Consider the following 45,447-nt stretch of genomic DNA (forward strand, 5'->3'; position numbering starts at 1 on the left):
CGTCCTCGGCTACATGCTCACCGACACCGAGGGCGAGAGCAGCGGCCGCACGACCGTGCTGCTGTCCCTGCTGGTCGCCCTGGCCGTGGTGGCGGTGTCGGTGGTGAAGGAACGCATGCGCGGCGGCCGGCGGGCCGCGGTCACCGAGACGGACACGGACGCGGACACGGTGTCCGTGGGCTAGACGCGTCGCACCGACGGGGAGGGCCGGGTCGCGGAAGCACCCGGCCCTCCCCCTTTCTCCGGCGCACTCGCTCACTCGCTCACTCGCTCACTCGTCGGAAAACCTGACGGTGGATGTCAGGTTATGCGGTCAGCATGGCCGCATGAACCGCACACAGCCGCTCACCTTCCACCCCTCCGATCCCGGATACGAGGAGGAACTGGCCGGATTCCAGACCGGGTTCGCGCAGCATCCCGCCGTGGTCTACGGCGTGGCCTCCGCCGACGACGTGGTCGCCGCCGTGCGGTACGCGGGCGACGCGGGGCTGCAGGTCGGGGTGCAGGCGACCGGGCACGGGATGCCCGGTGACTCCGAGGGTGGGGTGCTGGTCACGACGAGGCGGATGGACGGGGTGCGGGTCGACCCCGGGGCGCGCACCGTCCGGGTCCAGGCGGGCGCGCGGTGGGGACAGGTCGTCGCGGCGGCGGCGCCGTACGGGCTGGCGCCGCTGAACGGTTCCGCGCCGAGCGTGGGGGCGGTGTCGTACACGCTGAGCGGCGGACTGGGCATCCTGGCAAGGGAGTTCGGATACGCGGCCGACCATGTGCGCTCGCTCGACGTCGTCACCGCCGATGGACGACTGCGCCGGGTGACCCGGCAGTCCGAGCCCGACCTGTACTGGGCGCTGCTCGGCGCGGGCCACGCCTTCGGAGTCGTCACGGAGTTGGAGATCGGCCTCGTCCCCGTCCGCACGCTCTACGGCGGCTCACTCGCGTTCGACGGGCGGGAGGTCGATCCCACGGCCCTGCTGCGGGGGTACGAGGAGTGGACGCGGACCGTGCCGGACGAACTGACCTCGTCCTTCGCCGCCGTACCGTACCCGGACCTGGAGGGAATGCCGCCGCATCTGCGCGGGCGGTACGTGGTCTCCGTGCGGGTCGCTTACACGGGCACCAATGGTGAGCAACTCGTAGGCCCGCTACGGAAGTTGGGGCCGCTGCTCGCGGACTCGTTGCGGGAGATGCCGTACGCGGAGAGCCACACGATCCACAGCGATCCGCCCAACCCGCACGCGTACTACGGCGACAGCGCGGTGCTGAGCGAGCTGGACGTCGCGCGGGCGGGCGAGGTGCTGGCCCTCGCCGGGCCGGACGCGCCCGGCATGTGTGTCGTCCAGATCAATCACCTGGGCGGGGCCATGGCGAGGCAGGCGGCGAACTCGGTGCCGTACCGCGAAGGGCGGTTCCTGGTCCGGATGTTGGCCGTGGGGGACCGCGAGTCGGCCCGGGCGCAGTTGGACCCGGCCTTCGCGCTGCTCGCGCCCGAGAGCCTCGGCCGGGCGCTCAACTTCGCGTTCGGGGCCGGTGATCGGACCGAGGGGCTGTACGACGTGGAAACGCGGAAGAGGCTCGCCGAGCTGAAGTCGCGATACGACCCGGCGAACCTCTTCCGCGCGAACTACGGCGTCACTTCCGCTTGTTGACGAACTTCCACGCGGTCGGCGTCGCGCCGATCGCCAGGGCGGCCTTCAGGGCGTCGCCGAGGAGGAACGGGGTGAGGCCCGCGGCGATCGCGGCGCTGGTCGACAGGTCGAGGCTCAGCGCCAGGTACGGGACACCGGTCGCGTAGATGATCGCCTCGCCCAGGATCATCGTGCCCGCCATGCGCGGGACCGAGCGGTCGGCGCCACGGCGGGCCAGGGCGCCGACTGCGGCGGAGGCGAGCAGCATGCCGACGATGTAGCCGAAGGAAGCGCCACTCCCGGAGGTGCCACCGGCGAACCACGGCACACCGGCGAGGCCGAGCAGCGCGTACAGCGCGAGCGAGAGGAAGCCGCGGCCGGCGCCGAGGGACGTGCCTACGAGCAGCGCGGCGAAGGTCTGGCCGGTGACCGGCACCGGGGAGCCCGGCACGGGCACGGAGAGCTGGGCGGCGAGGCCGGTGAGCGCGGCGCCACCGAGCACGAGGGCGATGTCCCGGACGCGGGAGGCGGGCAGCAGGTCGGCGAGGACCTGCCCGGGGCGGGCGGTGGCGACGGCGGTACTCAAGGGGAACTCCGCAGGTTGACGGGGGTGCAGGGGGACACCCGCGACGCTATCCCAGGGCTCTCGGGCCGATCACCGTCAGTGCTCGACAAAGGGTGGATCGGGGACTTGGTGGGCTCCGGACAAAGGATGCCCGCTACACGCGCTCCGGCGTGATGCCGGTCACGCGCACCCCGTGCCGTCTCGCACACCGGTCACCGTCTGGGCAGCCGTGGACCGTTTTGCTAACTTCGAGCACATGGTTGCCCAGGCCCGGAACTTCGCGTCGCGTCGCTATGTCGACCTGCGACGCCAGGCCGCGGCGACCTGTTACCGCCCCTGAGGCGGGCGGAGCGGATCCGGTGCGCCTCGATACATGAGACGACGGCGCACTGTCGGACCCGTTCCCGAGGAAGATCCCCATGCCCCGTAGCGCGGCACCACTTCTCACGCCCCGTTCCACCCACTCCCCCGTCCCCCGCGCCGCCGACAGCGACCGGCGGCGCACCAACGCGAGCGTCGTCCTGCGTACGGTGCTGGAGCACGGCCCGGTGGCCCGCAGCACCATCGCGCGGCTGACCGGGCTGTCCCCGGCGTCGGTCACCGACTACTGCGCCCGCTTCGGCGAACTCGGCCTGATCCTGGAGTCCGCCACACCCCGTCGCTCGAACGGTGTGGGCCGACCCCATGTGCCCGTCGACCTGGACTCGTCACGATTCGTTGTGGGCGGGGTCCATGTGGCCGTGCCCTATACAACGGTGGCGCTGCTGGATCTGCGCGGGCGGGTGGTCGCCGAGCGGCGGATCGGACACGACCGCCACGACCTCGCCGAACCGTCCCGGGTGCTGGCGCGGGCCGCCGAGGGACTGGACGCGCTGCTGACGGAGGCGGCCGGGGCCACACCGCTGGGTGTGGGGGTGGCCGTCGGCGGCTGGGTCGACCGGGACTCCGGGACCGTCGTCGACCATCCGCTGCTGGGCTGGCGGGACGTGCCGGTGCGCGAGCTGCTCGGCGCCCGCACCGGGCTGCCGGTCCATGTCGACGGGCACGCAAGGGCGTTGGTGAACGCGGAGCGCCTCTTCGGGCGGGAAGCCCGGGGCAGCCGTAGCGTGCTGCATCTCTTCGTCGGCAATGTGGTCGACGCGGCCTTCGCCACCAACGACGAGGTGCACCACGGCCCCCGCTCGCAGGCCGGCGCGATCGCCCATCTGCCGCTGGGCGGCGGCACGGAGCCGTGCGACTGCGGGCGGGTCGGCTGCCTCCAAGTGGAGCTGAGCGAACGGACGTTGTGCCGCCGGGCCCGGGAGGCCGGCCTCATCGACGGCGTGGACCCGACCCACGTCGTCGCCGCGGCCGAGCGCGGAGACCCGCTCGCCGTACAGCTGTTGACGCGGCGGGCGCGGATGGCCGGGCGGGCGGCCGGGCTGCTCCTCGACATCCTCAACCCGGAGACGGTGGTCGTCACCGAGCTGGGGATCATCCACCGCGAGGACTGCCTGCGCGCGCTGCGCGAGGAGGTCGGCGACGCGCGGGCGTCCGCTGTCGTACCGACGAGTTTCCCGGATTCCGTACTCGCCGTGGCGGGCGGTTCGGTGATTCTGGACGTGCTGTACCGGGATCCGTTGAGTGTGTCACCGGGGCGTATTTAATTCAGAAACTCGGAATGTTGACAGGGAGCACGCGTGACCGGGAACATCCTGCTCATGAGCCTGCCGATGAGTTGTCGCACTTCTTGTTGCTGACACGTTGACGCGCCCCCGGGGCGCCCGACTCATCCTGCGCATTTCCCTTCTCCGGCTTTCCACGCCGTGAATTCCGCCTTTTCACCCTTTCCATCAGGGAGTTCTCCCATGCCCAATTCCCGTGCGCCCGGCGTCGACCGGCGGCTCTTCCTCACCTCCGTGCTCGGTGCCGCCGCGGGCATCGCCGGCCTCAGCGGCTGCGCCACGAGCAGTGCCGCGGCCACCAAGTCCGGGGCGGGACTGTCCGCCCCGCTCGCCGAGAAGGTGCCGTCCGGCACGAGTCTGAAGATCTCCTCGTATCTGAGCACCCAGCAACTCCAGTTCAGGCTGGCCAAGTTGCCCAAGCTGCCGTTCACCGTGTCGAGTTGGGTGAACATCGGGGCCGGTCCCGATGTCATCAACGCGTTCCGCGCCAAGTCCCTGGACCTCGCCAACAACGCGGGCATCCCGCCGATCCAGGCGCACTACCAGGGCTTCGACGCGAAGATCGTCGCGATCGACGTCACCCGCAAGCCCAACTACCTCTTCGCCACCAAGCCCGGCAGCGACATCCACTCGGTCGCCGACTTCAAGGGAAAGAAGCTGGCGTTCTCGCAGGGCCAGGCCCAAGGCGTCGTCCTGCTGCGGGCGTTGAAGCAGGCCGGGCTGAAGTACGACGAGGTGAAGCTCGTCCCGCTGACCAGCAACCAGTTCTTCACGGCCCTCCAGTCGGGACAGGTCGACATCGCCCCGCTCGCCAACAGCCAGGCACCGGCCTACCTCAAGCAGTACGAGGCGAAGGGCGCCCGCGCGATCACCACCGACGTGGTCGACCTGCTCAACCTGTTGTGGGCGCCGTCCGCCGTACTGGCCGACTCCGCGAAGGCCGCCGCGATCGCCGCGTACATCCCGCAGTGGGCGCAGGGCCAGGTCTGGCAGTACGAGAACCCGGACACCTGGAACGAGGAGTTCTACGTCAAGACGCAGAACCTGACCCTCGCTCAGGCCCAGTCGGTCACGAAGCTCGCCAACAAGCCCTTGTTCCCGCCCAGTTGGGACGAGGCCGTGAAGTGGGAGCAGGAGACCGCCGATCTGCTGGCGGAGGGCGGCTTCGTGAAGGAGTTCAAGGTCGACTCCCTCTTCGACCGGCGCTTCGAGGGCATCGCGGCGAAGTCCGTCGCGGCGGAGTACCGGAAGTGACGGCCATGACCACGACCACCGTGCCGGTGACCGCCACCGAGAACGCACTCACCGTCCCCCGCAGGCGGCGCCGCGGCCTCGCCCCCGGCAAACGGCTGCCCGCCTCCCGGATCATCGGCCCCGCGCTCTTCTTCGCCCTGTGGGCTCTCGCCTCCGCCGCCGGGCAACTGGACCCGGCCGCGATCCCGGCGCCCTGGACGGTGGTGCGGACCGCCGGCCGGCTGTGGACGGACGGCACGCTGCCCACCGACATCCTGACCTCCCTGGAGCGGGCCGCCTACGGCTTCGCCCTCGGTCTCACCGCCGGGGTCGTGCTCGCGCTGGCCGCCGGGCTGAGCCGGATCGGCGACGCGCTGATCGACGGGACCGTGCAGCTCAACCGCGCGATCCCGACGCTCGGTCTGATCCCGCTGTTCATCCTCTGGCTGGGCATCGGCGAGACCTTCAAGATCGCCATCATCGCGATCGTCGTCTACATCCCGATCTACCTCAACCTGCACTCCGCGCTGTCCGGCATCGACCACCGCTATGTCGAACTCGCCGAGGTCCAGGGCCTGTCGAGGCTCCAGTTCGTCCGTCAGATCGTCATTCCCGGCGCGCTGCCCGGCTTCTTCGTCGGCCTGCGGCTCGGGGTGACCGGCTCCTGGCTCAGCCTGGTCGTCCTGGAGCAGATCAACGCCACCAGCGGCCTCGGTTACATGATGTTCCAGGCCCAGAACTACGGCCAGTCGGACGTCATCCTGGTCGGCCTGCTGATCTACGGCGTGTTCGGTCTGGTCTCCGACAGCGCGGTCCGTCTCATCGAACGGAGGGTGCTGTCATGGCGCCGCACACTCAGCAGCTGACGGTCGCCCCCACCGTCCAACTCCGGGGTCTGACACGGTCGTTCGACGGTCGTACGGTCCTCGACGACATCGACCTCGATCTGCCCGCCGGACAGTTCACCGCCCTGCTCGGGCACAGCGGCTCCGGCAAGAGCACCCTGCTGCGGGCCATCGCGGGCCTGGACCACGAGGTGGCCGGCAGCGGCCAACTCACAGCCCCGGAGCGGGTGTCGGTGGTCTTCCAGGACTCCCGGCTGCTGCCCTGGCGCCGGGTCCTCGACAACGTACTGCTGGGGACGGACGGCAAGGAGGCGGCGGCGAAGGGCCGCGAAGCCCTCGCCGAGGTGGGCCTCGCCGGCCGCGAGCGCGCCTGGCCCAACGAACTGTCCGGCGGCGAGGCACAGCGTGCAGCCCTCGCCCGGTCCCTGGTCCGCGAGCCCGAACTCCTCCTGGCCGACGAGCCGTTCGGCGCGCTGGACGCGCTCACCCGGATCCGGATGCATGTGCTGCTGCGGGAGTTGTGGGAGCGGCATCGTCCCTCGGTGCTCCTCGTCACCCACGACGTGGATGAGGCGATCGTCCTCGCGGACCGGGTGCTTGTTCTTGAACAGGGGCGGATCGGGCTGGACCTGGACATCGATCGTGAGCGGCCGCGTGGGGAGTACCGGGAGCGGTTGCTGGCGGCGCTCGGTGTCACCTCGGACATGCGGTGACCGTGCCCCGGGGGCTCCGCCCCCAGACCCCCGATCGGCCCTGAAGGGGCCTCGTCCTCAAACGCCGGACGGGCTGAGTTGTACCGGCGAACAGAAGTACCGTCGCAAAGGACACCCCATGACCACCCGCCAACTCCACCTCAACGCCTTCCTCATGAACACCGGCCACCACGAGGCTTCTTGGCGCCTCCCGGAGAGCAACCCCTACGCCCACGTCGAGCTGGACCACTACATCCACCTCGCCCGGATCGCCGAGCGCGGCACCTTCGACTCGCTCTTCCTGGCCGACGGGCCGCAGTTGTGGAGCAACCTGGCCCAGCGCCCGGCCGGCGCGCTGGAACCGCTCACCCTGCTCACCGCGCTGGCGACGGCCACCGAGCACATCGGCCTGATCGCCACGGCGTCCACGTCCTACAACTCCCCCTACAACCTGGCCCGTAAGTTCGCCTCGCTCGACATCATCAGCGGCGGCCGGGCCGGCTGGAACATCGTCACGACCGCCGGTGCCGAGGCCGCCCGCAACTTCGGTCTGGAGCACGAGCCCGCGCACGCCGACCGGTACGCCCGCGCCGACGAGTTCGTCGAGGTGGCCCGCAAGCTCTGGGACAGTTGGGAGGACGACGCGATCGTCGCCGACAAGGCGGCCGGTGTGTGGGGCGACGACGCGAAGATCCACCCACCACGTCACCAGGGGACGTACTTCAGCGTCGCGGGCGCGCTCAACGTCCCCCGCTCTCCCCAGGGTTACCCCCTTCTCGTGCAGGCGGGTTCGAGCGAGGACGGCAAGACGTTCGCGGCCCGGCACGCGGAGGCGGTGTTCACCGCGCAGCAGACCCTCGCCGACGCACAGGCCTTCTACGCGGACCTCAAGTCCCGTACGGCGGCGGCCGGTCGGGACCCCGAGCACATCAAGGTGCTGCCCGGGATCGTCCCCGTACTCGGCTCGACGGAGGCCGAAGCCCGCGCGAACGAACGGCTCCTTGAGGACCACATCGTGTACACGCACGGCGTGGAACGGCTGGAGAGCCTGCTGCAACTGGAGCCAGGCACCCTGGAGTTGGATGCCCAACTTCCCACCGACCTTCCGCCCGAGGAGGCCATCGAGGGCGCCAAGAGCCGCTACACCCTCGTCGTCGAACTCGCCCGCCGCGACCGGCTGACCGTACGGGAGTTGATCGGTCGGCTCGGTGGCGGGCGCGGCCATCTCACCTTCGCGGGCACGCCGGAGCAGGTCGCCGACGCGATCGAGACGTGGTTCACGCAGGGGGCAGCCGACGGCTTCAACATCATGCCGGCCGTCCTGCCCTCCGGCCTCGACGCCTTCGTGGACCACGTCGTCCCCGTCCTCCGCACCCGCGGCCTGCTCCGCACGGAGTACGGCCCGCGCACGACCCTCCGGGAGCGCTACGGCCTCCCCCGCCCCGCCAACCAGTACGTCACCCCCGACCACGTCAACCCCGAACTCGCCCGAGTCTGAAGGGACTTCACCATGTCCATCGAGATCCAGAAGGTCACCGCGAACATCGGCGCCCGAGTGTCCGGGGTCGACATCAACAAGCCACTGAACGCCGAGCAGGTGGCGGCGATCCGTGAGGCCCTGAACACCCACAAGGCCCTGGTCTTCGACGACGTCCACCTCGACGACGAGGGCCAGGAGGCCTTCGCCCGCCACTTCGGGGACGTCACCACCGCCCATCCGACGGTCTCCGCCGTCGCCGGCGCCCCGAACGTGCTGCCCGTCGACAGCGAGCGCGGCCGGGCCAACCACTGGCACACCGACGTCACCTTCGTCCTCAACCCGCCCCAGGCCAGCACCCTGCGCAGCATCACGATCCCGCCGTACGGCGGCGAGACCCTGATAGCCAGCTCGGCGGCGGCCTACCGCGAACTGCCCGAACCGCTGCGCGCCCTGGCAGACACCCTCTGGGCGGAACACACCAACGACTACGACTACGCCGTACCGGACGAGCAGATCGACGACGAAAAGGCCGCGCAGCGCGCGCAGTTCACGTCCATCAAGTTCCGAACGGTCCACCCGGTCGTCCGCGTCCACCCGCTGACCGGTGAACGCGGCCTGTTCATCGGCGGGTTCGCGCAGCGGATCGTGGGCCTCTCGACGGTCGAGTCCCGCAAGCTCCTGGACCTCCTCCAGGCGTACGTCACCCGCCCCGAGAACATCCTGCGCCACCGCTGGTCCCCGAACCAGCTCGTCCTGTTCGACAACCGCATCACCCAGCACTACGCCATCGACAACTACGACGACCAGCCGCGCCGCCTCAACCGCGTGACCGTCGCCGGTGACGTCCCGGTCGGCATCGAGGGCAAGGAGAGCTACTCGATCGAGGGCGACGCGTCGCACTACACGTCGGTGGCGGAGGTGGCGGAAGCCGCTTAGCCCACACCCCCACGAAAAGCCCCCGCGGTGCACCTGCGGGGGCTTTTTGTTGCTAGCGTGCAGTTGCAAGCTATTTGCAATAAGTTTCCGAGGGGGCCGGCGGTCGTCAAAACGTCCTGCCTCGTGATCGTCTTCTCACCTTTCACGGAGGCAGGCGGATGGACGGAGGACCCCAGCGAGGACGTGACTCGCGGGGGTCTCTCTCACTCCCCCTCCCCACAGGGCACGTTGAGTGACATCAGGGCGAACGCCCCTTCCCGCACCCGGACTTCACTCACCGCAGCGTTCCGCAGTCGCGGAAACACCCGCCGGTACTCACTCAGCGGAATCGACAGCAACCGGCACAGCACCAGCCGTAGCAGGGTGTTGTGGGCGACGACCAGGACGCGTCGGCCGGGGTGGGCGGTGGCGATGCGGTGCAGGGCGGCTGCACCGCGGGCGGCCGCCGCTGTCGGGTCCTCGGCCTCCGGGAACGGATGAGCCACCGGGTCGGAGCGGAAGGCCTCCGCCGCGCCCGGGTTCTCCGCCTCGAACTCCGCGAGGGTGCGGCCCTCCACTACCCCGAAGTCGCATTCGGTCAGGGCGGGTTCGGTGTGTGGGGTGAGGTGCAGGGCGCGGGCGGTGGGGGCTGCTGTGCGGACGGCTCGGGACAGGGGGGAGGTCCAGATCGCGTCGACCGGGTGTGCGGCGGCCCAGCGGCCCAGGGCTTCCGCCTGGGCGACGCCCGTGTCCGTGAGGGCCACGTCGCTGATGCCGGCGTAGCGGTTCTCGGCGTGCCAGACGGTCTGGCCGTGGCGGGCCAGGAGAAGAGTGGTGGCGGTGGTGGTGCTCATGGGGCGTCAGTATCCAGGTTCAGGCGGGTGCGGGCGTGTGCCGCGACCGGTGTCGGCAGCCAGCCGCGTGACTCCAGTTCGGTCACGAGGCGGGCGTACGGGTCGGTGAAGAGGGCTGTGCGGGCGGGTCGTGGTTCGACGACCATGCGGATGCGGACCATGTTCTCGGCGGCCTCGGCGAGAGGCAGTCCGGTCGTCCCGTGGGCCGCCAACACCGCCATTCCCAAGGCCGGTTCGATCTGTTCCGGCACCCGGGCCGGGCGGCCGAGGACATCGGCGCGGAGCTGGTTCCAGTACGCGCTGCGGGCCGCGCCGCCCGTGAAGGTGAGCGGGCCGTCTATCCCGGCGCCCAGGTGGTGGAGGTAGTCCAGGCACAGGCGCTCGGTGAACGCCACGCCCTGGAGTACCGCCGCCCAGCGGTCCGCCTCGCAGGACGGTGTGCCGAGGGTGAAGGCGGTGGCGTCCGGGGCCAGGAAGGGGAAGCGTTCGCCGGGTGAGGTGAGGGGGTAGGTGAGAGCGCCGGACGGCTCGAACGCGGCCGCCCGCAGGTCCATCGACGCCGGGTCGACCCCCGTCGGCAGCGCGCCCGCACCCACGCTCGATGCCCCGCCCGGCAGCCAACTTCCGTCCGGTGCACGGTGGTTGTAGACCACCCCGGCGTCATCCCGGACGGGCTTCGCGGAGGCACCCTTGAGGACCAGCGTGGTGCCGAGCACCGAGTTCCACGCGCCGAAGCGCAGCGCCCCCGAGGCGATCTGCGCGGCGCAGCCGTCCGTCATACCCGCGATGACAGGGGTACCGGCGGGAATGCCGGTCGCTTCGGCGGCCGTTCGGCAGACCTCACCCAGACGGGTCCCGGGCCGTACGACGTCCGGCAACACCGCGTCCAGCTCGGCCAGTGGGGGCGGCCACGCCTCGGCCTCCGGGTCGTAGCCCGTCTTGAGCGCGTGGCTGGAGTCGGTCGGCACCACCCCGCCCGTCAATCGAGCCGTAACGACGTCGGGTTGGTGGGTGACCCGCCCCCGTCCGTACGCCTCCCGCAGCCACAGCGCCTTCGGCAGTGCCCAGCTCGTCTGCATCCCCACGCGAGCCGCCTCCGCCACAGCGCGGCCGTCGTCGTACATCAACCCTGGTGTGAGCGGTTGGCCTTGAGGATCCGTCAGAAGTACGGTCCCGGAGGTACCGCAGACCGCGAGCCCGGCGATCCGAGCACCTGGCGGCTCCCGCCCCGCCAGCGCCGCCCGTGACGCTCTGCACACCGCCTCCCACCACTCCCCCGGGTCCTGTTCGTGCCGTACGCCGTCCCGGTGACCGGCGAGCGGGGCGGCACCCGCACCGAGGACCGTGCCGTCGGCCGTGACCAGCAGCGCGCGGACGCTCTGCGTGCCCAGGTCGATCCCAAGCCATGCCTCGCCCGCACCCTCGAACATCATCCGGACCTCCCACAGGGGTTACGCATTCGGCATTCCCCGTTCATCGTGGCAAAGAGGGAGGGAGCCCCACGATGACCGAGACCCTGCGTGTCGTCGCCGCCGGTGACCATTTCGTCCTGCCGTCGCTGATCACGTCCGCGATTTCCGAGGAGTTGCGCGAACACCCTTTCACCACCACCGAGTTGACGCTCGGCTGGCCGTTGGAGCCCTTCGGGAGCGTCGCCGAGGTCGAAGAGGCCGGCGACGCCGAGGACGAGGTGATCGACGCCCTGCGCGCCGGTGGCGGCGCCCAGGTGCTCGTCACCCAGATGGGGCCGGTCACTGAGCGCGTGCTGGACGCCTGTCCGGAGCTACGGCTGGTCGTCGTGTGCCGGGGCGGGCCCGTCAACGTCAACCTGGACGCGGCGAAGTCCCACGACGTACGGGTGTGCTTCGCACCCGGCCGCAATGCCGCCGCGACCGCCGAGTTCACCGTCGGCCTGATGCTGGCGGCGCTGCGCCGTATCCCGCAGGCGCACCAACTCCTCGCGGGGCAGGGCAGTTGGGAGGACGGCGCTGCCTACTACACCTATGAGCGGAGCGGGTTGGAGCTGGAGGACCTGCCGGTCGGGTTGGTCGGGTACGGCGCGGTCGGCAGCCGGGTGGCCAGGGCGCTGTGCGCGTTCGGGGCGCGCGTGATGGTGTACGACCCTTATGTGCACGGCGAGATCCACGGACTGCGCGTCCCGTCGCTGGACGAACTCCTCCGGCGTTCCCAAGTCATCACACTGCACGCCCGGTTGACGCCCGAGACACGCGGCCTGATCGGTGCGCGCGAGCTGGCGTTGCTGCGGCCCGGCGCGGTGGTGGTGAATGTGGCGCGCGGTCCGTTGCTGGACGAGGACGCGTTGTGCGACGCGCTGGAGAGCGGGCAGGTGTCGGCGGCCGCCCTCGACACGTATGCGCGCGAGCCGTTGCCCACCGGTTCACGGCTGTTCGGGTTCCCCGACCGGGTTGTACTGACTCCCCATCTGGGTGGTGCCTCCAGGGCCGTAGCGGAGAAGGCGGCGCGGATCGCGGCGGCGGAGGTGGGGCGTTGGACACGTGGGCAACCGCTGGCACACAGCCTGACCTGAGCAGTGTCACCAACTCCGAGGAGGTTGTTGTGTACGTGGGAATCGACGTAGGCACATCCACGGTGAAGGCCGCCGCCTTCGACACCACAGGCCGTCAACTCGCCGTATTCGCAAGGCCCGTGGAGTTGTCGATGCACGGCGGGTTCGTCGAGCAGGACATGGACGAGGTCTACGGCGCGGTGGTCGCCGTGCTCAGCGAACTCACCGCAGAGGTTGACGGCCCGATCGAGCTGGCCGGGCTCACCGGGCAGGGCGACGGGGTGTGGCTGGTGGACGCGGAGGGGCGGCCGGTGCGGGCGGCGGCGTCCTGGATGGACGGGCGGGCGCATGAACTGCTGGACCAGTGGCTGGCGGACGGGACGTTCGAGACGGTGTTCCGGCGGACGGGGAGCGCGATGTTCCCGGGGTGTCCCGGCCCGCTGCTGGCCTGGCTCGCGGCGTACGAGCCCAAGTCGCTGGACGCGGCCGCGCACGCCCTGTACTGCAAGGACATGGTGTTCCAGCGGCTGACGGGCGCGCCCGCCACCACCGACGTGTCGGACGCGTCGATGCCGTTCCTCGACCCCCGGACGCGGTCGTACGACAACGGTGTCGTCGAACTTCTCGGTCTGACCCGGCGCCGGAGGCTGCTGGCCCCGGTCAGCGACCCCGTCGCGACGGCCGAGACACTCGGCGAGGGGGGCCTGCCCGCAGGCACCCGCATCGCGAACGGGCCGTACGACCTGCCCGCCTGCGCGCTCGGCGCGGGTGTGACGGAGCCCGGGGACGGGCTGCTCATCGTCGGGACCTGTCTGGCCAGCCTGGTCGCGACCACCGAGCTGGACCTGACCGGTGAGCCGGCCGGCCTGTACATCTCCCTCGACCGGCCGGGGCACTGGCTGCGTGCCATGCCCGCGATGGTCGGTACGGCGGCCCTGGACTGGGTGCTGTCGACGACGGGCGTCCGGCACGAGGAGGTGGACGGGCTCCTCGCGGCGACCCCGCCCGGCGCGAATGGCGTACGCGTGCTCCCGTATTTCGCGCCCTCCGGCGAACGCGCGCCCTTCGTCGAGCCCCGCCTCCGCGCCGAACTGACCGGCGTCTCCCTGGAGTCGACCCCCGCCGATCTGATCCGCGCGACCTGCGAGGGCATCGGGTACGCGGCCCGGCACTGTCTGGAGGCGGCGGGGCTGACGGGTTCCCTCGCGGTGTGCGGCGGCGGGACGCGCAGCCCCGCCTGGATGCGGCTTCTCGCGGATGTCCTGGGCCGGCCGCTGCGGGTCGTGGAGGGCGAGGTGGGGGCGCGGGGTGCGGTGCTCGCGGCGGCCGAGCGGTACGGGGTCCCGCTCGACACGGCCGCCTGGACCCGGCCGACGGAGGTCGTCGAGCCGGACCCGGGGCGGGCCGCGTACTACGCCAAGGGGTACGCCGACCATCTCGCGCGGCTGGCGACGGCGCGGGGACGTGAGCGCGGCGGGGTCTGATCTCGGGCTGCGGTACTGCCCCGGGGGCGCTTACGCTCTCGCGTGGAGGTTCGACATGGTGCACAAGTGGTGTCCCGGCTGCCGTGGGCCGCTGCGGGAGTTCCGTGATCTGGACGACAAGGAGAAGGTGTACGTCCGGGGGCAGAAGCCGGACTTCGCCCCCGAGGCGTACATACGGTGTGCCGTCCCGGGGTGCCGCCGTTTTCAGCGGCACCTGAACTGGCAGGACGGCGGCTTCTTCCCCAAGCCGGACGAGTAGTCCCTACAGGTTGCTGAAGTCCGGGCCCTTGGACCGCGACCGCTTGAGCTCGTAGAAGCCGGGGACCGAGGCCACCGCGATCGTGCCGTCCCAGAGGCGGGCCGCCTCCTCGCCCTTGGGGGCGGGGGTGACGACCGGGCCGAAGAAGGCGATCTGCTCGCCGTCGGGGCCGGGGACGGCGATGACGGGGGTGCCGACGTCCTGCCCGACCTTCTCGATGCCCTCCTTGTGGGAGGCACGCAGCTCGGTGTCGTAGGTGTCCTTCTCGGCGTAGTCGATCAGCTCGGCCGGCAGGCCCGCGTCCGCCAGGCCGGCGGCGATGGACTCGTTGGTCACGCCCATGCCCTCGTTGTGGATGCGGGTGCCGAGCGCGGTGTACAGCTTGCCGACGACGTCGTTGCCGTACAGCTGCTGGGCGGCGATCGCGATACGGACCGGGCCCCAGGACTTGCCGCCGGGGCGCATGTTCTCGGCGTACTGCTCGGGGAGCTCGTCGAGACGGTCCTCGTTCAGCACGGCGAGGCTCATCACATGCCAGCGGACCTCGATGTCCCGGACCTTCTCCACTTCCAGCACCCAGCGCGAGGTCATCCAGGCCCAGGGGCACAGCGGGTCGAACCAGAAGTCGACGGGGGTCTTCGCGGAGCCGGTCGAGGAGGTGGTCGCGGTCTCGGACATGTCTCTCCTAGGGAATACGCCTGTTTCCCGGGGCAACACCAGACCGCCCCGTCCCCATTCCCGATGCCCGGCGACAGGTGTGCATGGCAGGATCACCCCTGTCCACATATCGAACACCTGCCGAGGGAGTACCGCCCGTGCCCGGTGAGAATCTGTCCCGCGACGAGGCCCGGGAGCGGGCCGCCCTGCTGTCCGTCGACGGGTACGACGTGTCCCTCGACCTGCGCTCGGCGGTGGGTGACGACGCCGGAGAGGGGCAGGGGCCGCGGACCTTCCGGTCCGTGACCACCATCCGCTTCCGCTGCGCCGAGCCGGGCGCGGCGAGCTTCGCGGACCTGATCGCACCGGGCGTCACCGCCGTCTCGCTCAACGGCAGGGACCTGGACCCGGGCGCGGTCTTCGACGGCTCCCGGATCCAACTGGAGGACCTGGCCGCCGAGAACGAGCTGATCGTCGACGCGCGGTGCGCGTACTCCCGTACCGGCGAGGGCATGCACCGCTTCGTCGACCCCGAGGACGGCGAGACCTACCTCTACACCCAGTACGAGCCGGCCGACTCGCGGCGCGTCTTCGCCAACTTCGAGCAGCCGGACCTCAAGGCGCCGTTCCGCTTCGAGGTGCGGGCGCCCGAGGGCTGGACGGTGTGGAGCAACGGCGTCGGTGAACTCACGGACGGCGTATGGAAGTTCGCGGAGACGAAGCCGATCTCGACGTACATCACGGCGTTCCTGGCGGGCCCGTACCACTACGTCACGGACTCCTACTCCCGTACCTTCGACGACGGTACGACGCTGGAGATCCCGCTCGGCGCGATGTGCCGCAAGGGGCTGGCGCCGCACTTCGACTCCGACGACGTCTTCCTGATCACCAAGCAGGGGCTGGACTTCTTCCACGACCACTTCGACTACCCGTACCCGTTCGGGAAGTACGACCAGGCGTTCGTGCCGGAGTACAACCTCGGGGCGATGGAGAACCCGGGGCTCGTCACCTTCCGCGAGGAGTTCATCTTCCGGGGGAAGGTGACGCGGGCGTCGTACGAGGGCCGGGCCAACGTCATCCTGCACGAGATGGCGCACATGTGGTTCGGCGACCTCGTCACCATGGAGTGGTGGGACGACCTGTGGCTGAAGGAGTCGTTCGCCGACTTCATGGGCACGTTCGCGAACGTCGGCGCGACCCGCTTCACCGATGCCTGGATCACCTTCGCCAACCGCCGCAAGGCGTGGGCCTATCGCGCGGACCAGTTGCCCTCCACGCATCCGATCACCGCCGACATCCGCGACCTCCAGGACGCGAAGCTCAACTTCGACGGCATCACGTACGCCAAGGGGGCTTCCGTACTGAAGCAGTTGGTGGCGTACGTCGGCCAGGACGCGTTCCTGGAGGGCGCGCGCCGCTATTTCAAGCGGAACGCGTACGGCAACACGCGCCTCGATGATCTGCTGTCGGTGCTGGAGGAGACGAGCGGCCGGGACATGGCGTCCTGGGCGCGGTCGTGGTTGCAGACGGCCGGGGTCAACTCCCTCACCCCGCAAGTGGTGTTGGACGTGGAGAGCGGCCGTATCGCCGAGCTGACGGTGCTTCAGGACGCCGCCGAGTCGCACCCCGAACTCCGCCCGCACCGGGTCGTGGTGGGCCTCTACCGCATGGAGAACGACCGTCTCGTGCGGTACGAGCGGGCCGAGGTCGACGTCGACGGTCCGCGCACGGTCGTGGTGGAACTGGCCGGTGCGGACGCCCCGGAGCTGATCCTCGTCAACGACGAGGACCTCACGTACGCCAAGACCCGCTTCGACACGACGTCCCTCGTCACCTTGCGCAACCACCTCGGCGCGCTCACCGACCCGATGGCCCGTGCCCTGTGCTGGTCGGCGCTGTGGAACATGACGCGGGACGCGTTGCTGCTCGCGCCGGACTTCATCGATCTGGTGATGCGGTTCGGGCGCCGGGAGACGGACATCGGTGTGCTCCAGATGCTGCACGGCTGGGCGAACTCGGCGCTGGTCAACTACTCGCCGCCGTGGTGGCGGGAGACCGGCGCGAAGCTGCTGGCGCACATCGCGCTGCGGGATCTGCGGGACGCCGAGCCGGGCAGTGAGCAGCAGTTGGCGTGGGCGCGTTTCTACGCGTCGGTGGCGTTGGCGCCGGACGAACTGGCGCTGCTCCAGGGCCTGTTGGACGGTACGGAGAAGATCGAGGGCCTGGCCGTCGACCAGGAGCTGCGCTGGGCGTTCCTGGAGCCGCTGGTCGCGCACGGCGCGGCGGACGAGTCCGCGGTGGCCGCCGAACTCGCCCGCGACGACACCGCGTCCGGCAAGCGCCACCAGGTCCGCTGTCTCGCCGCGCGTCCCTCGGCGGCCGTGAAGGCGCAGGCGTGGGCGCAGGTCGTCGAGTCGGACTCCCTGTCCAACGCTCTCGTCGAGGCCACCATCGCGGGGTTCGCGCAGCCCTCGCAGCGGGAGCTGCTCGCGCCGTACACGGAGAAGTACTTCGCGGCGATCGAGCGGGTGTGGGAAAAGCGGACGATCCAGATCGGCATGGACGTGGTGCGGGGCCTGTTCCCGGCGCACCCGACCGCCGAGGACGGGCAGGCGACGCTGGACGCGACGGATGCGTGGCTGACCGCGCACGAGGGGGCCGCGCCGGCGCTGCGGCGGCTGGTGCTGGAGGCACGGGACGATCTGGCGCGGGCGCTGCGGGCGCAGGCGGTCGCCGTCAGGGACTGATCCTTTGGCCTGTGATTGGCCTCTGTGTGACCGTTACTGAATACAGGTAATCGCAGCCGTAACCCCTGGTGCCACCCATCTGGACCAGGGGTTTTCAGCGCCTACTCGGCACCCGAACGCCTGTCCTTTAGTACCGCGTTGTCTGTATTTGTCGACGGGTGTGTAACAGCGGTTAGGGACCGGATCCGGCGCGGGAAACCCCGGTTCATGAACCACAACACCCCGCTCTCCCCCCGCCCCCTCAGCCACCTCTCCGAGGTGCACCGCCGCGTCCTGACGACGGTTCAGCTCCGGTCGCACGGCGTCCCGGCCGCCGAGGTGAACGAGCAGTGCCGCCCCGGCGGCCCCTGGCAGCAGTTCCTCCCCGGCATCGTCCTGCTGCACCCCGGCCCGCCCACCGGCGAGGAGCGGCTGCACGCGGTGCTGCTGTACGCGGCGCGGGAGCGGACGACCGGGGTCCCGGTCCAGCCCGGCGCGGAGGAACCGCACCGCCCGACGTACGCCGAGACGATGGTCACCGGCCTCGCCGCCCTCACCCTGCACGGCTTCGCCTCGGCCCCGCCGCTGCCGTCCCTGGACCGCATCGACGTCCTGGTCCCCCGGCTGCGCAGGCTGCGCTCGACGGGCTGCGCCCGCATCGTCCGCACCCCGGCGCTCCCCACCCCGCAGCAGGTGCAGGGCGTCCCGGTCGCCCCGGTGCCGCGCGCCCTCGCGGACGCGGTGGCCGAACTGTCCGACGCGAACGCGGTCCGCGTGCTGCTCACCGAGGCGGTACGCGGCGGCCACTGCGAACCGGCCGCGGTGGTACGGGAGTTGAACAACGCCAAGCTGCTCAGCCGCCCGCACGTGGTGGACGCGGTGGACTCGCTGCTGGCCGAGGGCCGCGCGATCGCCGAGGACCGCCTCTACCGGATGGTGAGCGAGTACGGCCTCCCCGACCCGGTGTGGAACGTGGATCTCCGGCTGCCCGGCGGCCCCCAACTTGGCGGCCTGGACGCGTACTGGCCGGAACAGGCCGTCGCGGTGGAACTCGACACCCGCGCGCCCCGTCAAGGCCATCGGCAGGACGACGACGCCCTGTGGTCGGAGTACGCACGCAAGCGCGAGCACCTGGAACGGCTCGGCATCACGGTCGTCCACATCACGCCGAAGAAGCTGCGTGACGCGATGGATCAGCAGGCGGCGGTGGTCCGTACGGCGCTGATGGCGTCCAGCGACCGCGATCCCGCCGCGTATGTCGTGGTGCTGCCCCGGTAGTGACGGACCGGGACCGCATCAGGAGGGGAGAGGAGGGGCCACCGGTCGGACCGATGGCCCCTCCTCATGCGTGTCTACAGGGGTTCGGGCAGCGGAGGAGGAGTGGCCGTGGTGGTCGAGTGCCCAGCGTGGAGGCCGTCGATGAGGGCGGCGTACGAGGCGATCATGCGCGTACGGCTGAAGCGTTCACGGCTGCGGGCATGCGCCCGGGCGAACTCCGTACGACCTACGACCGCCTCGGTCCAGGCGGACGCGATGGCGTCCGGGTCGGAGGGCGTGATGATGCCGTGCCCGGCGACGATGGAGGCGCTGTCGCCGACATCGGTGGCGACGGGTACGGCCCCGCACATCATGCCCTCGATCAGGCACAGGGGCGCGGCCTCGCCGAAGGACGAGGTCAGCGCGACGACGTCGGACCCGGCGTAGACGGTCTCCATGTCACGCCGCACGCCGAGGAGATGGAGCCGGTCGGCGAGATCGGCTCGCTCGTCCCCGAAGGCGTCGTCGATGTCGGCGGAGAGGGCGGGCTGGTCGTCGGCGGTCATGCCCGTGCCGCACATCAGCACATGACCGGCCGGTTCACGCCGTAGCCATGCACGGGCGGCGCGGAGGAAGAGCGGGATGTTCTTCATCGCGGCGTAGCGGGCGGCGAACACCACGACGGGGGCGGTGTCCGGGATGCCGAGGGACGCGCGGAACGCGAGCCGCCGGGCCGGGTCGGGCCGGAAGCGCAGCAGATCGACACCGTTGGGGATGACGTGGAGGACCTCGGACGGGATGCCGGCGGCCTGGTAGGCATCGCGGGTGGACTCCGCGCAGCAGACACAGGCGACGACCTTGCCGTCCGCGATGGCGGTCTTCAGCTCGTCGAGGGCGGCGCCCTGGTGTTCGGGGTCCGAGCGGTGCAGGGTCACGACGACCGGGCGGCGGGGCAGACCCGCCTGGTTCAGCAGGGAGAGCGGCTGCTCCTTGAGCGACAGGACGACATCGGCGCCGGCCAGGGCGCGGGCCGCGTCGGCCAGCTCGGGTCCGGTGAAGCCGTCGCTGACGGTGCCGTCGGGATCCCGGTCGCCGCCGAAGCTGCGGCCGAGGGTGGAGACACCGACGCCGGCCGCGGTCAGTCGCTGATAGCAGGCGTCGTTCTCCATGGCCTGCCGGGTCGCTTCTCGATGTACTTCGCCGTGGATGCTCAGCACCGAATGATGCTGGCCGCCCTCCACGAGTCCCATGATGACGTCGCTGTGGACGATTCGGGCTCCCCCGGAGAAGAAGCCTTCGTAGACCGACAGCACGTGCAGTTCGTGTCTCGCGCGCACACGACCACCCGCCTTGCGTATGAATCGAGCCATCCCCGTGAACAGCGGGTTAGCCGTTATGAGGCGGCACGGACATTTCGTACGAATGAACTCGGTGTCTCGTGTCTGAGTCCGGTTGGTTATCCGCGGGTCAATTGGAACGAGCCGCAGGCCAGGCGGGCGCGGACGGTCTTGCCGAGGTCGTCGCGGAGGAACCAGTCGAGTGAGGCGGCGACTCCGGAGACGATGAGGAGACCCCGGCCGCCTTCCGCTTCGTCGGACTCGGGGCGGATCACGGGGAGGGTTCGGACGGGGTCCGAGACGTCAATCGTCAGCTCGTTTTTCTCTTCTTCGTCTACGGCCATCCGCAGCCACAGCTCGTGCCCGGGGAGCCGGCCGTGTCGGACGGCGTTGGCGACCAGCTCGGAGGTGACCAGGACTGCGTCCTCGATGTCGCCGGGCCAGTTCCAGAGGGTGAGGTGGCGGCGGGTGTGGAGGCGGGCGAGGCGGACGCTGGGGGTGGTCAGCGGGTAGCTGGTGGACCAGTGCATGGCTGCCTTCCAAGTAGGGGGTTGCACCAGCGTGTTCGTCCCGCACCCGGAGCTGCAATCGAACTACCGCTGAAAATTCAGTAGTTCAGAAAGTGGACTATGCCCGAATCTGCACAAGCGGCTGCGCGGGCCGCTCACGGGATGTAACACTCCGCACACGACGGCAAGCACAAGGTGCTGGAGCACAAGGGCGGTACGCATGGCTACGAAACGCGGGCGCACGGCACAACGGCTGGAACTCGGCCTGCAACTGCGTCAGTTACGGGAGAACTGCGAGACGGAGACCGGAACGGGAATGACTCGTCGGCATGCCGTCCAGGGCCTGCGGATCTCCGAGCCGTCCCTGCAACGCATCGAGACGGGCTCCCTCAACTTCCGCAATGTGGGCGACCTACGGAAGCTGCTCACCAAGTACGGAGTCCACGACGAGGAGGTCATCGATTCGCTGATCAGCCTCAACCGGGAGTCCGGCCAACAGGATTGGCTCACTCAGCACCGGGGCCGGATGCCCGCGGGAATGCCGGCGTTCGTCGGGCTGGAGCCGGAGGCCCAGTCCATGAAGGCGTACCACCCGACGCTGGTGTACGGCCTGCTCCAGACCGAGCGATATGCGCGCGCTCTGCACGAGGTACAGAAGCCGATCGAGGAGACCACGACCGAAGTCATCCGCAGTAGCGTGGCAGTTCGGATGGAACGCCAGGAGGTGCTGACCCGAGAAGCCCCGGTCAGGCTGCACGTCATCCTCGGAGAGGCCGCCCTGCGGTACCCGGTCGGAGGTGCCGAAGTGATGCACGAACAGTACGCACGGCTGGGGACGTTGTCGTCATGGGACCACGTCACCATCCAGGTTCTGCCGTACCGCTGGAGTTACCGGGCCACCCATGACTTCGCGATCCTCGACTTCGGCAACGAGTTCCCGCCACGCGTCCAGATCGACAACGCTTGGGGAGCCCTCTCGACGTCGGACAAGCCCCGTGAAGTAGACCTCTTCACACGCCGGTTCGAAGCCATGACAGCATCAGCGCTACCCCCTGAGGACACGTCCGATTTCCTGCACCGACTGCAACGAGAGCTGTAACTCCATGACCCCCGAACTCACCTGGTTCAAGTCGTCCTACAGCGACGGCACAGGCAACAACTGCGTCGAAGCCGCCCTCCCCGCCCCCGGGGAAATCGCCATCCGCGACTCCAAGAACCCCACCGGCCCCGCGCTGCACCTCCCCGCCTCCGCCTGGGCACCGTTCCTCGCGCACCTCTGACAACGAACCGGGCGCCCGACCGAAACCGCTCGGTCAGGCGCCCGGAGTGTCCCAAGCAACGGCTACTTGACGATGGTCTCCACCCAGCTGATGAAGTTCGTCGTCGAGTCGCCCGTGCGCTCGGCCATGGTGTGCGCCATGGCCCAGACCGTGGCGAAGTCGACGGAGTCGACGCCGTAGTTCTCCAGGGCCAACTGGAGGTTGATCTCCGTGGTGTTGGCCGTGTCGCCCTGCATGATGCCCGTGCGGATGCGCCAGTGGCGGGCGACCGTGGAGCGCCGGTAGCCGCCGAGGGTGGGGGCGAGGAAGTACAGCGGGTTGTAGGCGTTGCCCCGCCAGATCATGTCCTTGCCGACGGTGTCCTTCTGCGCGAAGTCGCTGTCGTACGACGCGGAGCCGTAGTCGGTGTTCCAGTCGGAGAACGTCGCGTACTTCGACTCGTTCGCGCGGACGACGTCCCGCGTGAGCGGGGCGAAGTGGGACGGGTCGTTGAGCGCCATCGCGAAGACGCTGTTCTCGCCCTGGCCGCGGGAGTAGCCGTCGAACGCGCCGACCGGCTTGTTCGCGTTCTTCTGGCTGTCGACGAAGCCTTCGAGGCCGGACACCGTGGCGGTGTTGGTCGTGGCGTCGTAAGTGACCCACGTGCTGCTGGTGTTGAGGTAGGCGATGTAGTCCTCGACCGTCGCGTACGTGGTCGAGGTTCCCGTCTGGCCCGATCCGGGCGGGCCGCCCTGCGTGGTGATGGTGTACGGGAAGGTGTTGTCGGAGAGGAAGTTGTTCAGCGAGGTGGTGATCACCTTGATGAGGTGGTCGTAGTAACTGCCCGCCAGGTAGGTGCCGTCGCTGGAATCGGCGAGTTGAAGGCGCTTGCCGTGCTCGTCGCGCAGGCCGAGGCGGTTGAGGTACTTCGGCCAGGCCTTCGCGAGGTCCGCCGAGTAGGCGCTGGTCCACGTGGTGGACGCGCGGGTGCCGGTGGAGGCGAACTGGCCCATGTTCCACTCGTAGGAGAGGTTGGCCTCGGCGAGGTTGGTGATCGGGCACCAGGCCATGACGCCGGCGACCGCGTCGCTGAGGGGGCGCCCATGGGCGTCCTCCATCGCCGCGCCGAGGGAGCGCAGGTACGGGTAGTAGAGGGGGCTGTCGCCGGATGAACCGCCCACGCTGGCCTGGGCGCCGCCGCCGCTCATGCCGAACAGGACGATGTCGTCCGTGCTGCCGGGCAGGAGGCTCTTGTTGTACCGGAGGAACCGGATCGCGGCCTTGAGGTCGGTCACGGCCCAGGGGGCGGCGTCGTTGCGGGTGCTGGTCGAGCTGTCCTTGCCGCGCAGGCCGGGCCACACGTAGATCTGCCCGGCCTTCAGGTACTGCGAGACGCTGGTGTAGCTGTAGGACGTGGCCGGCTTCTGCGCGGCGTAGCCGGGGGTGTTGACCGGTATCACGATGGGCGCCGTGCGGCCCGAGTAGGCGCCGACGGTGCCCTTCGGGTTGGGCTTCGCGGTGTACGTCGTACCGTCGCTGTTCTTGGTCGCCGTCAGGTAGGCGCCCGGAACGTAGATCGACAGGTTCTCGTAGTCCGTGGCGGCCGGGTTCGTGACGAACACCTTGCCGATCTGGTAGTACACGTCGTTCGTCGCGTCGTACGACCAGGCGGTGGGATCGAACTCCAGCGAGTACGCCGAGGCCGTGCTCGACGAGCTGCTCGACGACGAGGTGGCGGCGAATGCCGTGCCGGTCGCGCCCTCGGCGGTTCCGAACGCGACCAGCGCGGCGGCGCCCGTAGCGGTCCGGAGAACGGTCCTACGGTTGATCTCCACCTGTGGGCCTCCTTGTGCGGGAAGTTACTGACGAGTCCCAGACTGTAGGGCGGTAGCCTGAGGCGGAGCCACAGATTGTTAACAATTTTGATGATTATTTCGTGAGAGGTTTACGGGCCGGGCAAGATCGGTGCCGCGGGCTAATGTCAGGTGCATGGTGTCTGTGTTCGCTCTCTTCGGTCCACCCGCGATCACCATCTTCCTTTTCGCCGTCGGCGCGATTCCCTACGCGCTGTGGGTGACCAGGAAGAAGCCCTCGCGGCCGGCCCGCTGGGCGGTCACCGGAATCGCGGCCGCGATCGCCGCCTACGGGGCCGGAACCCTCTACGGGCTCGCCTTTACGAACCCGAAGGACTTGTGCGGCGACAGGACCGGCGACGGTGTGTACATGGACGCCGGGCGGGACTACAGGCTGACCTCCGTGCACGTGGACAGCTTCCCTCCGTCCCTCACCTGCCAATGGACCAGCGGCCACAGCACCGAAGAAGTGTGGTTCTGGGTCTCGCCCCTGCTGTACGCGGGACTTGCCTGCTTCCTCGTCTGCTGCGTGCTGCTCCTCATCAACCGCCACACGGGGCCGTTCTCACGTCCCGCAGAACTCCCCCACCACCACCGCTCCCGCGTCCCCTGACCAGTCGCCGTTGAAGTTGAACGCCAGCGAGTGCCTGCCGTCCGCCGTGGTCACGGCCGCGGACTGGGAGCCGTGGATGCCGCCGTCGTGGCCCCAGACGTGGACGCCGCAGGGCAGTGTGATGTCGGCGAGACCGAGGCCGTAGCGCGTGGTCGGGCTGTCGCCGGCCGCCACTGTCGTCTTCATCTCCTTCAGTTGCTTCGCCGGGAGCAGCTTTCCGCGCAGCAGCGCGCTGTAGAAGCGGTCGAGGTCCGAGGAGTCGGAGATCAGCTCGCCGGCCGAGGAGGCGATGGACGGGTTGAGGTTCGTGACGTCGTACGTCGGGCCCGTCGCCGTCTCCGCCAGCTTGCCGTAGGCGCGGCTGCTCGGGCTCGGGAGGGTCGCCTTCGTGCCCGGGAGCGAGGTCGCCGTCAGCTTCAGGGGGTCGATGACGCGGTGGCGGATCTCCGTGGCGTACGAGTGGCCGGTGACCTTCTGGATCACCATGCCCGCGAGCACGTAGTTCGTGTTGGAGTAGCTCCACGACGTGCCCGGCGCGAAGTTCGGCTTGTGGGACATGGCGATCGCCACCAGGTCGGCCGGGGTCTTCGTGTCGTAACGGTGCTGGAAGAAGCCGTCCTTGAGGAAGTACGTACGGCCGAAGTCGTCGTCGGCCGTGTAGTTGAAGATGCCGCTGGTGTGGTTCATGAGCTGGCGGATCGTGATCCTGGCGCCGTCGTTGCCGTTGCCCTGGACCACGCCCGGCAGCCACTTCTCCACCGTGTCGTCGAGCGACAGGCGGCCCTCCGCCTCCAGTTGGAGCAGCACCGTCGCCACGAACGTCTTGGTGATGCTGCCCACCCGGTACCGGTCGTCGGTCGAACGCCCCTTGCCGGTGCGGAGGTTGCCCACACCGGCCGTCGCCGACCACGTGGCGCCCCCGTCCTTCACCGTGGCGGTCACGCCCGGTACACCGTCCTCGACGGCCGCCTTCAGCGCCTGCCGGGTCGCCGCGTGGTTCCCTCCGGCGGGCGCCGCCGTCGCGGGTCCCGCCAGAGCCACGGTGACCGCGACCGCCGTCGCACCCATCAGCGCCGTACGCACTGCAACTGCCATGTCTTCCCCCTCGGTTGAGCCCGGGTCGGCTCGGTCGGGGGGAGGGACACGGTGGGACAGCGTGAAGGTTGCCCGCCTATGGGTCAGTTGAGCGAGTTTCAGCCTTTCCCCGGGTCAGCTCTTCTTGAGGATCAGCTCCGTGTTGCGGTCCTTCGCGTCGCCGCCGAGCGCGGTGCTGGAACCCGGCGCGTTGTACGACAGTTCGCGGTAGAGGGCCGCGAGGCCGGTCTGGGTGAGGTCGGAGAAGTCGGTGCGGTGCGGGGCCGCGGACTCGATCAGGGTGGTGAAGAGCGAGAGCGTGCCGTCCTTGTTGTCCACCAGCTCGATGACACGGGCGAGTTGGGGATAGTCGACGTGCGAGGCGGTGGAGATCTCCCAGAAGCTGCGGCCGTCGGGTGCCGAGTGCGGGGTGATCACGTTGCGGTGGATGTGGCCGTTGACCCAGGCCAGCACGTTCGGGTGGCTGCCGAGCAGGGCGATGACCGCCGAGCCCTCGTAGCGGCGCTCGGTGGGGTGCGCCGGGTCGGGGCGGGTGTTGTCCATCGTCTTGCTGGTGTGGTGGCTGAAGATCACCGCGTACGAGTCCTTGTTGTCGCGCAGCGTCTTGTCCAGCCACCTCAACTGCGCTGCCCCGATGGACCCTTCGTAGTGGCCGCCCGCGTCCGTGGTGTCGAGGCTGATGCCGATCACGTCGTCGGCGATGCGGAACGCGTAGTACTGCGTGCCCGCGTCGACGTTCGCGGAGGAGTAGCCGTGGCCGACCGGGCCGAGGCCCTGGTAGGCCGGGTCCAGGTGAGCCTTGAGGTACTCGGCCTGGGTGTACGGGGCGCGCTTCTCATCCGGGGTGACCGAGTGCATGGAGCGGGCGTGCGCCTTGAGGAAGTCGCGGTAGCCGGTGCCCTTGGGGTCCTTGGCGTCCCGGATCGAGTTCTGCAGCTTCTTCGCCTCGGCCGCGGTCGCGGTCATCAACTTCTTGCCGCCGATGGCGAGTTCGGTGAGGTAGGGGTCGGCGTGGGAGCCGAAGCAGCCGAGCGGCAGCGCGTCGTGGTTGCCGACCGTGGAATACCAGGGCAGGTTGAGGCCGGGGCTGCGGACCTCGCGGATCGCGGCGGCCAGGAAGCCCTTGAGGTGCGGGAAGCCGACCTGCTTGTCGCCGTCACGGAGGGTGGACTCGGGCTGCCAGTACAGCTTGAGGCCGCTGCTCTGGACGCCTTCGTAGTGACGCGGGTCACCCGTGTTGGGGGTGAAGCGGCCGCCGCTCATGATCTTCATGAACCATTCCAGCTCGGACTTGGCGTTGTTGTCCGTGTTGTCGCCGGTGGTCATGACGAAGTGCAGCGGGGAGCCGGTCACCGGGGCGCCGCGCAGCGCGTTGACCCGCTCGACCAGCGAGATCCCGCCCTGCACGGTCAGCGCCTCGTGCGGGCGCCAGGCGTGCTTGTCGGTCGAGCGCAGGTACTCCAGGCGCAGCGGGTGCTGGCTGTCCATCAGGTGCAGGTCGGTGAACTGCACGAACGAGGCGAGTGCCGTACGGCGGCCCGCGCGCCCGGACTTGGCGGCGGCGAGGTCGGCGCGCACGACGCGCTTCCACCCGGCGCCGTCACCGAGGCGGCGGAAACCGGAGCCGGTGCGCGGGGCGGCGACCGTGGCGAGAGTGGTGCCCTTGGTGTACGGGGCGAGGGGTGCGGCGGGCGCGACGCGGGAGTGCGCGACGGGCGCCTCGGCGGCGTTGGTGCCTGCGGCGTCGGTGGTGGCGGCCTGGCTGTCGGTGGGCCTCAGGGCGTAACCGACACCTGCGGAGACGGACACGGCCGCGGTGGCGGCGAGGACGGTACGGCGGTTGACCCCCAGCGCGGAGCTGGCGACAGAGCGTGTGCGCGACATGGCGCGATCTCCCCGAGTACGAACTGCGTCGGCAGTGGTCGCGGGGGTTCGCGTCGATCGGTTTTCGATCGCGGTCGCGAACTTCCCGCTCGTACTGGATGCTTGGCATCGGGGATGACCTGCGCGTAAACGAGACGGCAACGCGTAGCGCCGATCACCGTACGTGGATCTTGGCGCCCCCTGTGCGTTCGCGAACGCTCGTCGAGCCGCCGGGGGGCGGCTACTCAGTGTTCATCTGGCGGGGTACTGAAGCTATTCCGGGACCCGCCCGACGGCCGGCCGCTCCCGCCACAGCCGCAGCGCCACGTCGATCAACCTGACCCGGGTGAGGCCGGGCACTTCGTCCAGCGGGTGCCAGGCGGCCATGTCGGTGGAGCCGCCGATCTCGTGCCGCAGCTCACCGCCGACGACCCGGGCCTCGTAGACGAGCCGGAGGCCCTGGTGGTCCGTCGTGCGTCCGAAGCGGCGGAGGTGGGGGTAGTGGAACGAGTCCATTCCGAGGAATCCGGTGATCTCGACCTGGTAGCCGGTCTCCTCCTCCAGTTCCCGCACGACCGTGTCGTTCGGATGCTCGCCGTGATCCATGCCACCCCCGGGCAGCACCCACTCATACCCGCCACCCTCGGCGGGCGAGCGAGCCAGCAGGAGCTGCCCGTCACGGACACAGACGGCGTAGGCGGCGACCCTCAGCTTCTTGCGCACCCGCAGACGCTAGCGTGCCGGCTCCGGATTGGCAGGTGAGTATTCGGGGGCGGACCAGCGCAGCGGGAGCGCGCCGGGGCTCTCGACGGCCTCGGCGAGGGTGAAGCGCACCCTGCGCTCTCCGTCCGCGCCGAACTCCGTCCGTGCCTCACCGGTGAGTTGGAGTGTCGAGCCCGTGTCCCAGTCGAGGAAGAGGAGGCCGGCGCGTGGGTCGGTGGCCAGGTTGCCGAGGGTGAGGAACATGGCGTTGCCCGGGTAGTCCCGCCAGGTCAGCTCGTGGGGTGAAACGGCCTGCACGAAGCTCGGGTTGCCGCCCCGGTGGCTGGCGTCGGCGCCGTGCTCGTGGACGCTGGCGAGGAAGAAGGTGTCGGCCGCGGCGATGAACTCGGCCTGGGTCGGGGTCAGTTGGTCGCCGATCCGGGTAGCCACGGGCTCGCGGTCGGTGAGCGTCTCGTAGGACTCTCTGCGCTGGATGTACTTCGGGCAGTTGGCGAACACCCGCTCCGCCTCGATCGCGAACCCCCGTGCGGTGGACCGGAGTCGGCCGTCGACTCGCATACGGCGGCGGGTGCGGGGATCGAGGGCGACCGTGCCGACAGGCAGGTCCCGTGCTTGGGCGAGGGCCGGGGTCAGGGGGTCGGTGGCACCAGTTCCGCCGGTGACCGAGATCTGGTGCGGGCCCGTCGCCCGGACGAAACCGGGTGGGCCGGTGAGCGGAGACGCCCAGACCCGGCCCGTCGCCGGGGCCGCCGCGCCCAGGATCAGGAGGGGCTGGAGTTCGAGGAAGGCGGCGGCCACGGGTTTGATGCCCTGGCCGATGATCTGTCCGACGTGATCGGCGAGATCACGCACCCCCGCACGGTCCTGCACGGCACGGGAACCCGCGTGATAGGTCTCCACGACTGCCTCCTTGGCTCGTTGACCGTCCCCTTGGCTAGAAGAAGCCGCAGGTCGGGGCGTCGGTGTGCGGAGCCGGGGCGTTCTCGGCGCCGTGTGGCACGGAGATCTCCAGGCGGGTGCCGTCCGGGTCGTGGAAGAAGATGCCACCCGAGGCCGCGCCCTCGCGGTGGGCCACCACACCCTCGTACGCGAAGTCGGCGCCGTAGGCCTTGAGCGCCTCCTCGTACCGCCCGACCTGCTCGATCGAGTCGGCCGTGAACGCCAGGTGGTGCAGACCGGCGCGGTCACCGCCGTACGGCCCCTGCGCCTGCTGCCACAGAGTGAGGACGGGGTGGTCGCCGCCGTCGCCGAGGAAGGCGTACCGGCGGTCGTCCTCCTTGCCCTCGGCCAGCAGTGCGAATCCGAGGACGTCCCGGTAGAAGGCGAGCGAGCGGTCGAGGTCGGTGACGTTCAGGCCGATGTGGCCGGCGTGCAGGGTCATGGAAAAGCCCTCCTCTGACATAACCGTTGTAGATGACGTTAACGGTTAGATTAGAGAGGGTCAACCGGTCACGTAGTCTTGACCGGTTAGATCAGAAGGGAGCTTCTCCATGACCCCCACCGCCGCCCCAGCCCCCGGCCCCCGGCCGCTCGTCGGCGAGCCGCTCGCCCTCGATCTGCTCAACACGCGGTGGATGCGGGACGGGGCCGTGCAGGATCTGCTCACCAGCCCCGGCGGGCTCGCGGTGTGGCTCGGTGCGAACGGGCTCGACGGGCGGTTCGAGGCGAATCCGATCACCCTGCTGCACACCAAGATCGCGCGCGACGCGCTCAGCAAGGCGGTGGACGGCGCCCGGACGGAGGACCTCGACCTCGTACTCGATCAGGGCAGGATCCGGGCCACCCTCACCGCTGAAGGTCCCGGCGAGATCCCCGAGTTCAGGGACCCGAGGTGGGGTCCCGGATGGCTCGCGGCGCGCAACTACCTGGAGTTGCTCTCCACCGCCCCCGACCGCATCCGCCGCTGCGCCCACGAGGCGTGCGTCCTGCACTTCTTCGATACCTCGCGCAACGGCACCCGCCGCTGGTGCTCGATGGCGGCCTGCGGCAACCGCGCGAAAGCGTCCCGCCACTACGCCCGCACGAAGGAGTCCTGAACCCCCGGTTCACATAGGGGGTTTTCCCCATACGTCCATATCGTTTCGGTCAACTCTTCCCAAACAACTGTCCCTTGGGTAAAGCTGTGCGCTCGTCCGGCACTGGATTCTTCACCTACAAGGGATGCCGATGACCCTCACCCCCAAGAGACGCGTGGCCCGGATATCCGTGGCCGCCGGTCTCGTCGCCGCGCTCTCCGCGGCCGGGCCGATACCCATGGCCTTCTCCGCCGACGCGCCGTCGAGCAGTACTCCCGCCGACGGCACCGTCAAGTCCGCCGCCGCCAAGCTCGGTTCGGACGACGCCGATCTGCTGGCCGCCGCCAAGGCCGACGGCGACAAGAACGTCACGATGATGATCGCCACCGCTCCCGGCCAGACCGAGCAGGTCGCCGGGCAGTTGGACGCGGTCAAGGGCGGCTCCGTGGGCCGCACCTACGACAAGCTCGGGTACGTCCGCGCCACTGTCCCCACGGCCAAGGCGGACTCGGCGATCGCCGCCGCCGCGAAGCTGTCCTCCGTGCAGGCCATCGACCTGCGGCAGGAGATCGCGCTCGACGATCCGACACCGAGCGCGGACACCGCGAAGAGCGCCACCAAGACGACGGCCACCTACTCCGGGCCGAGCAAGACCACCCCCGCCGAGAACCCGTACAACCCGTCCTTCGAGACGGGCGCCGTCGACTTCGTGAAGAAGAACCCGAAGGCGGACGGCCGGGGCATCACCATCGGCATCCTCGACTCCGGCGTCGACCTCGGTCACCCCGCGCTGCAGAAGACCACCACCGGCGAGCGCAAGATCGTCGACTGGGTCACCTCGACCGACCCGATCGTCGACGGCGACCAGACCTGGCGCCCGATGGTGTCGGCCGTCACAGGGCCGACCTTCACCTACGGCGGTTCGACGTGGACGGCGCCCGCGGGGTCGTACGAGATCAGCACGTTCAAGGAGTCGTACACCACCGGCGGTGACGCGGCGGGCGACGCGAACCGGGACGGTGACACCACCGACTCGTGGGGCGTGCTCTACGACGCGGCGGCCGGGACGGTGACGGTCGACCTGAACAACAACCAGGACTTCGGCGACGACACCCCGATGAAGCCGTACAAGGACGGCTACCAGATCGGGTACTTCGGTACCGACAACCCGGCGACGGACGTCGTCGAGCGGCAGCCGTTCGTCGTGCAGATCCGCAAGGACGTCCCGATGGACCCGTACGGCGGGTCCTGGGTCGGCAAGACCGCCGACTTCGTGAACATCGGGGTCATCGAGTCCGAGCACGGCACGCACGTCGCCGGTATCACCGCGGCCAACGGCCTGTTCGGCGGCAAGATGAGCGGCGAGGCCCCGGGCGCGAAGATCGTGTCGTCCCGCGCCTGCACCTGGACCGGCGGCTGCACCAACGTGGCGCTCACCGAGGGCATGATCGACCTCGTCGTCAACCGCGGTGTCGACATCGTCAACATGTCGATCGGCGGCCTGCCCGCGCTGAACGACGGCAGCGGTGCGCGCAACGAGCTGTACACGCGGCTCATCGACACCTACGGCGTGCAGCTCGTGATCTCGGCCGGGAACTCCGGTCCGGGCGCGAACACCATCGGGGACCCCGGCCTCGCCGACAAGGTGATCTCGGTCGGCGCCTCCATCTCGAAGCAGACGTGGGCCGCCAACTACGGCTCGCAGGTGTCGACTTCGTACCAACTGCTGCCGTTCTCCTCGCGCGGCCCGCGTGAGGACGGCGGCTTCACGCCGACGCTCGTCGCGCCCGGCGCCGCGATCAACTCCACCCAGACCTGGCTGCCGGGCTCCCCGGTCGCCGAGGCGGGCTACTCGCTGCCGGCCGGCTACTCGATGCTCCAGGGCACCTCGATGGCCTCCCCGCAGGCCGCGGGCGCCTCCGCGCTGCTGCTGAGCGCCGCCAAGCAGCGGCACATCGCGCTCACCCCGGCGACGCTGCGCACGGCGCTGACCTCAACGGCCGATCACATCAAGGGCGTTCAGGCGTACGAGGAGGGCGCGGGCCTCATCAACATCGTGGACGCGTGGAAGTCCATCAGGGACGGCGCCACCGCCCACACGTACACGGTCAAGGCACCCGTCGACACCGCGCTCGACGCCGCCCTGGTGACCCCGGGCTTCGGCACCGGTCTCTACGACCGCGAGGGCGGCCTCAAGGCCGGCGCGAAGAAGACGTACGACGTCGTCATCACGCGAACCAGCGGCGCGGACAAGGCCGTTCGGCACGAGCTGCACTTCGAGAACAACGCCGGTGACACCTTCCGGATCGTCGGCTCGGACGAGGTCAAGCTGCCGCTGAACCAGCCGGTGACCGTCAAGGTGCAGGCGGCGCCGCGGAGTTCGGGCATCAAGAGCGCGATCCTGGAGGTCGACGACCCGAAGACCGAGGGCGTCGACCGGCAGGTCCTGACGACGGTCGTGGTCTCCACGCCCGTCAACTACACCTACTCCAAGTCGAGTTCGGTGCAGCGCAACAGCACACAGTCGTACTTCGTGACCGTCCCGGCCGGGGCCAAGGCCCTTGAGGTCGCGATGAGCGGGCTGAAGGCGAACAGCCAGACGCGGTTCATCTCCATCCATCCGTACGGCGTTCCGGTCGACAACACGGGTACTCCGTACTGCTACAACAACTACCTCGACGGCAACGGCTGCAAGCCCGACGTGCGGTCGTACGCCGACCCGCAGGCCGGTGTCTGGGAGATCGAGGTGGAGGCGCGCCGCACCTCGCCGTATCTCGACAACCCGTACAAGCTGGACGCCACCGTGCTCGGCGTGGCCTTCGACCCGGAGACCGTGACCGTGCCCGAGGCCAAGGTCGGCACCCCGACCGCCGCCTCCTGGAAGGTGACCAACAACTACGCGGCCCTGACCGGCACGTTGAAGGGCGGCCCGCTCGGCTCCTCGCTGACCGCGCGGCCCACCATCACCGAGGGCGTCACGCAGACCACCACGGTCGACGTGCCCGCCGGTGCCACCTCGCTGGACGTGTCCATCGGCAATGTCTCGGACACCTCGGCGGACCTGGACCTGACGGTGAAGAACGCCGCCGGGACGGTCGTCGGCACCTCCGCCGACGGCGACTCGGAGGAGGCGGTGTCCATCGCGTCGCCGGCCGCCGGGACGTACACGGTCGAGGTCGCGGGCTACTCGGTGCCGTCCGGCTCGACCGCGTACGACTACCTGGACGTCTTCTACTCGGCCGCGCTCGGCACGGTCAGCGTCGACGACTCCACGCCGGTCACGCTCGGCACGGGCGCCTCGGCGACCGTCTCCGGCAGCGTCACCGCCCTGGCCGCCGCTCCGGCGGGCCGCGAGTTCTTCGGCCAGGTCCAACTGGTCGACACGCACGGCACGGTCGCGGGCCTGGGCAGCGTGAAGATCGAGAAGGTCACGTCGTAGCCGTCGCTACGGCAGTGAGGGGGGCGGGCGTCCGTGCGGGCGCCCGCCCTTCCCCTTCGTCAGCCGGTCGGGCACGTGACACTGCCGGCGCCGGCGAGCGCGTCGACGATCGCGGGCCTGGACAGCGTCAAGATCGAGAAGGTCACGCCGTAGCCCTCGCTACGACGGTGAAGGGGCGGGCGTCCGTCCGGGCGCCCACCCCTCCCGTTCGTCAGCCAGTCGGGCAGGTGACCGTACCGGCGTCGGCCAGTGCGTCCACGATCGCGGCGCGGTCCGTGGCGACGGCGTCGTCGCCGACGGCCCAGAGGGTCGCCGTGTCCGCGCCCTTCGGGACGCCGACCAGCACGTGCTGCCCCTGGCGCGGTGCCGGAGACGCACCGGCGGGCAGGACGACCGTGACGTCGGCCGGGCCGTGGGCGGGCCGGTAGGAGCGGGTGACGGCGAGCGTGATCCGTTTGCTCGGGTCGGAGCCCGGCCGCACCTCGGTGACCGTCCCCTCGACGAGGAGGCGGGAGCAGGACACGTACAGCTCCGGGTCGGAGAGCGGGCCCGGGGTGTCGGCGCCCTTGTCCTGCGTCTCGCCCGCCTTCGAGTCCGCGCTGCCGCCCGACGCGGAGTCCGAGGCCCCGTTGTGGGCGATCAGCCAGGCGAGTCCGGTGATCATCGTGGCGACGACCGCGAGGGCGAGGGTGCCATAGGAGAGGGCGCGCAGGGCGGGCCGGCGTCGGCGGGCGGGGCGGGTCCTGATCACCGGTTCCGGTGCCCGGGGAGCCGCCAGTGTCTCCCCGATGATTCCCAACTGCTCGCGCAGCAGCGCCACATCGGCGCTCGCGGCCCGGTGCTCGGCCATGAACACGGTGTCGGCGCGGGCCGCCTCCGGCAGCGGCTCGTCCGTGATCGCGGCCATCAGCGCGTCCACGCCGTCGTACTCGGCGTCGTGTTCGGCAGCCACGTCACACCACCTCGTCCTCGTGCAGGCGGTCGCGCAGGGCGCGGACCGCGGAGTGCAGCCGGCTCTTCACCGTGCCTTCCGGGATGCCGAGTTGCTGGGCTATCCCGCGCACGGGCAGGTCGGCGTAGAAACGCAGGACGAGCACCTGCCGCTGGGCGTCGGGCAGTTCGTCCAGACCCTGCGCCACGGCGAGGGAGAGCACGCTCTCGTCCTCGACCGGGGCGTGCTCCAACTGCCTTAGCGCGGACAGGCGTTCACCGATCCGCTCCTGACGGCGCTTGGCCCGGTGCCAGTCCATGGCGAGGTTCGAGGCGACGACCGCCGCCCACGCCGAGACATCGCGCGGCGCCTCGTCGCCCCTCGCCGTCCGCTCCAGCAACCGCAGCCGTACCTGCTGGACCCCGTCCGCCAGGTCCGTCTGCGGCACCCCGCCGAGCGCGAGCACCGCCCGCACCCGCCGCTCCTGGGCCGCGTCCAGCGGATCGTCCGCCTCCTGGGCGCGGCGGGCTTTTCTGCGCAGCACAGACACCCCTCCCCTTCCCGCGTTTCCTCTACGACGCCGGAGCGCGCCGAAACGTTCGGACCATCGCGAGGAAGTTTTCTCGAACGGCGGTCGGAGTCGTGGGTCACATCGTCGTGCCGAACGGCTTGCGGTCACGGGCGGGCGGCGGGCGGATTTCTTCGCAGCGCGGGGAGCCGTCGCCGGAGGATCGGGCCGGACGCGGCCGGTGCCGGTGTCCCACTCCTCGGGCCGGGCGGCGAAAGGATTGGACACGCGGGCACCGGTGAGACGCATCATGGAAACGCTGGACCACGTAAAACGCACGCAAGGGAGTCGTCGTGAAGGTCGGAATCGTCGGAGCCACCGGTCAGGTCGGCACAGTCATGCGCAGGATCCTCGTGGAGCGGAACTTCCCGGTCACCGAGCTGCGGCTGTTCGCCTCGGCCCGTTCGGCGGGGACGGTCCTGGACGGCGTGACGGTGGAGGACGCGGCGGCAGCGGACTACTCCGGCCTGGACATCGTGCTGTTCTCGGCGGGCGGCGCGACCTCCCGGGCGCTGGCCGAGAAGGTCGCCTCGCAGGGCGCGGTCGTGATCGACAACTCCTCCGCCTGGCGCAAGGACCCGGACGTACCGCTGGTCGTCTCCGAGGTGAACCCGCACGCCATCGTGGACCGCCCCAAGGGCATCATCGCCAACCCGAACTGCACGACGATGGCCGCGATGCCGGTCCTGAAGCCGCTGGACCTGGAGGCGGGCCTGGAGGCGCTGGTCGTCGCCACGTACCAGGCGGTGTCCGGCTCCGGTCTGTCCGGTGTGGCCGAGCTGCACGGCCAGGCGCTGAAGGTCGTCGCGGACGCCGACAAGCTGACCCACGACGGTTCGGCGGTCGACTTCCCCGAGCCGCAGGTCTACAAGCGGCCGATCGCCTTCAACGTGCTGCCGTTCGCGGGCTCGCTCGTCGAGGACGGCCTGCACGAGACCGACGAGGAGCAGAAGCTCCGCAGCGAGTCCCGCAAGATCCTGGAGATCCCGGAGCTGAAGGTGTCCGGCACCTGCGTCCGCGTCCCGGTCTTCGCGGGCCACTCCCTCCAGGTCAACGCCCGTTTCGCCCGCCCGATCACGGTCGAGCGCGCCACGGAGATCCTCGGCGGCGCCCCGGGCGTGGCCCTCTCCGACATCCCGACCCCCCTCCAGGCGGCCGGCCAGGACCCGTCCTACGTCGGCCGCATCCGCCCCGACGAGACGGTCGAGAACGGCCTCGCCCTGTTCATCTCCAACGACAACCTCCGCAAGGGGGCCGCGCTGAACGCGGTGCAGATCGCGGAGCTGGTGGCGGCGGAACTCCAGGGCGCCTAGGCTCCCCGCTCGCTACGGCCGCCCGACCTCGTAGAGGAAGCAGCCGTACTCGACGGCCCGGACGTGGACCAGTGCCACGGCCGGGTCGTCGAAGGCGTTTCGGAAGGCCTCGTCGTCGGGTGCCTCCACGAGCCGGCCGCCCAGGATGTGGCCCTCGGCCGAGTAGCGGCGGACCGTGCGATGGGCGTTCGCGAACGGATACCCGGAACCCGCAGCGGGCCCTCCGCACTCCTCGGCGTGGATGAACACCGGCCCCTGCTCGTCGTACGCCCCGGGCTCGGCCCCCGTTTCCGCAGCCCAGCGGCGCAGCGGGGCGTACGAGACGAGGGCGATCCGCTCACCCGGCTCGCTGCGGCGCAGGCAGCAGCGGAGCGGAGCGCCGCCTTCCGCATCGGTCACGGGAACCATTCGGCGGCCCGCGTCGTCAGCAGTGCGCAGGTCCTTCAAGGTCGTCGGGTCGATGGGGCGTGGTGTGTATGCCGTCATACCCCCAGGCTCGCGCTCGTCCGCCCCGCTCACCGGCGGGATACGGACATCGCGTTCCGGTCAGGTCCCGTGGAAGGATGGCGCAACCCACACATAACGAGGAGATGACCGCGTGCCTGGCACAAACCTGACTCGCGAAGAGGCGCAGCAGCGGGCGACGCTGCTCACCGTTGACTCGTACGAGATCGATCTCGACCTCTCCGGCGCGCAGGAGGGCGGGACCTACAGGTCCGCGACGACGGTGCGCTTCGATGTGACGGAGGGCGGCACCGAGTCCTTCATCGACCTGGTCGCCCCGACCGTCCACGAAGTGACGCTGAACGGCGACCCGCTCGACCCGGACGAGGTCTTCAAGGACTCGCGGATCGCGCTGGCCGGGCTGTTGGAAGGGCCGAACATCCTGCGGGTCGTCGCGGACTGCGCGTACACCAACACCGGTGAGGGACTGCACCGGTTCGTCGACCCGGTCGACCAACAGGCCTATCTGTACACCCAGTTCGAGGTCCCGGACGCCCGCCGCGTGTTCGCCAGCTTCGAGCAGCCGGACCTCAAGGCCACCTTCCAGTTCACCGTGAAGGCACCGACCGGCTGGACCGTCATCTCCAACTCCCCGACGCCCGAACCCCGGGACGACATCTGGAAGTTCGAGCCGACACCCCGCATCTCGACGTACATCACCGCGCTGATCGTCGGCCCGTACCACAGCGTCCACAGCGTGTACGAGAAGGACGGGCAGAGCGTCCCGCTCGGCATCTACTGCCGGCCCTCGCTCGCCGAGTACCTCGACTCGGACGCGATCTTCGAGGTGACACGACAGGGCTTCGACTGGTTCCAGGAGAAGTTCGCCTACGCGTACCCCTTCAAGAAGTACGACCAGTTGTTCGTCCCGGAGTTCAACGCGGGCGCGATGGAGAACGCGGGCGCGGTGACCATCCGCGACCAGTACGTGTTCCGGTCCAAGGTGACCGACGCCGCGTACGAGATGCGCGCGGAGACGATCCTGCACGAGCTGGCCCACATGTGGTTCGGCGACCTCGTGACCATGGAGTGGTGGAACGACCTGTGGCTGAACGAGTCGTTCGCCACCTACACCTCCATCGCCTGCCAGGCCTACGCCCCCGACTCGCGCTGGCCGCACTCGTGGACGACGTTCGCCAACTCCATGAAGACCTGGGCGTATCGGCAGGACCAACTCCCGTCCACGCACCCGATCATGGCCGAGATCGGCGACCTGGACGACGTCCTCGTCAACTTCGACGGCATCACGTACGCCAAGGGCGCGAGCGTCCTGAAGCAGCTCGTCGCCTACGTCGGCATGGACGAGTTCTTCGCGGGCGTGCAGGCGTACTTCAAGCGCCACGCGTTCGGCAACACCCGCCTGTCCGACCTGCTCGGCGCGCTGGAGGAGACCTCCGGGCGTGACCTGAAGACCTGGTCGAAGGCGTGGCTGCAGACGGCCGGTATCAACATCCTGCGCCCGGAGATCGAGACGGACGCGGACGGTGTCATCACCGCCTTCGCGATCCGCCAGGAGGCCCCGGCCCTGCCCGCCGGCGCCAAGGGCGAGCCCACACTGCGCCCGCACCGGATCGCGGTCGGTCTGTACGAACTCGACGACGACACCGGCAAGTTGGTGCGTGACGAGCGTGTCGAGCTGGACGTCGACGGCGAGTTGACCGACGTACCGCAGCTCGTCGGCAAGCGCCGCCCGGACGTCGTCCTGCTCAACGACGACGACCTGTCGTACGCGAAGGTCCGGCTCGACGAGCAGTCGCTCGCCTTCGTCACCGAGCACCTCGGCGACTTCGAGTCCTCGCTGCCCCGCGCCCTGTGCTGGGCCTCGGCCTGGGACATGACCCGCGACGCCGAACTCGCCACCCGCGACTACCTCTCCCTCGTCCTGTCGGGCATCGGCAAGGAGTCCGACATCGGTGTCGTGCAGTCGCTCCAGCGGCAGGTGAAGCTGGCGATCGAGCTGTACGCCGACCCGGCCGCCCGCGAGGCCCTGCTCACCCGCTGGACGGACGCCACGCTGGCGCATCTGCGTGCCGCCGAGGCGGGCAGCGACCACCAGCTCGCGTGGGCCCGGGCGTTCGCGTCCACGGCCCGTACACCGGAGCAACTGGACCTGCTGGACGCTCTGTTGGAGGGCACGCAGACGATCGAGGGCCTGGCCGTCGACACCGAGCTGCGCTGGGCGTTCGTCGAACGCCTCGCGGCCGTGGGCCGGTTCGACGAGACGGAGATCGCCGGCGAGTACGAGCGGGACAAGACCGCGGCCGGTGAGCGGCACGCGGCGACCGCCCGTGCCGCCCGCCCGACCGAGGAGGCGAAGGCGGAGGCCTGGGCGCAGGTCGTCGAGTCCGACAAGCTCCCCAACGCCCTTCAGGAGGCGGTGATCTCGGGCTTCGTCCAGACCGACCAGCGCGAGCTGCTTGCGCCGTACACGGAGAAGTACTTCGCGGCGGTCAAGGACGCCTGGGACACCCGTTCGCACGAGATCGCCCAGCAGATCGCGGTCGGTCTCTACCCGTCGATCCAGGTCTCCCAGGACACCCTGGACCGCACGGACGCCTGGCTGGCGGCCGCCGAGCCCAACGCGGCCCTGCGCCGCCTGGTCTCGGAGTCCCGCGCGGGCGTGGAGCGCGCCCTGAAGGCCCAGGCGGCGGACGCGGCTGCCTCGTAAGCGGTTCTACGACGACGAAGGGCGCCCGGCGATCCGCCGGGCGCCCTTTGCCGTCACCCCGGGAACATCCCGCCCGTGACGTTGACGAACGTGCCGGTGATGCTCGCCGCGTGGTCGGAGGCGAGGAACACGGCGGTCGCGGTGATCTCGGCGAGGGTGGGGTTGCGGCGGGTCATGCGCAGGCTCGACAGGTGGTCCAGGATGCCCTGGATCGCCGCCTCGTTGAGGTCGGGGTTGACCTTGCCGAGCTTCTCGACGGTGAGGGTCTCGGGGATGCCGGCCGCCCACAGGCCCACGGCACGCACCCCGCGCGGGCCCAGCTCCATAGCCAGGTTGCGCACCAGGCTGTCGGTCGCCGCGTCGGCCGGGCCGGTGCCGCCCATCATCGGGCTGCCGTGCGCGGAGCCGCTGTTGAGGGTGAGGACGACTCCGCTGCCCCGCTCGGCCATCCGACGGGCTGCGGCGCGGGCGGTGATGAAGTTGGCGCGGGTGCCGTTCAGCACCGGCCGCAGGAAGTCGTCGAGGGGCATCTCGGTGATCGGCAGGCCCTGTACGTCGCCGCGCGAGACGAGGTTGAAGGACACGTCGATGTCGCCGACGCGGGCGAGGTGTTCGGTCACCGCCGTCTCGTCCAAGGCGTCGACGACGGCCACCTCGGCGTCCTTGATGTCGGCGGCCACGGCCTCCAGCGTCTCCCGGGTGCGGCCCACGAGGTGGACGCGGGCCCCCTCGGTGGCGAAGGCACGGGCGACCGCACCGCCGATGGAGCCGCCTGCGCCGTAGACGACCGCGGTCTTGTCGGTGAGCAGCATGGTGGATCTCCTTGCGAGTGGCTGATGTCGATGTCGGTCATACAGACGCACGGGCCGCGCACCACTCATCGGTCACAGCCGCAGGGGCAGCCCGAAGGCCGGGAACAGGTGCGGTTCGAAGGACGTGATCTCCACGATCCGGTCGTCGGCGTCGAAGCGGAGCACGTCGAGGACCTGGGCACGATAGACCGTCGTACCGGGCCGGCGGACGTAACCCCCGGCCGCGAGCTGCCCGTTGGCGCGGGCGGGGAGATGGCGCCAATGACCGAAGAACATGGGCGAGTTGACGTCGAGACTCACGCTCAGGAACTCCACGATGGCGTCGCGGCCGGTGAACCAGAACGGGTTCGGCGGCATGGTGAGGGTGACGTCCTCGCTGAGCAGGGCGGCGACCTCGGACAGGTCGAGGTGTTCGGCGGCGGCCATGTACCGCTTGACCAGGGTGCGTTGGTGCTCGGTGGGCTCGGCGCTCGTCCAGTCCGCGCGGCGGCCGGGCAGGTGGTCGCGCAGGGTGGGGCGGGCGCGTTGCAGCGCGCTGTTGACCGAGGCCACGGTCATGTCGAGGGCCACGCCGGTCTCCGCGGCGCTCAGCCCGAGCGCGTCCCGCAGCACCAGCACCGCGCGCTGGCGCGGCGGGAGATGCTGGACGGCGGCCAGGAAGACCAGTTCGAGGGTTTCGCGGGACACGGCGGCGGCCTCGGGCTCCTCCTCGGCGGAGGGCAACTCGTCGTCGGGGTAGGGCTGGAGCCAGGTGATCCGGGCGGGCGGCTCCCCGCCGCCGTGGTTCATGCCGGGCAACGGTTCGTAGCGCTTCGGTCGGCGGGCCGTACGGCGCTGGAAGTCCAGGCAGGCGTTGGTGGCGATGCGATACAGCCAGGTCCGGACACCGGCCCGCCCCTCGAAGGTGTCCCGGGCCCGCCAGGCCCGCAGGAACGTCTCCTGCACCAGGTCCTCGGCGTCGTCGTAGGAACCGGTCATCCGGTAGCAGTGCACCTGGATCTCACGGCGGTGGGACTCGACGAGGGCGGCGAAGTCACCTTCGTCGACGGGGACTTGAGCAACGGCGGGGGTTTCCGTAACGGGCGCGGGCGTGACGGATTCCTGGGCGGTGTCCCGCGCGGTACGCGCCACTCGCCTCAACTTCGCGACGGACGAGGACAGTTCCGTCACACCGGAGTAGAGGACGGAGGGCGGCTGCGGCACCAACTCCTCCACCTGCCGCCCGATCTCCTTGATCAGCCCGTCGACACCGGGTCCGACGCTCCCCTGCCGCTCGCGGTAGGCCTTCTGTCGGCAGGCGGCGGAGCAGTAGACGGAACGGCGGCCGGTACGGCCCGCCCGTGCGGTGAGCGGCTTGCCACAACTGGGGCAGAACTCTTCGGCCACGGGTGCCTCCGGCGTTGCGTCACGACAGTCCCGCGTGACGCTACCTCCCCGACGAGAACGCGCGGGGTGCGCGCCCCGATCTGCCCGGCCACCGTCGCGCCGAACGCCACCGTCATCCCCGCCACCTGCATGGGCGTGAGCGCCTGCCCGAGCGCCGCCCAGCCGACGACGGCCGCGGTCAGCGGGGACAGCGGGCCGAGGAAGGTGACCTGGGTCGCGGAGAGCCGGCCGATGCCGCGGAACCAGAGCCAGTACGCGATCGCCGTGTTCGCCAGCGCGAGGTACAGGTAACCGCCGACCGCCCGGCCGTCCAGCGCGGGCGGCGCTCCCTCGACCAGGAAGGCGACGGGCGCGATGAGCAGACCGCCCGCGGTGAGCTGCCACCCGGTGAGGGCGAGCGGACCCACGCCGTCGGGGCGGCCCCAGCGCTTGGTCAGCACGGTGCCGGTGGACATGGACGCGGTGGAGGCGAGGGCCGCGAGGACGCCTATCGGGTCGAGCGCCCCGGCCGCCTTCAGTACGACGAGGCTGACGCCGAAGGCCGCGACGGCGCCGGTGAGCACGCTCCGGGCCGTCGGCCGCTGTCCCAGCAGTCCCGCCGAGAGGCCTACGACGATCAGCGGTCCGACCGAGCCGACGACCGCCGCCATGCCACCGGGGAGGCGGTAGGCGGACAGGAACAGCAGCGGGAAGAAGGCGCCGATGTTCAGCGCGCCGAGCACTGTCGCCTTCCCCCACCAGGCGCCGCGCGGGAGCACCCGGGCGAGCGCGAGGAGCACCAGCCCTGCGGGCAGGGCGCGCATCAGGCCGGTGAAGAGGGGGCGGTCGGGCGGGAGGAACTGGGTGGTGACGGCGTAGGTGGTGCCCCAGGAGATGGGGGCGAGGGCGGTGAGAGCGGCCGTCAGGACCGGGCGACTGGCCATGGGAGACACGCCTTTCAGCAGAGGCCGAAGTAGGTCGACAGTAAGTAGGTCGATGATGATTAGCTTACTGCTAAGCCACTTAGCGTCAAGCCGCTTTCTTGCGACCGACCTACCGACCGGCGGATACTGAACCCCATGAACGACAAGGACCCCGTCGACGCGATCATCGAGCAGTGGGCGGCGGTGCGGCCCGATCTCGACACCGCCGCGATGGAGGTCTTCGGGCGGATCTTCCGGCTCTCCCGGGCCATGGGCGACCGCGTGGAGAAGGCGTACGCGCCGCACGGCATCTCGCGCGGCGAGTTCGACGTCCTCGCGACCCTGCGCCGGGCGGGCGCGCCGTACACCCTCTCGCCACGCGAGCTCTCCGCGACGCTGATGCTCACCACGGGCGGCATGACCGGCCGACTCGACAAACTGGAGCGGGCCGGGCTGCTCCGCCGCTCCCCCGACCCGCACGACCGCCGGGGCCTCCAAGTCACGCTGACCGAGAAGGGGTTGGCGCTGATCGACGAGGCGGTCGGCTCCGGGCTCGACGTCCAGACGGCGGCACTGTCCGGCCTCGACGCCGAACAGGCCGACCAACTGGCCGACCTGCTGCGTAAGTTGCTGTCCTCGACGGAGCGATAGCCGCCCCTGGAGGCCCGGTTCAGCCGACGTGCTCGGCGAGGGCCGCCTCGATCTCGGCCGGGTCGGCGGCGTCGGCCGCCCAGGCCACGTATCCGTCGGGGCGCACGAGGAGCGCCGTACGCCGGTCGCTCGCCCAGTGCTCCGCGGCCAGCCGGCCGTCGCGGGCGTCCTTCGTGTCGTAGTCCTGCGGGGTGACGAGGACGAACCGGCCGCCGCGCAGCGCCTCGTAGAGACGGCCGCCGTCCGTGAGGGCCAAGTCCGGGACGCGGGTGCCGACGAGGCGGTGGGCGCCGCGCGGGGCCGGGTAGACGTAGCCGATGCCGGTGAGCCGGCCGAGCGCCTTGCGGCGGACCGGGGTCACCTGGTCGAGGACGGTGGTGAGCACCGTGCGCAGGGCGCGGGTCCACGGGCGCTTGGCCATGGCGAGGCGGACGAGGCCGCCGCTGCTGCGCAGGACCGCCTTGCCGACGGGGTGGCGCTCGGCCTGGTAGCTGTCGAGGAGAGTCCGGGGCGCGTGGCCCCGGATCACCGCGGCCAGCTTCCAGCCGAGGTTGGCCGCGTCCTGGAGGCCGGTGTTCATACCCTGGCCGCCGGCCGGGCTGTGGACGTGCGCGGCGTCGCCGGCCAGGAAGACGCGGCCCACCCGGTAGGCGGGGGCCTGACGTTCGTCGCTGTGGAAGCGGGACATCCAGCGGGGGTCCCGCATCCCGAAGTCACGGCCGAAGACGCGCCGGACGATCTCCTTGATCTCGTCGAGGTCGAGGGGCGCGTCGTCGGCGACGTCGTGCATGCGGTTCCAGGCGGTGATGCGGTAGTAGCCGTCACCGATGGGCGCGACGAGGGCGAGGGCGTCGCCGACGGCCCCCACGGTGAGCACATTCCGCGGCTGCTCGTCGAGATGCACGTCCGCGAGGACGATGGACCGGAGGACGGCCCGGCCGGGGAAGGGCAGTCCGATCGCGTTCCGCACGGCGCTGCGCATCCCGTCGGCGCCGACGACGTACGCGGCCCGCAGCGACTCCGACACCCCGCCGGGCCCGCGCACCTCGACGGTCACACCATCGGGGTCCTGCGACAGCCCGGTCACCTCGGTCTCGTACCGGAACTCCACGCCCGCCTCGGTCGCGCGCCGCCGCAGCACCTTCTCGACCTCGTACTGAGGGAGGACGAGGAGGTGGTTGAAGCGGGAGGGGAGGTCGGTGAAGTCGACCGTGAGGACACCGAACAGGCTGAAATGGTCGAGCGGTTGACCGATGGCTTCGAGGTCGTCGGCGAGGGCGCGGGCGTCGAGCTGCTCCAGGGTGCGGGCGTGCACGCCGAAAGCGCGGGACAGGTTGCTGATCTTCTCGGGGCGCTTCTCCAGCAGGGTGACCGGGACGCCGGCGGTGGCGAGGTCACCGGCGAGGAGAAGACCGGTGGGACCCGAGCCCACGACGATGACAGTGCCGGCGCTGGTGCTGGTCTCGGTGCCGTTCATGGTGGCCTCCTGATGCCAACGTGCGTTTGCCAACGGTTGTTTGCCAACGCTCGATGACGAGACTAGGACCCGCTCTCTGGACTGTCAACACCTGTTGGCCTACGCTTGTTGGCATGAACGACAGCGACAACGCGAGCACCAGCACCACCCCCCGCCGCTCCGACGCCACCCGCGCCGCCATCCTCAAGGCGGCCCGCGAGCGCTTCGCGACCGATGGCTACGAACGCGCCACCATCCGCGCCATCGCCAAGGACGCGCGGATCGATCCGTCGATGGTGATGCGCTACTACGGCAACAAGGAGGGCCTGTTCGCGGCCTCGGTCTCCTACAACCTGCGGCTGCCCGACCTGACCTCGACCGCGCGGGACGAGGTCGGCCACACGCTGGTGACGCACTTCCTCACCATGTGGGAGGAGAACGAGGAGCTGACGGCCATGCTCCGGGTCGGCGTGACGAACCCCGCCGCGTCCGAGCTGATGCAGGGGGTGTTCCGGGACCAGTTGGTGCCGGTCGCGCGACAGGCCTGCCCCGATCCGGAGCAGGCGTCCACCCGCGCCGGACTGGTCGCCTCCCAGCTCCTGGGGCTCGCGCTCGCGCGTTACGTGCTGCACTTCCGGCCGACCGTGGAACTGGCCCGCGAGGAGATCGTGGCCTGGCTGTACTCGGGGATGTGGGCGTTGTGCAGCCACGCCTCACCCCCGTCGATCTGGACGAAGCCGTCCGTCAGCGAGGCGCGCCCCTGGCGC

The 45,447-nt window shown here is 70.2% G+C and carries 40 protein-coding genes and 2 pseudogenes (1 of these 42 running past the window's edge); 22 read left to right on the forward strand and 20 right to left on the reverse strand.

From position 1 onward, the window contains the following. Positions 1 to 184, forward strand: partial view of an amino acid permease gene (locus tag ABZT04_RS17060; RefSeq protein WP_356057171.1) — the 3' end only. Its footprint begins 1,247 nt before the window's first position; 184 of the gene's 1,431 nt are visible here — the last part of the coding sequence; its start codon lies beyond the left edge, outside the window; it ends in the stop codon at positions 182 to 184. A gap of 142 nt (positions 185 to 326) precedes the next feature. Then, the gene (locus ABZT04_RS17065; protein WP_356057173.1) at positions 327 to 1,646 is read left to right on the forward strand and encodes an FAD-binding oxidoreductase; all 1,320 of its coding nucleotides are present in this window, start codon (positions 327 to 329) and stop codon (positions 1,644 to 1,646) included. Here the strand turns inward: ABZT04_RS17065 and ABZT04_RS17070 are convergent. Next, positions 1,630 to 2,211: a biotin transporter BioY gene (locus tag ABZT04_RS17070; RefSeq protein ID WP_356057175.1), complete on the reverse strand. Its 582-nt coding sequence runs from the start codon at positions 2,209 to 2,211 to the stop codon at positions 1,630 to 1,632. The two genes, ABZT04_RS17065 and ABZT04_RS17070, sit on opposite strands and share 17 nt — an antisense overlap. Positions 2,212 to 2,609: 398 nt before the next feature. On the opposite strand from ABZT04_RS17070, the gene ABZT04_RS17075 reads away from it, so the two are divergent. The 6 genes from ABZT04_RS17075 to ABZT04_RS17100 all read left to right on the forward strand — a co-directional run bounded on the left by ABZT04_RS17075 (position 2,610) and on the right by ABZT04_RS17100 (position 9,040). Beyond that, entirely contained in the window at positions 2,610 to 3,836 is a 1,227-nt protein-coding gene (locus ABZT04_RS17075) for an ROK family protein (protein WP_356057177.1), read from the forward strand. Between the two features lie 201 nt (positions 3,837 to 4,037). Next, positions 4,038 to 5,108: an ABC transporter substrate-binding protein gene (locus ABZT04_RS17080; RefSeq protein ID WP_356057179.1), complete on the forward strand. Its 1,071-nt coding sequence runs from the start codon at positions 4,038 to 4,040 to the stop codon at positions 5,106 to 5,108. A gap of 5 nt (positions 5,109 to 5,113) precedes the next feature. Then, a complete protein-coding gene (locus ABZT04_RS17085; protein ID WP_356057181.1) occupies positions 5,114 to 5,953 on the forward strand; it encodes an ABC transporter permease in 840 nt (279 codons plus the stop codon). Further along, entirely contained in the window at positions 5,929 to 6,645 is a 717-nt protein-coding gene (locus ABZT04_RS17090) for an ABC transporter ATP-binding protein (protein ID WP_356057183.1), read from the forward strand. Before ABZT04_RS17085 ends, ABZT04_RS17090 begins: the two co-directional genes overlap by 25 nt. Positions 6,646 to 6,763: 118 nt before the next feature. Beyond that, complete coding sequence (locus ABZT04_RS17095; protein WP_356057185.1) at positions 6,764 to 8,122, forward strand: LLM class flavin-dependent oxidoreductase; 1,359 nt, start codon at positions 6,764 to 6,766, stop codon at positions 8,120 to 8,122. A gap of 12 nt (positions 8,123 to 8,134) precedes the next feature. After that, positions 8,135 to 9,040: a TauD/TfdA family dioxygenase gene (locus ABZT04_RS17100; protein WP_356057187.1), complete on the forward strand. Its 906-nt coding sequence runs from the start codon at positions 8,135 to 8,137 to the stop codon at positions 9,038 to 9,040. Positions 9,041 to 9,243: 203 nt separating this feature from the next. Here ABZT04_RS17100 and ABZT04_RS17105 read toward each other — a convergent pair whose 3' ends face one another. After that, positions 9,244 to 9,873 (reverse strand): histidine phosphatase family protein, encoded by a 630-nt coding sequence (locus ABZT04_RS17105; RefSeq protein WP_356057189.1) that lies wholly within the window; start codon positions 9,871 to 9,873, stop codon positions 9,244 to 9,246. Continuing rightward, positions 9,870 to 11,306, reverse strand: coding sequence for an FGGY-family carbohydrate kinase (locus ABZT04_RS17110; RefSeq protein WP_356057190.1), 1,437 nt, complete (start codon positions 11,304 to 11,306; stop codon positions 9,870 to 9,872). Before ABZT04_RS17110 ends, ABZT04_RS17105 begins: the two co-directional genes overlap by 4 nt. A gap of 71 nt (positions 11,307 to 11,377) precedes the next feature. Here ABZT04_RS17110 and ABZT04_RS17115 point away from each other — a divergent pair, with 71 nt between their 5' ends. The 3 genes from ABZT04_RS17115 to ABZT04_RS17125 are packed head-to-tail and all read left to right on the forward strand — an operon-like array spanning position 11,378 to position 14,143. Continuing rightward, positions 11,378 to 12,421 carry a 2-hydroxyacid dehydrogenase gene (locus ABZT04_RS17115; RefSeq protein WP_356057192.1) on the forward strand — a complete coding sequence of 348 codons (1,044 nt, stop codon included), beginning with the start codon at positions 11,378 to 11,380 and terminating at the stop codon, positions 12,419 to 12,421. A gap of 29 nt (positions 12,422 to 12,450) precedes the next feature. Then, on the forward strand, positions 12,451 to 13,884 hold the full coding sequence (locus ABZT04_RS17120; RefSeq protein ID WP_356057194.1) for an FGGY-family carbohydrate kinase: 1,434 nt from the start codon (positions 12,451 to 12,453) through the stop codon (positions 13,882 to 13,884). 55 nt (positions 13,885 to 13,939) lie between these two features. Then, positions 13,940 to 14,143, forward strand: a complete 204-nt coding sequence (locus ABZT04_RS17125; RefSeq protein WP_356057196.1) for a hypothetical protein — start codon at positions 13,940 to 13,942, stop codon at positions 14,141 to 14,143. Between the two features lie 3 nt (positions 14,144 to 14,146). On the opposite strand, the gene ABZT04_RS17130 is transcribed toward ABZT04_RS17125, so the two are convergent. Continuing rightward, positions 14,147 to 14,821: a DsbA family protein gene (locus tag ABZT04_RS17130; protein ID WP_356057198.1), complete on the reverse strand. Its 675-nt coding sequence runs from the start codon at positions 14,819 to 14,821 to the stop codon at positions 14,147 to 14,149. 137 nt (positions 14,822 to 14,958) lie between these two features. Here ABZT04_RS17130 and pepN (ABZT04_RS17135) point away from each other — a divergent pair, with 137 nt between their 5' ends. Together pepN (ABZT04_RS17135) and ABZT04_RS17140 are read left to right on the forward strand one after the other, a co-directional pair. Continuing rightward, on the forward strand, positions 14,959 to 17,547 hold the full coding sequence (gene pepN / locus ABZT04_RS17135) for an aminopeptidase N (RefSeq protein ID WP_356057200.1): 2,589 nt from the start codon (positions 14,959 to 14,961) through the stop codon (positions 17,545 to 17,547). 207 nt (positions 17,548 to 17,754) lie between these two features. After that, a complete protein-coding gene (locus ABZT04_RS17140; protein WP_356057202.1) occupies positions 17,755 to 18,804 on the forward strand; it encodes a hypothetical protein in 1,050 nt (349 codons plus the stop codon). A 74-nt stretch (positions 18,805 to 18,878) separates the two neighbouring features. Here ABZT04_RS17140 and ABZT04_RS17145 read toward each other — a convergent pair whose 3' ends face one another. Further along, entirely contained in the window at positions 18,879 to 20,096 is a 1,218-nt protein-coding gene (locus tag ABZT04_RS17145) for a glycosyltransferase family 4 protein (protein ID WP_356057265.1), read from the reverse strand. A 143-nt stretch (positions 20,097 to 20,239) separates the two neighbouring features. Beyond that, on the reverse strand, positions 20,240 to 20,650 hold the full coding sequence (locus ABZT04_RS17150) for an ATP-binding protein (protein WP_356057205.1): 411 nt from the start codon (positions 20,648 to 20,650) through the stop codon (positions 20,240 to 20,242). Positions 20,651 to 20,849: 199 nt separating this feature from the next. On the opposite strand from ABZT04_RS17150, the gene ABZT04_RS17155 reads away from it, so the two are divergent. Together ABZT04_RS17155 and ABZT04_RS17160 are read left to right on the forward strand one after the other, a co-directional pair. After that, entirely contained in the window at positions 20,850 to 21,728 is an 879-nt protein-coding gene (locus ABZT04_RS17155) for a helix-turn-helix transcriptional regulator (protein ID WP_356057207.1), read from the forward strand. A gap of 4 nt (positions 21,729 to 21,732) precedes the next feature. Further along, a complete protein-coding gene (locus ABZT04_RS17160; protein WP_356057209.1) occupies positions 21,733 to 21,909 on the forward strand; it encodes a DUF397 domain-containing protein in 177 nt (58 codons plus the stop codon). Between the two features lie 62 nt (positions 21,910 to 21,971). Here the strand turns inward: ABZT04_RS17160 and ABZT04_RS17165 are convergent, their stop codons facing one another. Beyond that, positions 21,972 to 23,723, reverse strand: a complete 1,752-nt coding sequence (locus ABZT04_RS17165; protein WP_356057211.1) for an esterase — start codon at positions 23,721 to 23,723, stop codon at positions 21,972 to 21,974. A gap of 154 nt (positions 23,724 to 23,877) precedes the next feature. Between ABZT04_RS17165 and ABZT04_RS17170 the strand changes: the two genes are divergently transcribed. Next, positions 23,878 to 24,354: a hypothetical protein gene (locus ABZT04_RS17170; RefSeq protein ID WP_356057213.1), complete on the forward strand. Its 477-nt coding sequence runs from the start codon at positions 23,878 to 23,880 to the stop codon at positions 24,352 to 24,354. Here the strand turns inward: ABZT04_RS17170 and ABZT04_RS17175 are convergent. The 5 genes from ABZT04_RS17175 to ABZT04_RS17195 all read right to left on the reverse strand — a co-directional run bounded on the left by ABZT04_RS17175 (position 24,307) and on the right by ABZT04_RS17195 (position 29,416). Then, positions 24,307 to 25,449: a serine hydrolase domain-containing protein gene (locus ABZT04_RS17175; protein WP_356057215.1), complete on the reverse strand. Its 1,143-nt coding sequence runs from the start codon at positions 25,447 to 25,449 to the stop codon at positions 24,307 to 24,309. The two genes, ABZT04_RS17170 and ABZT04_RS17175, sit on opposite strands and share 48 nt — an antisense overlap. A 114-nt stretch (positions 25,450 to 25,563) precedes the next feature. Then, positions 25,564 to 27,333, reverse strand: a complete 1,770-nt coding sequence (locus ABZT04_RS17180) for a TIGR03767 family metallophosphoesterase (protein WP_356057217.1) — start codon at positions 27,331 to 27,333, stop codon at positions 25,564 to 25,566. 252 nt (positions 27,334 to 27,585) lie between these two features. After that, positions 27,586 to 28,035 carry an NUDIX hydrolase gene (locus ABZT04_RS17185; protein ID WP_356057219.1) on the reverse strand — a complete coding sequence of 150 codons (450 nt, stop codon included), beginning with the start codon at positions 28,033 to 28,035 and terminating at the stop codon, positions 27,586 to 27,588. A gap of 9 nt (positions 28,036 to 28,044) precedes the next feature. After that, positions 28,045 to 28,935, reverse strand: a complete 891-nt coding sequence (locus ABZT04_RS17190; protein WP_356057222.1) for a pyridoxamine 5'-phosphate oxidase family protein — start codon at positions 28,933 to 28,935, stop codon at positions 28,045 to 28,047. A gap of 34 nt (positions 28,936 to 28,969) precedes the next feature. Continuing rightward, positions 28,970 to 29,416, reverse strand: coding sequence for a VOC family protein (locus ABZT04_RS17195; RefSeq protein ID WP_356057225.1), 447 nt, complete (start codon positions 29,414 to 29,416; stop codon positions 28,970 to 28,972). A gap of 109 nt (positions 29,417 to 29,525) precedes the next feature. Between ABZT04_RS17195 and ABZT04_RS17200 the strand changes: the two genes are divergently transcribed. Next, positions 29,526 to 30,071: a CGNR zinc finger domain-containing protein gene (locus ABZT04_RS17200; protein WP_356057228.1), complete on the forward strand. Its 546-nt coding sequence runs from the start codon at positions 29,526 to 29,528 to the stop codon at positions 30,069 to 30,071. Between the two features lie 130 nt (positions 30,072 to 30,201). Further along, positions 30,202 to 33,489 carry a S8 family serine peptidase gene (locus ABZT04_RS17205; RefSeq protein WP_356057230.1) on the forward strand — a complete coding sequence of 1,096 codons (3,288 nt, stop codon included), beginning with the start codon at positions 30,202 to 30,204 and terminating at the stop codon, positions 33,487 to 33,489. A gap of 211 nt (positions 33,490 to 33,700) precedes the next feature. Here ABZT04_RS17205 and ABZT04_RS17210 read toward each other — a convergent pair whose 3' ends face one another. After that, positions 33,701 to 34,441: a hypothetical protein gene (locus ABZT04_RS17210; RefSeq protein ID WP_356057232.1), complete on the reverse strand. Its 741-nt coding sequence runs from the start codon at positions 34,439 to 34,441 to the stop codon at positions 33,701 to 33,703. A gap of 1 nt (position 34,442) precedes the next feature. Next, a complete protein-coding gene (locus ABZT04_RS17215) occupies positions 34,443 to 34,970 on the reverse strand; it encodes a sigma-70 family RNA polymerase sigma factor (RefSeq protein WP_356057234.1) in 528 nt (175 codons plus the stop codon). 311 nt (positions 34,971 to 35,281) lie between these two features. Between ABZT04_RS17215 and ABZT04_RS17220 the strand changes: the two genes are divergently transcribed. Beyond that, the gene (locus ABZT04_RS17220; protein WP_356057237.1) at positions 35,282 to 36,301 is read left to right on the forward strand and encodes an aspartate-semialdehyde dehydrogenase; all 1,020 of its coding nucleotides are present in this window, start codon (positions 35,282 to 35,284) and stop codon (positions 36,299 to 36,301) included. A 12-nt stretch (positions 36,302 to 36,313) separates the two neighbouring features. On the opposite strand, the gene ABZT04_RS17225 is transcribed toward ABZT04_RS17220, so the two are convergent. Next, positions 36,314 to 36,787 (reverse strand): DUF1203 domain-containing protein, encoded by a 474-nt coding sequence (locus ABZT04_RS17225; RefSeq protein ID WP_356057239.1) that lies wholly within the window; start codon positions 36,785 to 36,787, stop codon positions 36,314 to 36,316. A 112-nt stretch (positions 36,788 to 36,899) separates the two neighbouring features. Between ABZT04_RS17225 and pepN (ABZT04_RS17230) the strand changes: the two genes are divergently transcribed. After that, positions 36,900 to 39,473, forward strand: a complete 2,574-nt coding sequence (gene pepN / locus ABZT04_RS17230) for an aminopeptidase N (protein ID WP_356057242.1) — start codon at positions 36,900 to 36,902, stop codon at positions 39,471 to 39,473. A gap of 53 nt (positions 39,474 to 39,526) precedes the next feature. Here pepN (ABZT04_RS17230) and ABZT04_RS17235 read toward each other — a convergent pair whose 3' ends face one another. From ABZT04_RS17235 to ABZT04_RS17245, 3 genes are all read right to left on the reverse strand, one after another. Further along, positions 39,527 to 40,285 (reverse strand): SDR family oxidoreductase, encoded by a 759-nt coding sequence (locus ABZT04_RS17235; protein WP_356057244.1) that lies wholly within the window; start codon positions 40,283 to 40,285, stop codon positions 39,527 to 39,529. Positions 40,286 to 40,357: 72 nt separating this feature from the next. Then, entirely contained in the window at positions 40,358 to 41,524 is a 1,167-nt protein-coding gene (locus tag ABZT04_RS17240) for a sigma-70 family RNA polymerase sigma factor (protein WP_356057267.1), read from the reverse strand. Further along, on the reverse strand, positions 41,521 to 42,594 hold the full coding sequence (locus ABZT04_RS17245; protein WP_356057246.1) for an EamA family transporter: 1,074 nt from the start codon (positions 42,592 to 42,594) through the stop codon (positions 41,521 to 41,523). Before ABZT04_RS17245 ends, ABZT04_RS17240 begins: the two co-directional genes overlap by 4 nt. A 135-nt stretch (positions 42,595 to 42,729) precedes the next feature. On the opposite strand from ABZT04_RS17245, the gene ABZT04_RS17250 reads away from it, so the two are divergent. Next, the gene (locus ABZT04_RS17250; RefSeq protein ID WP_356057248.1) at positions 42,730 to 43,224 is read left to right on the forward strand and encodes a MarR family transcriptional regulator; all 495 of its coding nucleotides are present in this window, start codon (positions 42,730 to 42,732) and stop codon (positions 43,222 to 43,224) included. A 19-nt stretch (positions 43,225 to 43,243) separates the two neighbouring features. Here ABZT04_RS17250 and ABZT04_RS17255 read toward each other — a convergent pair whose 3' ends face one another. Continuing rightward, positions 43,244 to 44,701 carry an FAD-dependent monooxygenase gene (locus ABZT04_RS17255; protein WP_356057250.1) on the reverse strand — a complete coding sequence of 486 codons (1,458 nt, stop codon included), beginning with the start codon at positions 44,699 to 44,701 and terminating at the stop codon, positions 43,244 to 43,246. A 113-nt stretch (positions 44,702 to 44,814) separates the two neighbouring features. Here ABZT04_RS17255 and ABZT04_RS17260 point away from each other — a divergent pair. Beyond that, a pseudogene (locus ABZT04_RS17260) lies at positions 44,815 to 45,360 on the forward strand (TetR family transcriptional regulator); the annotation flags it as partial. Here ABZT04_RS17260 and ABZT04_RS17265 read toward each other — a convergent pair. After that, positions 45,348 to 45,447: pseudogene (locus ABZT04_RS17265) on the reverse strand (SsrA-binding protein); the annotation flags it as partial. The pseudogenes ABZT04_RS17260 and ABZT04_RS17265 sit on opposite strands and share 13 nt — an antisense overlap.

It is taken from the genome of Streptomyces sp. NPDC005492 (assembly GCF_040605995.1).
Classification (GTDB): Bacteria; Actinomycetota; Actinomycetes; order Streptomycetales; family Streptomycetaceae; genus Streptomyces.

Coding starts and splice junctions, on each gene's coding strand:
- ABZT04_RS17180 (WP_356057217.1), bottom strand. CDS start 27,333: ATGTCGCGCACACGCTCTGTCGCCAGCTCCGCGCTGGGGGTCAACCGC.
- ABZT04_RS17155 (WP_356057207.1), top strand. CDS start 20,850: ATGGCTACGAAACGCGGGCGCACGGCACAACGGCTGGAACTCGGCCTG.
- ABZT04_RS17085 (WP_356057181.1), top strand. CDS start 5,114: ATGACCACGACCACCGTGCCGGTGACCGCCACCGAGAACGCACTCACC.
- ABZT04_RS17175 (WP_356057215.1), bottom strand. CDS start 25,449: ATGGCAGTTGCAGTGCGTACGGCGCTGATGGGTGCGACGGCGGTCGCG.
- ABZT04_RS17110 (WP_356057190.1), bottom strand. CDS start 11,306: ATGATGTTCGAGGGTGCGGGCGAGGCATGGCTTGGGATCGACCTGGGC.
- ABZT04_RS17095 (WP_356057185.1), top strand. CDS start 6,764: ATGACCACCCGCCAACTCCACCTCAACGCCTTCCTCATGAACACCGGC.
- ABZT04_RS17170 (WP_356057213.1), top strand. CDS start 23,878: ATGGTGTCTGTGTTCGCTCTCTTCGGTCCACCCGCGATCACCATCTTC.
- ABZT04_RS17150 (WP_356057205.1), bottom strand. CDS start 20,650: ATGCACTGGTCCACCAGCTACCCGCTGACCACCCCCAGCGTCCGCCTC.
- ABZT04_RS17225 (WP_356057239.1), bottom strand. CDS start 36,787: ATGACGGCATACACACCACGCCCCATCGACCCGACGACCTTGAAGGAC.
- ABZT04_RS17100 (WP_356057187.1), top strand. CDS start 8,135: ATGTCCATCGAGATCCAGAAGGTCACCGCGAACATCGGCGCCCGAGTG.
- ABZT04_RS17090 (WP_356057183.1), top strand. CDS start 5,929: ATGGCGCCGCACACTCAGCAGCTGACGGTCGCCCCCACCGTCCAACTC.
- ABZT04_RS17115 (WP_356057192.1), top strand. CDS start 11,378: ATGACCGAGACCCTGCGTGTCGTCGCCGCCGGTGACCATTTCGTCCTG.
- ABZT04_RS17245 (WP_356057246.1), bottom strand. CDS start 42,594: ATGGCCAGTCGCCCGGTCCTGACGGCCGCTCTCACCGCCCTCGCCCCC.
- ABZT04_RS17205 (WP_356057230.1), top strand. CDS start 30,202: ATGACCCTCACCCCCAAGAGACGCGTGGCCCGGATATCCGTGGCCGCC.
- ABZT04_RS17160 (WP_356057209.1), top strand. CDS start 21,733: ATGACCCCCGAACTCACCTGGTTCAAGTCGTCCTACAGCGACGGCACA.
- ABZT04_RS17140 (WP_356057202.1), top strand. CDS start 17,755: ATGAACCACAACACCCCGCTCTCCCCCCGCCCCCTCAGCCACCTCTCC.
- ABZT04_RS17235 (WP_356057244.1), bottom strand. CDS start 40,285: ATGCTGCTCACCGACAAGACCGCGGTCGTCTACGGCGCAGGCGGCTCC.
- ABZT04_RS17105 (WP_356057189.1), bottom strand. CDS start 9,873: ATGAGCACCACCACCGCCACCACTCTTCTCCTGGCCCGCCACGGCCAG.
- ABZT04_RS17255 (WP_356057250.1), bottom strand. CDS start 44,701: ATGAACGGCACCGAGACCAGCACCAGCGCCGGCACTGTCATCGTCGTG.
- ABZT04_RS17200 (WP_356057228.1), top strand. CDS start 29,526: ATGACCCCCACCGCCGCCCCAGCCCCCGGCCCCCGGCCGCTCGTCGGC.
- ABZT04_RS17080 (WP_356057179.1), top strand. CDS start 4,038: ATGCCCAATTCCCGTGCGCCCGGCGTCGACCGGCGGCTCTTCCTCACC.
- ABZT04_RS17130 (WP_356057198.1), bottom strand. CDS start 14,821: ATGTCCGAGACCGCGACCACCTCCTCGACCGGCTCCGCGAAGACCCCC.
- ABZT04_RS17125 (WP_356057196.1), top strand. CDS start 13,940: ATGGTGCACAAGTGGTGTCCCGGCTGCCGTGGGCCGCTGCGGGAGTTC.
- ABZT04_RS17065 (WP_356057173.1), top strand. CDS start 327: ATGAACCGCACACAGCCGCTCACCTTCCACCCCTCCGATCCCGGATAC.
- ABZT04_RS17250 (WP_356057248.1), top strand. CDS start 42,730: ATGAACGACAAGGACCCCGTCGACGCGATCATCGAGCAGTGGGCGGCG.
- ABZT04_RS17195 (WP_356057225.1), bottom strand. CDS start 29,416: ATGACCCTGCACGCCGGCCACATCGGCCTGAACGTCACCGACCTCGAC.
- ABZT04_RS17075 (WP_356057177.1), top strand. CDS start 2,610: ATGCCCCGTAGCGCGGCACCACTTCTCACGCCCCGTTCCACCCACTCC.